Source organism: Streptomyces sp. NPDC057307 (assembly GCF_042667665.1).
Classification (GTDB): domain Bacteria; phylum Actinomycetota; class Actinomycetes; order Streptomycetales; family Streptomycetaceae; genus Streptomyces.
The window spans coordinates 1-42,852 of the sequence record NZ_JBHUZM010000061.1 but is presented as its reverse complement, the minus strand read 5'-3'; the positions used below and the strand labels follow the sequence as shown (position 1 = coordinate 42,852).

General features: G+C 70.4%; 38 protein-coding genes and 1 pseudogene. 23 read left to right on the top strand and 16 right to left on the bottom strand.

Translation table 11 applies throughout. From position 1 onward, the window contains the following. Positions 1-132: 132 nt before the first annotated feature. Both ACFUN8_RS21135 and ACFUN8_RS21130 read right to left on the bottom strand, forming a co-directional pair. Entirely contained in the window at positions 133-1,902 is a 1,770-nt protein-coding gene (locus tag ACFUN8_RS21135) for a discoidin domain-containing protein (RefSeq protein ID WP_383639705.1), read from the bottom strand. Positions 1,903-2,020: 118 nt separating this feature from the next. Further along, positions 2,021-3,118 carry a DUF1996 domain-containing protein gene (locus tag ACFUN8_RS21130; protein WP_383639702.1) on the bottom strand — a complete coding sequence of 366 codons (1,098 nt, stop codon included), beginning with the start codon at positions 3,116-3,118 and terminating at the stop codon, positions 2,021-2,023. A 366-nt stretch (positions 3,119-3,484) separates the two neighbouring features. Here ACFUN8_RS21130 and gndA point away from each other — a divergent pair, with 366 nt between their 5' ends. Beyond that, positions 3,485-4,924, top strand: a complete 1,440-nt coding sequence (gndA, locus tag ACFUN8_RS21125) for an NADP-dependent phosphogluconate dehydrogenase (protein ID WP_354605487.1) — start codon at positions 3,485-3,487, stop codon at positions 4,922-4,924. A 76-nt stretch (positions 4,925-5,000) separates the two neighbouring features. Here the strand turns inward: gndA and ACFUN8_RS21120 are convergent, their stop codons facing one another. From ACFUN8_RS21120 to ACFUN8_RS21110, 3 genes are all read right to left on the bottom strand, one after another. After that, the gene (locus ACFUN8_RS21120; protein ID WP_382568158.1) at positions 5,001-5,210 is read right to left on the bottom strand and encodes a hypothetical protein; all 210 of its coding nucleotides are present in this window, start codon (positions 5,208-5,210) and stop codon (positions 5,001-5,003) included. Positions 5,211-5,339: 129 nt separating this feature from the next. Then, positions 5,340-5,750, bottom strand: coding sequence for a GNAT family N-acetyltransferase (locus tag ACFUN8_RS21115; protein WP_383639698.1), 411 nt, complete (start codon positions 5,748-5,750; stop codon positions 5,340-5,342). A gap of 94 nt (positions 5,751-5,844) precedes the next feature. After that, positions 5,845-7,971, bottom strand: a complete 2,127-nt coding sequence (locus ACFUN8_RS21110) for a glycoside hydrolase family 3 N-terminal domain-containing protein (RefSeq protein ID WP_383639714.1) — start codon at positions 7,969-7,971, stop codon at positions 5,845-5,847. 489 nt (positions 7,972-8,460) lie between these two features. Between ACFUN8_RS21110 and ACFUN8_RS21105 the strand changes: the two genes are divergently transcribed. After that, positions 8,461-8,883, top strand: a complete 423-nt coding sequence (locus tag ACFUN8_RS21105; RefSeq protein WP_354606418.1) for a DUF350 domain-containing protein — start codon at positions 8,461-8,463, stop codon at positions 8,881-8,883. Between the two features lie 112 nt (positions 8,884-8,995). Here the strand turns inward: ACFUN8_RS21105 and ACFUN8_RS21100 are convergent, their stop codons facing one another. The 3 genes from ACFUN8_RS21100 to ACFUN8_RS21090 form a co-directional block, all read right to left on the bottom strand. Continuing rightward, entirely contained in the window at positions 8,996-9,706 is a 711-nt protein-coding gene (locus ACFUN8_RS21100) for a 4'-phosphopantetheinyl transferase (protein ID WP_383639695.1), read from the bottom strand. Beyond that, positions 9,703-10,617 carry a metallophosphoesterase family protein gene (locus tag ACFUN8_RS21095; RefSeq protein WP_383639692.1) on the bottom strand — a complete coding sequence of 305 codons (915 nt, stop codon included), beginning with the start codon at positions 10,615-10,617 and terminating at the stop codon, positions 9,703-9,705. Before ACFUN8_RS21095 ends, ACFUN8_RS21100 begins: the two co-directional genes overlap by 4 nt. Before the next feature lie 220 nt (positions 10,618-10,837). After that, positions 10,838-11,791, bottom strand: a complete 954-nt coding sequence (locus tag ACFUN8_RS21090) for an NADP-dependent oxidoreductase (RefSeq protein WP_383639711.1) — start codon at positions 11,789-11,791, stop codon at positions 10,838-10,840. A gap of 84 nt (positions 11,792-11,875) precedes the next feature. Here ACFUN8_RS21090 and ACFUN8_RS21085 point away from each other — a divergent pair, with 84 nt between their 5' ends. Continuing rightward, complete coding sequence (locus tag ACFUN8_RS21085; protein WP_383639689.1) at positions 11,876-12,448, top strand: TetR/AcrR family transcriptional regulator; 573 nt, start codon at positions 11,876-11,878, stop codon at positions 12,446-12,448. A gap of 465 nt (positions 12,449-12,913) precedes the next feature. Here the strand turns inward: ACFUN8_RS21085 and ACFUN8_RS21080 are convergent, their stop codons facing one another. Beyond that, positions 12,914-13,690 carry a hypothetical protein gene (locus ACFUN8_RS21080; RefSeq protein ID WP_383639686.1) on the bottom strand — a complete coding sequence of 259 codons (777 nt, stop codon included), beginning with the start codon at positions 13,688-13,690 and terminating at the stop codon, positions 12,914-12,916. Between the two features lie 161 nt (positions 13,691-13,851). Between ACFUN8_RS21080 and ACFUN8_RS21075 the strand changes: the two genes are divergently transcribed. Continuing rightward, on the top strand, positions 13,852-14,289 hold the full coding sequence (locus tag ACFUN8_RS21075) for a VOC family protein (RefSeq protein ID WP_383639708.1): 438 nt from the start codon (positions 13,852-13,854) through the stop codon (positions 14,287-14,289). Positions 14,290-14,347: 58 nt separating this feature from the next. Beyond that, positions 14,348-14,815 (top strand): hypothetical protein, encoded by a 468-nt coding sequence (locus ACFUN8_RS21070; protein WP_383639683.1) that lies wholly within the window; start codon positions 14,348-14,350, stop codon positions 14,813-14,815. On the opposite strand, the pseudogene ACFUN8_RS21065 reads toward ACFUN8_RS21070, so the two are convergent. From ACFUN8_RS21065 to ACFUN8_RS21055, 3 genes and pseudogenes are all read right to left on the bottom strand, one after another. Then, positions 14,799-15,041, bottom strand: a pseudogene (locus ACFUN8_RS21065) (SAM-dependent methyltransferase); the annotation flags it as partial. The gene ACFUN8_RS21070 and the pseudogene ACFUN8_RS21065 sit on opposite strands and share 17 nt — an antisense overlap. Positions 15,042-15,056: 15 nt before the next feature. Further along, positions 15,057-15,890: a helix-turn-helix transcriptional regulator gene (locus tag ACFUN8_RS21060; protein WP_383639680.1), complete on the bottom strand. Its 834-nt coding sequence runs from the start codon at positions 15,888-15,890 to the stop codon at positions 15,057-15,059. A gap of 92 nt (positions 15,891-15,982) precedes the next feature. Continuing rightward, complete coding sequence (locus ACFUN8_RS21055; protein ID WP_383639677.1) at positions 15,983-16,933, bottom strand: SDR family oxidoreductase; 951 nt, start codon at positions 16,931-16,933, stop codon at positions 15,983-15,985. A gap of 293 nt (positions 16,934-17,226) precedes the next feature. On the opposite strand from ACFUN8_RS21055, the gene ACFUN8_RS21050 reads away from it, so the two are divergent. After that, on the top strand, positions 17,227-18,075 hold the full coding sequence (locus ACFUN8_RS21050; RefSeq protein WP_383639674.1) for a DUF4157 domain-containing protein: 849 nt from the start codon (positions 17,227-17,229) through the stop codon (positions 18,073-18,075). A gap of 69 nt (positions 18,076-18,144) precedes the next feature. Here the strand turns inward: ACFUN8_RS21050 and ACFUN8_RS21045 are convergent, their stop codons facing one another. Next, complete coding sequence (locus ACFUN8_RS21045; protein WP_383639671.1) at positions 18,145-19,491, bottom strand: hypothetical protein; 1,347 nt, start codon at positions 19,489-19,491, stop codon at positions 18,145-18,147. Between the two features lie 212 nt (positions 19,492-19,703). Between ACFUN8_RS21045 and ACFUN8_RS21040 the strand changes: the two genes are divergently transcribed. The 4 genes from ACFUN8_RS21040 (at position 19,704) to ACFUN8_RS21025 (ending at position 25,564) form a co-directional block, all read left to right on the top strand. Further along, a complete protein-coding gene (locus tag ACFUN8_RS21040; RefSeq protein WP_383639668.1) occupies positions 19,704-20,330 on the top strand; it encodes a response regulator transcription factor in 627 nt (208 codons plus the stop codon). Between the two features lie 212 nt (positions 20,331-20,542). After that, entirely contained in the window at positions 20,543-22,693 is a 2,151-nt protein-coding gene (locus ACFUN8_RS21035) for an HYR domain-containing protein (RefSeq protein WP_383639665.1), read from the top strand. Positions 22,694-22,724: 31 nt separating this feature from the next. Then, entirely contained in the window at positions 22,725-23,510 is a 786-nt protein-coding gene (locus ACFUN8_RS21030) for a DUF4255 domain-containing protein (RefSeq protein WP_383639662.1), read from the top strand. After that, entirely contained in the window at positions 23,507-25,564 is a 2,058-nt protein-coding gene (locus ACFUN8_RS21025) for an ATP-binding protein (protein WP_383639659.1), read from the top strand. The genes ACFUN8_RS21030 and ACFUN8_RS21025 overlap by 4 nt, the downstream gene beginning before the upstream one ends. A gap of 459 nt (positions 25,565-26,023) precedes the next feature. On the opposite strand, the gene ACFUN8_RS21020 is transcribed toward ACFUN8_RS21025, so the two are convergent. Together ACFUN8_RS21020 and ACFUN8_RS21015 are read right to left on the bottom strand one after the other, a co-directional pair. Next, entirely contained in the window at positions 26,024-26,698 is a 675-nt protein-coding gene (locus ACFUN8_RS21020; protein ID WP_383639656.1) for a hypothetical protein, read from the bottom strand. A 5-nt stretch (positions 26,699-26,703) separates the two neighbouring features. Next, on the bottom strand, positions 26,704-30,381 hold the full coding sequence (locus ACFUN8_RS21015; protein ID WP_383639653.1) for a hypothetical protein: 3,678 nt from the start codon (positions 30,379-30,381) through the stop codon (positions 26,704-26,706). A 308-nt stretch (positions 30,382-30,689) separates the two neighbouring features. Here ACFUN8_RS21015 and ACFUN8_RS21010 point away from each other — a divergent pair, with 308 nt between their 5' ends. The 12 genes from ACFUN8_RS21010 (at position 30,690) to ACFUN8_RS20955 (ending at position 41,773) form a co-directional block, all read left to right on the top strand. After that, positions 30,690-32,237, top strand: a complete 1,548-nt coding sequence (locus tag ACFUN8_RS21010) for a phage tail sheath family protein (RefSeq protein ID WP_383639651.1) — start codon at positions 30,690-30,692, stop codon at positions 32,235-32,237. Between the two features lie 69 nt (positions 32,238-32,306). Next, the gene (locus tag ACFUN8_RS21005) at positions 32,307-32,750 is read left to right on the top strand and encodes a phage tail protein (RefSeq protein WP_189108417.1); all 444 of its coding nucleotides are present in this window, start codon (positions 32,307-32,309) and stop codon (positions 32,748-32,750) included. Further along, a complete protein-coding gene (locus ACFUN8_RS21000) occupies positions 32,750-33,232 on the top strand; it encodes a hypothetical protein (protein ID WP_383639648.1) in 483 nt (160 codons plus the stop codon). Before ACFUN8_RS21005 ends, ACFUN8_RS21000 begins: the two co-directional genes overlap by 1 nt. After that, positions 33,229-33,372 (top strand): DUF6760 family protein, encoded by a 144-nt coding sequence (locus tag ACFUN8_RS20995; protein WP_007457431.1) that lies wholly within the window; start codon positions 33,229-33,231, stop codon positions 33,370-33,372. Before ACFUN8_RS21000 ends, ACFUN8_RS20995 begins: the two co-directional genes overlap by 4 nt. A 1,284-nt stretch (positions 33,373-34,656) precedes the next feature. Continuing rightward, entirely contained in the window at positions 34,657-35,106 is a 450-nt protein-coding gene (locus tag ACFUN8_RS20990) for a hypothetical protein (protein ID WP_383639645.1), read from the top strand. 12 nt (positions 35,107-35,118) lie between these two features. Next, a complete protein-coding gene (locus ACFUN8_RS20985) occupies positions 35,119-35,556 on the top strand; it encodes a phage tail protein (RefSeq protein ID WP_383639642.1) in 438 nt (145 codons plus the stop codon). Between the two features lie 5 nt (positions 35,557-35,561). After that, entirely contained in the window at positions 35,562-36,410 is an 849-nt protein-coding gene (locus ACFUN8_RS20980) for a peptidase M23 (protein WP_383639640.1), read from the top strand. Next, positions 36,410-38,389: a VgrG-related protein gene (locus tag ACFUN8_RS20975; protein ID WP_383639637.1), complete on the top strand. Its 1,980-nt coding sequence runs from the start codon at positions 36,410-36,412 to the stop codon at positions 38,387-38,389. Before ACFUN8_RS20980 ends, ACFUN8_RS20975 begins: the two co-directional genes overlap by 1 nt. A gap of 37 nt (positions 38,390-38,426) precedes the next feature. Further along, entirely contained in the window at positions 38,427-38,714 is a 288-nt protein-coding gene (locus tag ACFUN8_RS20970; RefSeq protein ID WP_383639634.1) for a PAAR domain-containing protein, read from the top strand. An 8-nt stretch (positions 38,715-38,722) separates the two neighbouring features. Then, a complete protein-coding gene (locus tag ACFUN8_RS20965) occupies positions 38,723-39,154 on the top strand; it encodes a GPW/gp25 family protein (RefSeq protein ID WP_383639631.1) in 432 nt (143 codons plus the stop codon). After that, a complete protein-coding gene (locus ACFUN8_RS20960; protein WP_383639628.1) occupies positions 39,151-41,205 on the top strand; it encodes a putative baseplate assembly protein in 2,055 nt (684 codons plus the stop codon). The genes ACFUN8_RS20965 and ACFUN8_RS20960 overlap by 4 nt, the downstream gene beginning before the upstream one ends. Before the next feature lie 4 nt (positions 41,206-41,209). Then, the gene (locus ACFUN8_RS20955) at positions 41,210-41,773 is read left to right on the top strand and encodes a phage tail protein (RefSeq protein ID WP_383639625.1); all 564 of its coding nucleotides are present in this window, start codon (positions 41,210-41,212) and stop codon (positions 41,771-41,773) included. Positions 41,774-41,789: 16 nt separating this feature from the next. Here ACFUN8_RS20955 and ACFUN8_RS20950 read toward each other — a convergent pair whose 3' ends face one another. Then, positions 41,790-42,152: a hypothetical protein gene (locus ACFUN8_RS20950; RefSeq protein WP_383639622.1), complete on the bottom strand. Its 363-nt coding sequence runs from the start codon at positions 42,150-42,152 to the stop codon at positions 41,790-41,792. 157 nt (positions 42,153-42,309) lie between these two features. Here ACFUN8_RS20950 and ACFUN8_RS20945 point away from each other — a divergent pair, with 157 nt between their 5' ends. After that, positions 42,310-42,834, top strand: a complete 525-nt coding sequence (locus tag ACFUN8_RS20945) for a discoidin domain-containing protein (RefSeq protein WP_383639619.1) — start codon at positions 42,310-42,312, stop codon at positions 42,832-42,834. Positions 42,835-42,852: the final 18 nt, after the last annotated feature.

Genomic DNA, 42,852 nt, shown 5'->3' with positions numbered 1-42,852 from the left:
GTCACGGACCTGCCGTGACCCGCCGCGGGACCGCCGCGCCGTCGGCGGGGTGGGCACGGCGCGGCGGGAGCGATCAGCCGCCGGTCCCGACCGGATCGGCCCGGTCGGGCACGGTCGGCCGGGGACCCCGGATCAGCTGTAGACCCCGAACTCGTAGAGCGAGTAGCCCCACGCGGTGCCGCGTTCGGTCGCGTTGACCCGTACGTACCGGGCCGCGCCGGTGACCTCGATGTCGTCGATGCCTCCGTTGCCCCCCGTGACGGTCTTCAGGGTGTTCCAGTCCTGCCCGTTGTCGGAGGTCTGGACGGTGTAGCTCTTGGCGTACGCGCCCTCCCAGGCGAGCTGTACGTGCTTGAAGTCGGTACGCGCGCCCAGGTCGACCTGGATCCACTGCGGGTCGGCCCAGTCGCTGGCCCAGCGGCTGCCGAAGTCACCGTCGACGGCGTTGGACGCCGGGCAGGGGCAGCCGACGCTGTCGGGCTGGAAGGACGACGCCGAGGCCGGCTTCCCCTTGGCCACGTTGGTGCCGTTGACAGGCGGCGGCACGACCTTGAAGGACTTGGTCTCGATCCCCACGTTGCCCTTGCCGTCGGACGCCTTGATGTACACCTTCCACACGCCGAGCTTGTCCGGCGCCGTCACGGTGAAGTCGCCGTTGCCGTCGGCGGTGAACTGCGCCGGGGTCAACTGGCCGCCGTTGTCTATGTACTTGCTGTTGACCAGTACCTCGTAGCTCAGGGCGTCACCGTTCGGGTCCGTCACGTCCGACGTGACCTTGAACGGACGTCCGGCGGGTACGGCCGTGGCGCCGTCGACGGCCATGTTCGAGATCACCGGCGGCTTGTTGTCACCGGCGGTGCTCCTGCCGTACGCCTCCTTCACCGCGTAGTACGAGAGGCGCTTCTGGCCCGCGGGCAGCAGGTTGAACCAGACGCCGCCGAAGTCGTACTCGGTGCCGTAGTGGAAGAGCGTCGCGCCGAGCGCGACACCCTCGTGGCCCGTGACGCAGTTCCACGCGTCCTTGTAGCCCTGGGCCTTCGCCACGTCGGTGGGCTCGGACGCCACGCCGTTGACGTCGTCGTCGACCTCCCACTCACCGGCCGGGCCGCCCTCGGTGACGATGTAGGGCTTGGTGTAGCCGCCGGCGTTCCAGGTCTCCTCGATGTTGCACACGTCGGCGTAGGAGTTGACCGCGTACAGGTCGAGGTCGGGCGAGTTGCGCTGGTAGTACGGCCAGGCCCCGGTCCAGGCGTCGGTCGAGGTCACCGGGTGGTTCGGGTCGACGGCGTGGATCTTCTTGGCGATGTCGTTGACGAAGGTCGTGTACGCGTTGCGCTGCTGCTCCAGGGCGTCGCCGCTGTAGCAGTTCTGCAGGCCGAGTACGGACTCGTTGCCGACGTTCCACATCAGCACGCCCGCGTGGTCCTTGTAGGTCTCCACCCACCTGGGGAACTCGGCGAGCATGTCGTTCTTGTACTGCGTGTCGGTGAGGTAGTTGACGCAGCCGCCGCTGCCGGGGCCGCCGCCGGGCTGCAGCCAGAAGCCGGCGATGACCTTGACGCCGTTGGCGGCGGCCGAGTCGAGGAGGGGCTTGGTGGTGCCGTCGGTGCCCCAGGTCCGGATGGTGTTGACGCCCATGGAGGCCACGTCGGGCATGTACCTGTCCGCGTCGGCGACGGACGGCCCCCAGGTCAGGCCCTTGACCTGGTAGGGCGCCCCGTCGACGGTCAGCTGCCAGGCGCCTTGGGAGCCGGTGACCTTGACGACGCTGCCGGCCGCCTGCGCGGGGGCGGCGGCCGGGACGGTCACGGCGAAGGCCGCGAGGAGTGCGGTGGCGGCGACCGATGCCATCGTGCGCAGCCGGCCGGTGGCGAGTCTTGGGAGGAGTTTCGTATCGCTCATGAGTCACCTGTGGGGAGAGTGCGGGCGGGGATATGGAAAGCGAGCAGTACGGCGGGAGAAGCTGGGAGAGCGCTCTCCCGCCAGGGCGGAGTACACCCCGGCGGGAGAGCGGTCCCGGTCATGGCAGTTGGTAGTCCTCGTTCAGGGCCGCACCGGCCCCGGGGTTGTTCTGGTCGTAGCCGCGCGCGTCGCACTGGAGGCCACCGACGACGCAGTGGTTGACCATGGCGCCGAGCGTGGCGTTGTCCCAGGCGTTGAAGAAGTCGTAGTGGAAGGAGTGCCCCGTCCCACTCGCGAGTCTCACCTTGGACATGTCTCCGTTCACCGGCCATGCCATCTTGAACTCGACCATCGGCAGCGCCACCGGGTGCGACGTCGGGCAGACGTCCTGGTTGGCGCCCTGGACGAGCGGATAGGCCATGTGACTCTTGTGGTCCGGGGTGTCCAGATACTTTCCGTCCCAGCAACTGGGTGCCTGGAAACGCAGGTTGAGCTGGACATCAGGGGTGGACGGGCAACTGGCCGGGATCTCGGTGTTGTTGAACGAATTGCCGCACTCCCAGCCCTCCACCCAGCCCGGGTGGTTACGGAACTGCTCGGCCGTCTGGGTGGGGCTGCCGACCACGAACCGCAGGCCCTTCGGGAACGGCCGGACGGTCCGGTAGTCGGTGACTCCCGCCTTGTAGTAGATGACCTGCGGGCCGATGGGCCGTACCGGCTGGTCCCCGTTGAGCAGGGTCGGCATCCAGTACGCGGACCGGTCGCCCGGCGCCTTGCACGCCGTGGTGCCGGCGTCCAGCGACGCCGTGGTGCTGTTGGCGTCGGTGGTCCTGTTGCCCATGAAGGTGTGGTCGTGCGAGGCGCCCGACTGGCCGGGGTAGACGATCGGGTCGTCCGGCCTGGTGTGGGTGACCTCGCAGTTCGCCTGGAACTCGTGGAAGTAGCGGTGCGGCGGTATCTCGGCCGACGGTACGACGCCGGTGACCGGCGGGTTCGCCGGTATGTAGCCGTCGCCGTCGGGGTCGTCGCCCGAGGGTACGGGGACGGCCGGGGGCATCTTGTGTCCCACGTGGGACGCGGCCGTGGTGCCGCGGTCGTTCTTGGGGTCGGCGGTAGCGGTGTCCGTGATCGCGGTCAGACCCATGGCCACCAGGGCCAGGGAGGTGAACACGAGCAACGCGGACACCAGGGTGGTTCTGCGGAGTCTTTCGGCCATGCGGACCTCCATGCCGCTCTTCGTCCGCATACGGACCGTATGCGGTGGGGGGAGAGAGTGGTACTGGACGGTGCACCGCGGAGAGTGGCCTCTGGATCCGGGACCGTCAGGAGCACCGGGATCACTGTGGGAGAGCGCTCTCCAAAGCCAGGCCAGTGTTACGCCGACGCTGAGAGAGTGTCAAGAGTTGGTGAACGACGGTCCATCACGACGCGGCATCTGACCAAGAAATGAACGGACCCGACGCGACCGACCCGGAATGCGGAAGAATGCGGGCGGCTTGAAGATCGATGAACAGCCGTGTCCGGCGTTACGTACCCCTACCGCCGGACGAGGTACATCCGACGGAGACCCAGGAGCACACGCATGAGTGGTACTGCCCAGATCGGCGTCACCGGGCTCGCGGTGATGGGCCGCAATCTCGCCCGGAACTTCGCCCGCAACGGCTTCGCCGTCGCCCTGCACAACCGCACAGCGTCGAAGACCCACGCCCTGGTCGAGGAGTTCGGCGAGGAGGGCGTCTTCGTTCCCGCGGACTCCGCGGAGGAGTTCGTCGCCGCGCTGGAGCGCCCGCGCCGCCTCGTCATCATGGTGAAGGCCGGCGACGCGACCGACGCCGTGATCCAGGAGTTCGCCCCGCTGCTCGAAGAGGGCGACGTCATCATCGACGGCGGCAACGCGCACTTCGCCGACACCCGGCGCCGGGAGAAGGAGCTGCGCGAGCGCGGCATCCACTTCGTCGGCGTGGGCATCTCCGGCGGCGAGGAGGGCGCCCTGCACGGACCGAGCATCATGCCCGGTGGGTCGAAGGAGAGTTACGAGTCGCTCGGCCCGCTGCTGGAGCGCATCGCCGCCAAGGCGCCGGACGGCACCCCGACGGTGGCCCACATCGGCCCCGACGGCGCCGGGCACTTCGTGAAGATGGTGCACAACGGCATCGAGTACGCCGACATGCAGCTGATCGCCGAGGCGTACCACCTGCTGCGCTCGGTCGCCGGCTACTCCCCCGAGAAGATCGCCGAGACGTTCCGGACGTGGAACACCGGGCGGCTCGACTCGTACCTGATCGAGATCACGGCCGAGGTGCTGGCCCACCAGGACGCCGCGACGGGCAAGCCCTTCGTCGACGTCGTCGTCGACCAGGCCGAGCAGAAGGGCACCGGCCGCTGGACGGTGCAGATCGCCCTCGACCTCGGGGTGCCGGTCTCCGGCATCGCCGAGGCGGTCTTCGCGCGCTCGCTCTCCGGGCACGCCGCGCTGCGGGACGTCTCACAGACGCTGCCGGGCCCGACGGCGACGGCGCTGAGCGAGGACGAGGCCGCGCGCTTCGCGGACCAGGTCGAGCAGGCGCTGTATGCGTCGAAGATCGTGTCGTACACGCAGGGCTTCCACCAGATCCAGGCGGGCAGCGAGGAGTACGGCTGGAACATCGACCTCGGGTCCGTCGCCGCGATCTGGCGTGCGGGCTGCATCATCCGGGCGGCGTTCCTGGACCGGATCCGGGGCGCGTACGACGCGCAGCGCGATCTGCCGAGCCTGCTCGCCGACAAGCAGTTCGCCGAGGAGATCGGCGCGGCTCAGGACGACTGGCGCGAGGTGATCGCGACGGCGGTGCGGCAGGGTGTGCCGACGCCGGGCTTCGCGGCGGCGCTCTCCTACTACGACGCGCTGCGCGCGGAGCGGCTGCCGGCCGCGCTCACGCAGGGCCAGCGGGACTTCTTCGGTGCGCACACCTACCGGCGTACGGACCGTGAGGGGTCGTTCCACACCCTGTGGGGCGGCGACCGCTCCGAGGTCTCCGGCTGACCGGAGTTCGCCGAACGGCCGGATGCCGACGGGGCGACCCGTCGGCATCCGGTCGTTCACGCGTACGGCCTCGGCCTCAGCCGAGCGGTCCCGGCTGGGGCTCCGGGTCCGGGACCGGGTCGGGCCCCGGCGGGCTGGGGATCGGGTCCGGTGAGGGCGCGGGCGGGGGCGCGGGAACGGGCGCCGGGCCGGGCAGCGGTCCGGGCGCGGGGCCCGGCTCGGGTCCGGGCGGCCCCGGCGTCGGGGTGGGCGACGGCGGTACGGGGTCGGGATACGGATGGGTCATGCCAGTCCTCCAAAAGTACGGACTCGTGCGTTCCCAATGTCTCCCGATGCGCGTGCCCACGCGCGCCGGGTCCACTCTTGATCGGCCCGACGCGCTGATTCCGGGCGCGGCGCTCCGCCCCCGGCGGCCTCACCAGCGCCCGGAGTCCGCCTTCAGCTGCTCCTCCGCGGCGCGCACCGTGTCCTCGTCGGCCGCCGGGGCCACCGCCACCTCGTCCGGGTGCCGCTGCGCCCACCTGGCCGCGTACGGGCACAGCGGGACGACGGGCACGCCCTCGCGGGCCGCCGTCTCGTAGAACTCCTTCACCAGCGTGCCCGCGATGCCCTTGCCCTCGTGGCCCTGCTCCACCACCGTGTGGACGGCCACGAGCGCGGCGGGGGCGCCGGCCATCACGAAGTAGCCGACGACGCCGACGAGCTGGTCGCCCTCGTACGCCTCCAGCCTGCCCTGCGCGCGGTTGTCGCGGATGTCGATCTCTGCCATGGCGGGTTCGTCTCCCTGGTCGTCGGAGAAATCGCTCTCCGGGTGCTCTCCGTACAAGGAAGAGGCCCGCCGGAATCATCCGGCGGGCCTCTTCCCGAGGCAAGTGGGCCCGTCCTCAGGCCCGTCCTCAGGCGCGTCCTCAGGCGCGTCCTCAGGTGATCGTCAGGGTGTCCTTGGCCGTGGCCGTCGAACTGGTGCCGACGAAGATGTCGACCGTGCCCTCCTCCACCACGAACCGGCCGTCGGGATCATTGGTCCAGAAGCCGAAGTCCTCCGCGCCGAGGCCGAAGCGCACCGTGGTGGACTCCCCGGCCGCGAGACTCACCCGGCGGAACCCGCGCAGGCGCCGTACCGGCTGCACGATGCTCGCGACCGGGTCGTGGAGATACAGCTGGACGACCTCGTCGCCGTCGCGCGTGCCCGTGTTGCGTACGGTGACGGCCACCTCGACCGTGTCGCCCTCGCGCAGGGACGCGGCGGCGATCGTGTTCCGGCCGAGCGTGGGCGCGGTCAGGGTGCAGGTGGTGTAGCTCAGACCGTGGCCGAACGGGTAGCGCGGGCCGTCCGGCACGTCCAGGTACCGGGAGACGTAGCGCTGGTCCGGGACGGCGGGGTCGTAGGGGCGGCCGGTCCGCTCGTGGTTGTAGTTGACGGGGAGCTGACCGACCGTACGGGGGAAGGACGCCGGGAGGCGGCCACCGGGGTCGACGTCGCCGAACAGCACGTCGGCGACCGCGTTCCCGGCCTCCATGCCGGGGTGCCACGCCTCCAGTACGGCGGGGGCGTGGTCGGCCCAGTCGCCGAGGGCGAGCGGGCGGCCGTTGACGAGGACGACGACGTACGGCTTGCCCGTCGCCGCGACCGCTTCGATCAACTCGTCCTGGCGGCCCGGCAGTCCGATGTCGCTCCGGGAGTTCGCCTCGCCGCTGATGGCGGGGCTCTCCCCCACGACGACGACGGTGACGTCGGCGGCCCGTGCCGCGGCGACCGCGTCGGGGAGCGTGCCGGTGTCCTGGCCTGCGGCGTCGATGCCCGGGGCGTGGGTCACCTCGGTGTCCGGCAGGGCGGCCCGTACGGCGTCGAGCACCGTGACGGACGGGAACTTCTCCGCGCCGGGCCCCGCCCAGGTGCCCTGGAGATCGTCGGAGTCGGCGAACGGACCGACGACGGCGACGGACCGGACGCTCTTCGCGAGCGGCAGCGCGCCGCCCTCGTTCCTGAGCAGCACCATGGAGCGCGCGGCGGCCGTACGGGCCGCCGACCGGGCCTGCTCCGTCGGGCCGGTGATCTCGGCCTTCTCGGGGACGTACGGCTCGTCGAAGAGGCCGAGGCGGAACTTGACGCGCAGGACGCGGGTCACCGCGTCGTCCAGCCGCGCGGCGTCGATCCGGCCCTCGCGCAGCAACTTCCGCCCGTGGTCGGCGACATGGGTGCTGACCATCTCCATGTCGACGCCGGCGCCCAGCGCGAGGCGGGCCGCGTCCTCGCCGTCGGCGGCGAAGCCGTGCGGGATGAGTTCCTGGACTCCGGTCCAGTCGCTGACGACGAAACCGTCAAATCCCCAGTCGTGCTTGAGGATCCGGGTGAGGGTGTGCGCGTTGCCGTGGGCGGGGACGCCGCTGATGGTGTTGAACGAGGCCATGACGGTGGCCACTTGGGCGTCCACGGCCACCTTGAAGGGCGGCAGGTAGTGATTGCGCAGCCGCGCCTCGGACACGTCGACGGTGTTGTAGTCACGGCCGCCCTCGGCGCCGCCGTACGCGACGTAGTGCTTGGCACAGGCGGCGATGCGATCCTTCGCCTTCAGATCGCCGCCCTGGTAGCCGCGCACCTTGGCCGCCGCCAACACCGCGTTCAGATAAGGGTCTTCGCCGCCGGACTCCGCGATCCGGCCCCAGCGCGGCTCGCTGGTCACGTCCATCATCGGCGCGAACGTCCAGTGCACACCGTTGGACCGCGCCTCGGCCGCCGAGACCGACGCGTCCAGTTCGGAGACCGCCGGGTCGAAGCTCGCCGCCTGGGCGAGCGGGATCGGGAAGGTGGTCCAGAAGCCGTGGATGATGTCGAGGCCGAAGATCAGCGGGATGCCGAGCCGGGACTCCTCGACCGCGATCCGCTGGAGGGCGTTGCTCTCCTTGGCGCCGTGGATGTTCAGTACGGAGCCCAACAGGCCCGCGCGGGCCGCCTCTTCGGCCTCCCGGGTCTGGGTTCCTCCGGGGCCGGTGGCACCCGCCCAGGCGAGTTGCTGGAGCTGGCCGAGCTTCTCGTCGTCGGTCATCCTCGCGAGCAGTTCGGCGACGGGCCGGTCGTACGGATCGTTCCTGGCCGGCGCATCGGTCGGTGAGTCGACCGGCGAGTCGACCGGAGCGCTGTCACGGGCGCTGTCCGGAGCGCTGGCCGTTTGGCTGGCCGGGGTGGCGGCTTGCACGACGGGGGTCCTTTCGGTGGCGGGCGCGGGACCGCCGACGGTGGCGGACGCGCGTGCCGGCGCGCCTGCCGCGACGGCGGTCACACCGATCGTAGTGAGCAGGGCGCGCCGCCTCGTGAGGTGCGTGTCCGGGTCTGTTCCGTGCGCTCCACACGGTCGGACAAAGCAGGAGCTTAAGCACGTTGATCGATAATCCGGGCGGGGAACACGAGCTTCCGGCCACGGTCGGGACGCGGTTCGGCTGCGGTTTCCGGCTCGCCCTCGCAGCTCGTACACCGTGCGATACATTTTGCGACGCCTTTGCCACGATCATCTTCAGCAGCGGAGACGAGCTTCCCAATGAACGACATAGTCAACGGACTTGGCCGAGCGGGCGCCTACGGCGCGCTCGGTGTGGTCCTTCTGATCCTCGGTATCGTCCTCGTCGACGTGCTGACACCGGGGAAGCTCGGCAAGCAGATCTGGGAGGAGCGGAACCGCAACGCCGCGCTTCTGCTCAGCTCGGCGCTCCTGGGTATCGGCGGCATCGTCTTCACGTCCATCTGGACGACGTACGACGACTTCGGCAAGGGCCTGGCGTCGACGGCCGCGTTCGGGGTGCTCGGCCTCGTGATGATGGCGGTGGCGTTCCTGGTGGTGGATCTGGTGACGCCGGGCAAGCTGGGCGCGACGCTGGTCGAGGCGGAGCCGCATCCGGCGGTGTGGGTCACGGCGTCGTGCAACATCGCGGTGGCGGCGATCGTTTCGGCGTCGATCGCCTGAGCGGTGTGCGGCGTACGTGGCATGCGCGGCGTACGCGGTGGTGTGTGACCGGGTTGTCCGCCCTCGGACTCAGACTTGGACTCGGACTTGGACGGACAGCCCGGTCACACCACTACGCGGGGACGGTGACGGACGTCAGCACGATGCCGTTCTCCGAGAGCCAGCGTCCGTCGAACGTGTGCAAGGTACGGCTCCCGGCCTTCGCCGGCCCCGCAAGGAGGTGCGCCGTGAACGTCCCGCCCACCGGGCCGGTCCCACCCGCCGGGTCAGTCCCACCCGCGGGGGCGATCCCTCCCGCCTGGTCGAAGACGAGCCGGGCCCCCTCGAACTCCAGGAAGCGCCTCATCAGCGGGAACCACGCCTTGTAGACGGACTCCTTGGCGCTGAACAGCAGCCGGTCCCACGGCACGCCCGGCGCGGACTCGAGGAGTTCCTTGACCGCGATCCGCTCGTCGGCCAGGGCCACCGCGTCCAGGACCCCGGAGGGCAGCGGCAGCGCGGGCTCCGCGTCGATGCCGATCGAGGTGACCTGCGCGGGGCGGGCGACGACGGCGGCGCGGTAGCCGTCGCAGTGCGTGATGCTGCCGACCACGCCCTCGGGCCACAGCGGCGCGCCACGCTCGCCGGTCAGGATCGCCCCGGCCGGCGCGCCCAGCCTCGTCAGGGCCTGCCGCGCGCAGTGCCGTGCGGTGGTGAACTCGCCACGGCGCTTGGCCACGGCGGCTTTCACGAGCAGCTCCTCCTCGGGGAAGAGCATGGCCCCGGGCAGGTCACCGTACGCCTCGGCCGTCTCCGTGGCGGCGGGCACGATGCGTTCGATCACCGCGGCTGCCCCGCTTCCTCACGGACCGGCAACGGCAGGATCTGTACGGGGCGGCCCGGCTCCTGTGTGCGCCGTCCCCACTCCCTCGGATAACCCAGGGAGACCTCCTGATGGGGCACCCCGTCGCACCACATCAGCCGGGGAATGTGCAGATGCCCGTACACGACCGAGGCGGCCCGGAATCTCTGCGGCCAGTCGGCCGAGCCCTTCGTGCCGCACCACAGCGCGAACTCCGGGCGCCACAGCACGTTCGTGGGTTCGCGCACCAGCGGCCAGTGGTTGATCAGCACGGTGGGCAGCTCGGGCGGGATCTCGGCCAGCCGGCGCTCGGTGGCCGTGAGCCGGGCGCGGCACCACGCCTCCCTGCTGGGATACGGGTCGGGGTGGAGCAGGAACTCGTCGGTGCAGACAACGCCTGCGGCCTCGGCGACCGCGAGGGCAGATTCCTTGGAGTCCGTGCCCGGGGGCCGGAAGGAGTAGTCGTAGAGGAGGAAAAGCGGCGCGATGACGGCGGGGCCGCCCGCGCCCTCCCAGATGGGATAGGGGTCCTCCGGCGTGACGACACCGAGGCCCCGGCACATCTCCACGAGGTGGCGGTACTTGGCGTCGCCCCTGAGCTGGATCGGGTCGTCGGGGGCGGTCCACAGCTCGTGGTTGCCCGGCACCCAGATGACTTTCGCGAACCGTTCGCTCAGCGTGCGCAAGGTCCACTCGATGTCGGACACCAACTCGCCGATGTCACCGGCCACCAGGATCCAGTCGTGTTCCGACTCGGGCCACAGGGAGTCGGCGATCTTTCTGTTCTCCGCGTACCGGATGTGCAGATCGCTCGTCGCGACGAGCCGTCCGGGCTTCGCCGGGGGCGGGCCGGCGGGCGCGGGTGGCGCCGCGCCGCGTATCTCATAGGTCACCGGCAATCGCTCCGAACTCGACGGGCCCGCAAGTAGCGCATTGAACAAGGATATTTGGCTGTCCGCGTCGATCAACCCCTACTTTCCCCTGCCGCTCGCCCGCGGCGGCGCCCCCGGTCCACGAGACCGTCGGGAACGGGTACGGCCACCGCGAGATCCGCGGGAGTTGTACGGACTCCTGGAGCTCACGCGGTGGCCTGTGACCAGGTCGGTAACCCGATCACGGGACGAGTATGAGCTTGCCGCCGGGCCGACGGGACTGGCTGAGCCCGGCCGCCTCCTGGATCTGTTCGAGCGGGTAGGTGCGGGCGACCGATACGACGAGAACGCCTTCGCCGGCCAGCCGGGCGAACTCGCTCATCCGGTCGTAGCGCATCTCGATCTGGGTGATCCGGGTGCCCAGCTCGGCTGCGGCGGCGAAGTCCGAGACGGTGAGGACGCGGTCGGGGTCTCCGGTCAGCTCGATCAGGGACGGCAGCGAGCCGCCGGCCGGGCTGGCCTGGTCGGCGCGGTCGATCCGGCCGCCGGTCGGGGCCGTGTCCAGGGCGCGGTCGACGCGGCCTCCGGCCAGTGCGGCGACGCGTTCGGCCATGCCGTCGCCGTAACCGGTCACCCGGGCGCCGATCTCTTCCAGGGCCGCGGCCCGCGTCGGCCCGGCGGTGGCGATCACCCGGACACCCCGGTGCAGTGCCAGGCGCACCGCCACCTCACCCACGGTGGAGCCCGCGCCGTGGACGAGCAGCAGCTCACCCGGCCGGACGCCGAGGTCGTCGAGCGCGTGCCATGCCGTCTCGGCCGCCATCGGCAGCGCGGCGGCCCGCTCGGCGGTGACACCCACAGGTGTGTGAGCCCAGACCGCCATCAGCGCGTACTCGGCGGCCCCGGCCGTGGGGCCGTCGAAGGCCGCCGGGCCGAACACACGGTCGCCGATCTCGACACCGGTGACGCCCTCACCGAGCGCGTCGACGGTGCCCGCGACCTCGGTGCCGAGTCCGCGCGGCAGTGGCGGCAACTGGTCGGCGAGCAGGCCGTCGACCACCGCCCAGTCGCCCGGTGTCAGTCCGCACGCCCGCACGGCGATCCGGATCCGGCCGGGTCCCGGCTCCGGCTTCGGGACCTCGCGGAGCACGATCACGTCCGGGGATCCGAACCGGTCGAACTGAAGAGCCTTCATGACGATCTCCAAGGTGATGACAGCATCTGTTGTCATCGATCTTAGCGTCATGATGACAGCCTCTGCTGTCATATGCTGGCGGGTATGCCGAGATGGGAGTCAGACGCGCAGGGGCGGCTGGAGCGTGCGGCGCTCGATCTGTTCGAGACGCAGGGGTTCGAGCGCACCACGGTCGCGCAGATCGCACGCACCGCCGGTCTGACCGAGCGCTCCTTCTACCGCTATTTCCCGGACAAACGGGAAGTCCTCTTCGCCGGCAACGAACTCGAAGCCCACCTTGCCGCCCGGGTCGAGGCGGCAGACCCCGGCCTCACGCCGATCGAGGCGCTACTGACCGCGCTGGGGACCGCCGACGAGGTCTTTCAGTCGCGCGAGTTCCTGCTGCGCCGCGTCCGGGTGATCGCCGCCAGCCCGGCACTGGCCGAGCGCGATCTGATCAAGCTCGCCGACATCGCCGACGCGCTGGCGCGGGCGCTCGGACACCGCGGCGTCGAGCGCGGCACGGCACGTTTCATCATCGACGTGGCGATCGCGGTCTCCCGGCGCGCCACGTCCCGCTGGCTGGCCGACCCGGACGCGACGCTCTCCGAGCTCGTCACCCGGACCGCCGCCGAACTGCGTGAGGCGGTCGCGCCGCCGACCCCGACAGTCGGCTGAGTCTGCCGCAGAGGGGTGATCAAGGTTCCGGAGTGCTGGATCAGCCGCTCGTATCACCAGCAACGGCAGGCCGCGGGTGTCGACCACGAGATGCCGCTGTCCCGTCTCAATTGACCATTGCCGGCAGGCGGTCCCCCGACGTGGGCAGATGCAATCAGTGGTGAGACCCCGGCCCGGCGGCCGGTCTCACTTGATGGTGCCGCCGGGGACCAGATCGGCGCTCTCGTCTCAGGAGATGTTGTCGGCTGACCGTGTTTGACCGCTTTTGATCGCGTTTCCAGAACCTACCGTTCCCGTAGCAGCGTTGTCGGACCGTCGGACCGTCGACGCGATGGCGTCGACTACGTCGCCGACAGGATGAAGTCACTGACGGACAGCGATGCGCGCTGGGCGGAGTTGGGGCGCTCGGTGGACTTCGACTGACGGTGTCCGTCCGGGCAGTCGCACCGACGGTGTCCGTCCGGTTCAGGTCTGCGGACGTAGGAGGTCGATGTCGCTGCCCCAGGAATCGAGGACGGCGGCGTGGCCCGCCTGTCGGGCGGCGCGCTCGACGGTCGCGAAGAGGGCGCGCTGCGTGGCGAGGTCGCCGTCGGCGACGATGCGCCGGAGCTGCGGGAACAGCACGTCCGCGCCCCATTGGGGCGCGCCCAGCGGATGGTGTTCCAGCTCCCACAGCAGGTACTTGTTGTACGGCCTGACCCGCTGGTGCAGGGCGAACACGACCGTCAGCAGATACGGGACACTCTCCGCCGCGTCGAGGTGCGCGACGGCGGGCCGGGCGTCGCGGTGGCTCTTGACCGACCGGTACAGGGAGTTGATGTACGCGTCGAGTTCGGAGCGGACCAGACGGTGCGCCTCAAGACCTTCGAGAACGGCCTTCTCCTCGACCAGTTGCGTGATCGTGCCGTCGAGCCGGTCGAGGAGCACCTGACTGTGGACGAAGGCGTAACGGTCCCAGGCGTACGTGTCCCCGGGCAGGCCGTGGGTGCGGAACGCCGACAGGGGGAGCGCCATGACATCCAGCGCGGCCGACCGCCGGCCCTCGGTGAGGGCCGGCGGGAGGGCCGGGCGGTCGTCGGCGGTGATCACGTAGACGTCGTGGTCGGAGCGGGTGGTCGCTATGCCCTGGCGGGCCTGGGATCCGCTCAGGACGAGGCCGACCACGTCCGGGGACGCGGAGGCCAGGGCGACGAAGTCGGTGAAGGCCGTGAAGTCCGAGCGCTCGGTGGTGCGTTGGGGCATGGTGATCTCTCCTCGCGAGGATGTGTGCGGTCGCGGTCGTGGGGCGGAGAGATCACTTCATGGGGCGTGACGCTATCGGGCCGGGCGAGCGGGGCGGTACTGGTTTTCCGGCGTTGTCAGTGGTGCCCGATACGGTTCGTGGACACGACCTAGGAGGCATGGTGTCCACCAAGTGGAGTCTGACGATCGACTGCGCGCACCCCGGGAAACTGGCGGAGTTCTGGGCGCTCGCCCTGGGGTATGTCGAGCCGCCCCCGCCCGCCGGTTTCACCTCCTGGGAGGCCCAGTTCATCGATTGGGGACTTCCTGAGGAGGAGTGGGACGACGGGGCGTATCTCTCGGATCCGGACGGCGTCGGGCCCAGCCTGTCCTTCCTCAAGGTCCCGGAGTCGAAGGTGGTGAAGAACCGCCTGCATCTGGATCTCCGGGTCGGCGGCGGCCGGGAGATCCCCTGGGAGACGCGGTGGCCACGGGTGACGGCCGAGGTCGAGCGACTGACGGCGGCGGGTGCGACGGTGGTGCGTGAGCACGAGCTGAACGGTCGGCCGGACCATGTGGAGATGGCGGACCCGGAGGGCCACGAGTTCTGCGTCGTCTGACTCCGTCGGCTCGCTCACTCCACTCAATCCGCTGACGATCGACGAATCGAGCCTGTACGTGAGCGACAACATCCTGTCGGTCATACCGACCGATCCGCACTGGCAGCCGGGCCCGGAGGCGGCCGACCGAGCGGCCGCGATCGCGGCCGAGCTGGCCCCGGGGCAGCCGGACGGCATCGACCCCGAGGTCGAAGTCAGCTGGCACGACGCGATCACGATCGTGGACTGCGGGGCGAACCTGATGGCGATCGGGTGTCCGCGCTGCGGCGAATCGGTCGACCTCGGCTGGTGGACGGACCTCCTGGAAACGCGGGCGGACGACGGCCTGTCCACGCTGCTGACCCAAGTCCCCTGCTGCGGAGGGGAGTTGCCGCTCGACACACTGACGTACGACTGGCCGTGCGGCTTCGCCCGGTTCGAGATCGCGGTCTGGAATCCGGGGCGCGGCTGGTTCACCGATGAGGAACTGACCGCGCTGGCCGACGCGCTCGGCCGACCGGTGCGTCAGATCATGGCGCACATCTGAGGGCCGGGCGGCGGTCCTGGAACAGCGCCGTCCACAGGAAGGGTTCGCCGAAGTGAGGGGACTCCGGCGGTTCGTCGCGCATACGGCGCAGTTCGATCTCGGTCAGGTCCGAGAAGATCCAGCGCAGCGACGCCGGGGTGTAGGCGAGACCGCCGCGCAGGCCGCCGTTCCCGCCGTCACCCGGCGCACTTTCCGAATACCCGCGCCCCTCGCCCCCCTCGCCCGCTCACTACTCACTCACTCACCCGAGTTGGTCCCCGATGACGGAGAGGAGCTGCAGCTTGTCGTGGCTCTCACTGCCCGGCGCCGCGGTGAAGACCAGGAGTGTCTGCGACTGGTCGGGGTCCACCAAGGTCTGGCAGTGCAGCTCCAGCAGGCCAAGTCGTGGGTGTCCGAAGCGCTTCGGGGCGCAGTACGGCCCCAGCACCGGGCGTTCACGCCAGAGCGACGCGAACTCGGGGCTCGCCACCAGCAGCGCCTCCACCAGTTCGGCCACGGGCGAGTCCTTCCCGTCGCGCGTGCAGGCCCCGTGGAGGTCCGCCGCGAGGAGGCGGCTGTGCGCGGCGTGGTCGCTCTCGGGACGGAGCAGCCGGGAGGCAGGGTCGGTGAACCACCGGTAGTGCAGACTCCGGGCCGGGCCGGTGAACGCCGTCTCGTCGCCCAGCAGCGCGACAGCCATCCTGGTCTGCCTCAAGGTCTCCCCACGGTTGTTGACGACCTGGGCGGGGGTGTCTTCGAGCCGGTCGAGGACGCGCATGATGCCGGGGTTGATGTGGTCGCCGCCCGGCACGCGCCGGGGAAGGGCATACCCGCCGAGCCGGAACAGATGATCGCGCTCCTCCATGGACAGCCGCAGCCCCCGCGCGAGCGCGGCGAGCATCTGCTCGGACGGATTCGGCCCGCGCGGCTGCTCGATCCGGCCGTAGTAGTCGGCCGACATGTCGCACAGCGCGGCGACCTCTTCCCGGCGCAACCCGCCGGTACGCCGCCGGCGCCCGCGCGGCAGCCCGACATCCTCCGGCTGGAGGACCTCGCGCCGTGCCCGAAGAAAGGCGGCCAGTCCGGCTCTGTCCATGATCCGCGATCCTTTTCCTTCAGTTGCTCGCCCGCCTGGTCACCTGTCCGGTCACTTGCCCGGTCACCTGCCCGCTCGTCCGATCGCGGACGTCAGGATCCCCCGTACGAGACCCCTGTCAACTTCTCCGAGATCTCCCAGAGCCGCGCGGCGTCCGCCTCGCCGCGCGCCGACTTGTAGACGGTCAGCTCCTTCGGGCCACCGGTGAACTGACCAGGGCCGTCGGGGCCGTACAGCCGGCCGCCCTTCGCCGCCGGGCTCGTGGCCGCGAACAGCGGCGGGAGCAGCCCCGCGTCGACGGGCTGCACGAACACGCCCCAGCGGGCGAGCCGCTTCACGAGTGCCTCGTAGCGGGCGGGGCGCGTGCGGCCCATGTTGGGACCGGCGGTGTAGAGATTCGTCAACGTGCTGCCCGGATGAGCGGCCATGCTGGCGATGTGCCACCCGGCCGCGGTGCTGCGGCGGTCCAGTTCGAGCGCGAACAGCAGGTTGGCCAGCTTGGAGAAACTGTACGCCCGTACCGGGGCATACTTCCTTTCGGCCTGGAGGTCGTTCCAGTCGATGCCGCCGCCACGCGCGGCGCTGCTCGTCAGGGTGACGACACGGGCCCGGCCCGCGCGCAGCAGCGGCAGGAGCCGCCCGGTGAGGGCCAGGTGACCGAGATGGTTCGTGCCGAATTGCAGCTCGAAGCCGTCGGCCGTGGTGTGGCGGGTGGCCGGTGCCATCACTCCCGCGTTGTTGATGAGGATGTCGAGCGGTCTGCCTTCCCCGTTCAGCGTGTCCGCGAACCGTTCGACCGAGTCCAGCGAAGCCAGGTCGAGGACGCGCGCGGAGACCTCGGCCCCCGGCACGCCCGCGCGGATCCGCTCAAGTGCGGCAGCGCCCTTGGCCGGGTCCCGAACCGCCAGCACCACCTCGGCGCCCGCACGAGCGAGCCGTTCGGCCAGCCCCAGCCCGACGCCGCCGCTCGCCCCGGTCACGACGGCGAGCTTTCCTCCCAGATCCGGTACGGCCACTTCCTTCACCGCTTTCACTGTCTTCACTGCTTTCACCAGAGAACTCCCTGCTCAGCGGCGTGTTTCCGCCCCGCCACCAGGGTCCTCGCACAGACCGGCCCGATCCAGGTTCCGCTCAACCATGGACCGCCAGAACATGGATACGAACTCACGGCCGCCCACCCCTTCGGGCTGCCCGAAGGGGCACCGCCGGGTGCCCCGGTCGGGCCGGTGCCCGGCCTGGACGGCGAACGGGCGCACGGTCAGGGTGAGGTGCCGGTACCGCCGCGGCGCGGGCCCGGCCGGGTAGGCGGGCGACCGGTGCGGTCAGGGAGACGGTGATGAATTCACACGATCACGATCATCAGAACGAGCGCGAGAGCGGGCGTGAGAGCGGGCACGACCGTGAGCGCGACCACGATCGGGACCACGACCGTCCGCCGGCGGGTGGTGCCCCGGACGAGCGGGCCCACCATCTCTACCGCGCGGCGGCCACAGGGCGTACCGACGTCATCGGCACCGCCGGCATGGGCGTGCTCCAGCGGGCCGTCGGCAACGGCGCGCTCGGCCCGGTGATCCAGCGCGCCCGCAGCGGTGCGGCGGACCAGGCCGAGGAGGAGCGTCGTTCGCCGGTGCACGACGTCGTGTCGTCCGGCGGCTCACCCCTCGACACGGAGACCCGTACGGATCTGGAGAGCCGGATGGGCGCGGACTTCTCCGACGTACGTATCCACAACGACTCGGCCGCCCACGAGTCGGCGAAGGGTGTCGGCGCGCACGCGTACACCGTGGGCAACAACGTGGTCTTCCAGCGCGACGCGTACGACCCCTCCTCGCCCCAGGGCCGCACCACGCTCGCGCATGAGCTGACCCATGTGATCCAGCAGCGCGAGGGGCCGGTGGAGGGTACGGATGCGCCCGGCGGCATCCGGGTCAGCGACCCCTCGGACCGGTTCGAACGGGAGGCCGTCACGAACGCGGACCGGGTACTGACCGACCCGACACCGACACCGACACCGACACCGGCGCCGGCCCAACCGCCCGTCGCCGCGCCGATCCCGGCGGCTCCCGCCGTACAGCGGGCGGCCACCGAGGACGAGGAGGAGCAACCGGCAGACGTCCAGGGCTCGTTCGTGCAGAGGGCCGAGACGAAAGGCCCGGAGGAGGAGGAAGAGGCGCCGACTGCGTGATGCCGTGAGGTAGTCGTTGGCGCGACGGCAACGACTACCTCGCCCGGGACCGCCCGTCCGCCCGCCCCCTCAGCCTCCCGCGGCCGGCTTCATCGTCCCGCCCAGGAACAGCGACTCCGTGCACCGCGAGGGAGCCGGCGCGCCCACCGGCCTGCCGATCCTGCGGCAGTCGATGGTCATCGTGACCGTGCCACCGGCGGGCACCACGATGGGGGTCACGAAGTGGTAGTCGGAGTCACGGAAGTTCTCCAGCCCCAGGCTGAGCACGCGGGTCTCGGGCCCGGCCGAGACGACGACCGTCCCCGCGTCACCCTGCGGGTTCTGCACGACGATGTCCGTCAGTTGGAACGTCTCGCCCGCCGGTACGCGCAGGGCCGTCCCGGTGTTCGCACCGCCGCCCACCGAGTCGCTGACCCGTACCTGCGCGCTGGTCGGGGCGTTCGCGGCGGCGTCGTCCGCCGAGGGGCCGGGGCTGGGTGACGTACTGGACCCGGGTCCGCCGTCCGCACCCGCGCCGGCGGAGTCACCGCCCGCCGAGTCGCCACCCGCCGAGTCCGCACCGCCCGGGTCTCCCCCGTCCGCCGACCGGCTCGGGTCCGCCTCGACCGCCGACCGTACCGCCTCGGGTGTGACCGCCTCCCGGGCCGCCGACTTCACCGCCGGGCGCAGCAGCGCGTACCAGAGGCCGACCAGCGCGATCAGTACGACGGCGGCCAGGACGAGTGCCCGCGGCAGCCAGCTCGGCAGGAGCGGTTCCTGCTGGTAGGAGCCGTCCACCAGGACGGGTTCCGGGGGCTCCTGGCCCTCGGCCGCCGGTTGTGGGGCGGCGGAGACCTGGAAGGGGTGCGTGACCGGCGCGCCGCGCCACATGCGCTTGGCCGGCCTGACGCGCAGCTTCCCGAACTCGGCGCGGCCCGGCTCGATCCGGAGTTCGGGTACGGCGAAGTCCACCCGCGCCAGCTCGGTACCGGGCCGGGCCCCGAGCCGTACGGTGACGGGTGTGTTGCCCCTGTTGTCGACGGCGAACCGGTGCCGTCCGCTCCGTGACCCGTGCGAGCTGCGCGGCACGAGTTCGGCCGTCGTCTCCGTGAACGGCAGGACGGTCACCCGGCCTTCGGGCACGACGGTCCCTGCCTGGTCCCCGGTCGGCACCACCCGGACACCGAACGGTGTCCCGCCCGCCGGCACCGTCGAGTCGCGGGGCGGGCGCAGCATGAGCGACACGGTCCCGGAGTCACCCGGATAGAGGGACAGGACGGCGGGCTCCACCGCCGACCAGGCGGCGCACGCGCCGACCACCTCGAAGCGGTACTCCTCAACCGTCCGGCCCGAGTTCAGGACCTGCAGAGGAAGGGCCGTCTCCTCGCCCGGCTCGGCGGCGACGGACGTTTCGTCGAGGCTTGCGGTGAGACTCATAAGGCGGACCGTAGAGTCGGTGCGCGGGTGTGACATCGGCCGCGAAGGAACACTTTCGGGCAGATTCGCTGCCCGCGGCAACCTTTCAGTTTCCTTGTCCGGCAACACGGGAATCTTCAGTCAGCCTCACAACGGATGGGGCAGTCAATTACAGCTGTGAGGCTTGTGCCTTCCTGTGACGCTTCCGGCTGTTGCCCAGGGGGAGCATTCGCATGGAGCGCACCACTGTCGCGTTACGGGCCCAGGATCCGATATCGCAGGCGGGCGTGGCCAGCCAGTTGAGGGCCCGTCCCGAGGTCAGTGTCATGGAATGGGACGACGAGAACGTCGCACCGCAGGTCGTGGTCATCGTCGTGGACGCGGTCGACGAGGACGCGCTGAGAACGTTGCGGCACATCCAACGCACCGCCGACTGCCGGACCGTGCTGGTCACGACGGACATCGACGAGCAGAAGCTGGTGAGCGCGGCGGAGTGCGGCGTCGCCGGCGTCGTCAGACGGTCGGAGTCGACGCCGGACCATCTCGTGCATGTCATCGGGACGGTGGCGCGGGGTGAGGGGCATCTCCCCTCCGATCTGCTCGGACGCCTCCTCGAAGAGGTCGGCAGGCTGCAGGGTCAGGTGCTCGGGCCGCGCGGCCTGCACTTCACGGGTCTGGCGGCGCGTGAGGTGGATGTGCTGCGGCTGGTCGCCGAGGGTTATGACACCGCGGATATCGCGACGAAGCTGGCCTATTCGGAGCGCACGATCAAGAACGTGCTGCATTCCGTGATGACCCGGCTGCAATTGCGCAATCGCTCGCACGCGGTGGCGTACGCGATGCGCCAGGGTCTTATTTGATCTCCGGGATCTTTGTCGATCTACGCGGATTGCCCCAAAGGGCAGCCGCGCCTTCCCGTTGAAGTGGCTCGACTTCCGCTGTGCGTACGGGGGTTGTACGGGACCGTACAAGCGGCGGCGGCATGTCCGGGGCCGGCCGTAGAGACGGTTAGCAGGAATCGGCTCGCGGAACGGTTCGCAGAAGACGGCTCGCGGGGACGGGGAGGAAGACTGTGCGGTGGATTCAGCCGGGGCTCGGGGAGCGGTCACGCGGGCGGATCCGGCACGGCGGCGCCGGGCGCGCGGCGGGTCTCGTCCTGCTCCTGCTGGCCACCGGTCTCGCGCCCGCGTCGGCGGTTTCGGCGACGGCGACAAGTGCGGGTGCGAGCACGGGCACGGGCACGGGCACGGGTGCGGGAACGGGGATCGGGGCTGCGGCGGCCGTGCCCGTACCTCCCGATCCGTGGGTGACGCCGGCGACGCTCGACGAGGCGCTCGACCCCGGCGGTTCGACGGGTGTGACCAAGCAGGTGCGGACTCCGGCGATCCCGCCGAAGCCGGATGTGGTGCTGCTGGTGGACGGTACGGCGAGCATGGACGACGCGATCGACAGCATCCAGGAGAACTTGCCCGACATCACCAAGAAGATCCTGGCCGAACAGCCCGATTCATTCTTCGCGGTCGCCACGTTCGGCGACCAGGAGGGCGATGTGAACGCGGGGTTCGAGGTCCTTCAGGGGCTGACGGACGATCTTGAGCTGGTGAAGACCAACGGCGTCGACCAGCTCAAGACCGTTCTCGGCGGCCAGAGCCGGGGCCCTTCGGAGGACTGGATCAACGGCCTGTGGCAGATCGCCGACGGCGCGGGCGGCAAGACCGCGTTCCGGGAGGGGTCCAGTCCGGTCGTCGTCCTCGTCAGCGACGCGTCCAGTCACGCGCCGAGCTTCGGCCACACCATCGACGACACCATCGCCGACCTCCAGGACAAGGGGGCACGGGTGATCGGGGTCGACGTGGCGACCCCCATCGGCGACGGCCTGAACGGCAACGGCGACGCCGGCAACCCGAACTACGTCGAGAACCCGCCGACCACCCCCGGCCAGGCCACGCGGATCATCAACGCCACGGGGGGCCGCCTGCTGTCGGACATCGAGTCGGCGGGAGTGGCTCAGGCGATCATCGACGGCTTCGACAATCTCCCCACCACCGTCGGCCACCAACTCACCGACTGCGACCCGCATTTGGGCGTCACCCTGGAACCACCAACCCGCTCGCTCGACAGCGGCCAGATCGCGCGTTTCGCGGAGAACATCGACGTATCGGCCGACGCCCCGCAGGGCACGACCCTCACCTGCACCGTGCAGTTCCTGCTCGACACCCAGGTGCCGGGCCGCACGGACGCGCTCGGCCCCGCCGCCGTCCCGGATCCCGACTTCCAGCAGAAGATCAGCATCACCGTGAACGACGTCAACGACCCGGTCGTCACGGTGGACGACCGCACGGTGAGGGCGACGGGCGACGACGGAGCGCGTATCACCTTCACGGCCACGGCCACGGACGCCCAGGACGGCCTGCTGCCGGTGACCTGCGACCCCGGATCGGGTGCGCTCTTCCCGGTCGGGACGACGTCGGTCACCTGCTCGGCCACGGACATGGCGGGCAACACCGGTACGGACACAGCCCAGTTCGAGGTGCTCGAACTCCCCGTGCCGCCCGCGCCCCCCGTGCCACCGACGTCGGACCTCGCGGTGCGGGCCGACGTCAGCCCGGACCGTACGTACGTCGGCCGCCCGGCCCGAGCCCGGTTCACGGTCACGAACGCGGGGCCGGACGCGGCGACGGGTGTCGTGCTCGCGGCGACCTGGCCGGCGCCGTCCCGGGGCGCCGACCGTACCCTGCCGGCCCTGAACCGCTGTACGGCGGCCCGGCCGTGCACGATTCCCGCCGGAGGCCGTATCGAGGTGACGCAGACGGCGACGTACCGCGCGGCGATCACGGGTGACGTACGGGCCACGGTGCGCGGCACGCCGCCCGACCGCCGTACGGCCGACAACAGGGACACCGACCGGCTGCGCGTCCTGAAGCCCTCGCTCGAAGTGACCCCGCTGGTCGCCAAGCCGGGCCAGCCCGTACTGGCGCGGGGCAAGGACTATCCGCCCGGTGAGACCGTACGTCTCACCTGGTCGCTCGGCATCACGGCGGACAGGTCCGGCGTACGGGTGGGCCGCGACGGCACCTTCGAGGTGCAGATGCTGGTGCTGCGCAAGGACACGCTCGGCCCGCGCGTGCTGCGGGCCGACGCCACCGACCTGCCACGGCTCCAGAAACCGGTCCTGGTGGTCCAACGCAACCTCCAGCCACCGGACTTCGCGGGCCGGTCATGAGCGGAGCGCCGACGACGGGAGTGGCCTCCCGATGATCCATGAGGTGGACGATGTCCTGCGGACCCTCATCCGGGCGGAGGTCCTCGAAGGCGGCCAGATCGCTGTGGTGTTCGACGCGCCGACGAGGGAGTGGGCCGCCAAGGTCAACGCGCCGATGGTCAACCTGTATCTCTACGACATCCGCGAGGACATGCGCCGGCGGGAGCGCGGTCTGCACAACGAGTACGACGAGCGCGGCGCGATCGTCGCACGCCGCCGCCCGCCGCGTTTCTTCAAGCTGTCGTACCTGATCACGGCGTGGACGAAGCGGCCGGAGGACGAACACCGGCTGCTGTCCTCGCTGTTGGCGTGCCTGCTGCGGTACGAGGCGCTGCCGCCGGAGCGGTTGACGGGGTCACTGGCGGAGATCGGGGCGGCGGTACCGCTGTCGATCGCGCTGCCGCCGCCGGAGGACCGCTCGTTCGCGGATGTGTGGAGCGCGCTGGGCGGGGAGTTGAAGCCTTCGCTGGACCTGGTGATCAGCGTCCCGGTGACGGCGTCGCCGGTCTACGAGGCGGGGCCGCCGGTGGGCGACGACGGGCTCCGGGCGCGGTTCGGGGACGTACCCGCGCGGGACGAGGGTGAGACACAGGGGCAGCCGGGCCGCAAGGGGCTGCCGGTGTACGGGTCGCGGCCCGGCCGTCCGCGCCGGGACCCGGCGCCGCCGCGGTCGTCCGGCGCCGTCCGCGTCACGGAGACACGCGGCACGGAAACGCACGCCACCGAGACGCACGGCACGGAGACGCACGGCACGACACCTGAGGAAACCGACGTATGACGAGCTTGCGGCATCTGCTCGCCCGGGCGGTCGCGGTGGAGCAGCGCGTGCGCCGCGCGGTGGAGGCGAGGCAACGCGTCGACCCGGACCCGGACGACGCGTTCAGGGGCCTGTATCTGACGGAGGAGAACGTCGCGAGGCTGCTGGACGAGGAGGGGGCCCGTTCCTTCCCACTCCACGACGAACAACTGATCGACGAAGTTCCGGACTCCCGACTGACCTCTCTGGCAGCGGAGTTCGGGCTGACCGCGCTCGATGTCGAGATCCTGCTCATCGCGCTCGTACCGGACCTGGACGACCGGTTCGAGGCGTTCTACGGCTACTTGAACGACGACGTGACCCGCCGCCGCCCGTCCATCGGCCTGGCTCTGGGCCTGTGCGGCTCGACCCCGGCGGACCACGCGGCCCGTGCCCGCCTGGCCGCCCGTTCCCCGCTTCGGGCCGGTGGACTGCTGCTGGTCGAGGACCTGGAACAGCCTTTCCTGAGCCGGGCGTTACGGGTCCCGGACCGGGTGACGGCCCACCTCCTGGGCGACGACACCCCCGATCCGAGGCTGACGGATCTGCTGGCCCCGTGGCACGCGGTACGTGGTGTCGGCGACCCGGCCCCGCTGGCCGGGGTGCTGGCCGACGGTGTCCAACTGGCGTACCTCGGCGAGGACCAGGGCGGCGCGGGTACGGCACTGGCCGCGTCGGCGCTGTCGCTGGCGGGCCTGGGCGTGCTGGGCCTGGACCTGGCACGGCTGGCCGAGGATCCGGCGCCGGCGGATGCGGTACGTGCCCTGGTCCGCGAGGCCCGCCTGACGAACGCGGGGCTGGTGTGCGCCCCGCTGGACGCGGTCTTCCGCGAACACCCGTACCTGCTGCGACTTCTGACGGGAACTCATGTGCCCACGATCCTGGTGGGCCGGGCACCGTGGGACGCGTCGTGGTCCGTCTCTCCCCCGCTGCTCCTGCACGCTCCGCGGGTGGAGCCGTCGGCGCGCGGGGCGCTGTGGACGGACGCGTACAAGCAGTGTTCCCCGACGCCGCTCCCGGCCGGGATCGACGCGGACCGTCTGCTGGCCCCGTTCCTGCTCACCCCGGAACAGGTCACGGGCGCGGCCCGCTCCGCCGCGCAGACGGCGCGTCTGGCGGGTGGTGTCCTCACCTCCGACCATGTACGCCAAGGAGCCCGCGCCCAGAACGCGGCGGGCCTGGACCGCCTGGCCCGCCGCATCGAACCCGCGGTGACCTGGAACGACCTGGTCCTCCCCGCCGACACCCACGCCCAACTCCGCGAACTCACCGCCCGCGCCCGCCACCGCGACCAGGTGCTCGGCGAGTGGGGCATGCGCCCGGGAGGTGGCCGGGGCCGGGGCGTATCGGCCCTGTTCGCCGGCGACTCGGGCACGGGCAAAACGATGTCGGCGGAGGTGATCGCGGCGGATCTGGGTCTGGACCTCTACACGGTCGATCTGGCGACGGTGATCGACAAGTACGTGGGCGAGACGGAGAAGAACCTGGAGCGCATCTTCACGGAGGCGGCGGGCGTCAACGGCGTGCTGCTCTTCGACGAGGCGGACGCGATCTTCGGCAAACGCTCGGACGTGAAGGACGCGCACGACCGCTACGCGAACGTGGAGAGCGCGTACCTGCTCCAACGCATGGAGTCCTTCGACGGCCTGGCCATCCTGGCCACAAACCTCCGCGCCAACCTGGACGACGCTTTCACCCGCCGCCTGGACCTGGTAATCGACTTCCCGATCCCGGCTCCGGACCAACGCCTACTGCTGTGGGAACGCTGCCTGGGCCCGCTGCTGCCGCGGGGCACGGACCTGGACCTGGACTTCTGCGCGTCCAACTTCGAACTGGCGGGCGGCAACATCCGCTCGATAGCGGTGACTTCGGCGTACTTGGCGGCGGACACGGGGGGCGCGGTGACGATGACGACGCTGATCCACGCGGTTCAGAGGGAGTACCAGAAACTGGGCCGGCTGACACTGGCGTCGGAGTTCGGGCCGTATTTGGGGTTGGTGGGTCGGTCTATCCACGCAGCCCCACTCGATCGGTGAGTTCCCACCGTACGGCGACCATGTCCACACGTACCTCGAGAGTAAGCGTAGTCGGGCCCGCGCGGCTGCCCGGCCATCCGGAGTCACCCCCGTGTGCGGCGATTCACCACCCTCTCTGGAGAGGGTCATTGTCGCCGATCTCGACCAACCACTCAGTCCGGCAGCTGTGTTAGAGAGACCGTAATGACTAGGGCTGGGACCAAGGTCTGGGTCGGCGCGTGCTTCCGCTACGACGGAGAGACTGTCGAGGTAGTGGCGATGGCCGCAACTGAGGCTGGCAACCAGGTAGTTCAGAAGGATACTCGGGCGTGATCTGTCTGGCCCTGAAGGAGCCCTGCTGTTCTCGGACCGCGCGGCCAATCACTCTTGGCAGTCCTGAACCAGCGCCCGAGGACTCCGAGGAAATCGTTCGAGACTTCCCGGTCCGCCTCGACAAGCTCCTGCCGCTGCACTGACCGGTCAAGCGGCGGCGAGACGAGCCGCTCGGTAAGTGATCGGTTCGGTATCCAGTTCTTTCAGCGCGTCCCGGAACTGTTCGGTCGGCTCGGCACCGGGATTTTCGACGGCCCTCACCAGCCAGCCATCCCCAAGCGTCTGGGACGCGTACGCAGGCAGGGCCGCGAGTCGAACGCGAACCTGCTCGGTGAGCCCCTTACCGGAGACGTAGGTCCACGGTCCGAACTCTTCCGGCAGGTTGGAGCCGGGCCGAAGGCGGGTGGACGGGTAGATCCGCCCGCACCCGTCGAGGTGCCACGCCGTCAGGTGCGCCACGCTCGGGCTGAGGCCCGCCACGAGCTGTGATGTCAGGGCGACAGCCATCTCCCATTCCTGCTTGAGAACATCCCCCGGCTCATCCAGGTGGACCGTCAGGAAGATGGTGCCGTCGCCATCCGGCTCGAAATCGCCGAGACTCACATGAACCCAGGAGTTGAGCGCCGGCTGAGCCGGATGCGTGAGGGCGACCGTCATAGCCTCCCCCTCCCCGTTGAGGAAGCGCGTACTGCGGGCACCTTTCGGCTGAAATCCTTCGTCGGCGAACTGGCCCAGCGCGGCAACGGCCCTGCGCAGCACGGTGCTCTCGGAGGCTCCTGTCTTAAGGACCAGCTCGCTGCCTGCCGCGTACGGATGATCCATAGCCATCACCCGCTCCATCTCACGTCGATGCCCATCGTCGCCCCCACCTCTCTGGCATCCTCGATGACCTCACGGAACGCTGCCTGTGAACGTGGGTCGAGGCCGCTGAACTCAGGCCAGTCGATGATGTGTGTGGTGTATTTTCCACGACCGCCTTCTATTTGACCGGTAAGCTGAGCCGCCAATTTGGCGGTCAACTCGGCCCGGCGTTCGGTGCTGAGCTTGCCGGTCACGTGCTTGTACTCGATCATGACGTGTTGCGACTGGCCGTCGATGCGCATCCGAGCCGTGTAGTCGATGCGCTTCTGCCCGACCTTCACCTCGACGCCGGTGAGGCCTTCACCCTTCTGAAGGAAGTTCACGATGGCTTCCATCTGCTTGCGGATGCCCATGTTGAATGGCCGTTTCTTGTTGGCGCCTTTTTCGAGCTGGTTCGCGAGACCTTCGGGATTTCCCTCGAGATCCGGCGCTTCGTCGAGATTCAGCTTATTTCGGTGGGTAGCGATCGCGGCGCGGTACGCCTTGATTACCTCCATGTCGGCCCGCAGAATACCCGCACCCTTCTGCACGAGTTCGTTCAGGTTGACGTGCACCTTGGGAAAGGTACGCTTGTCGGCCGATCCGAACCCGCCTGCGCGCTGAATCTGCAGGAATGAGTAGCTCCCGCCGTACAGGAACGTTCCGCTGTCCGGCCGCACATCGTAGCCGAGCAGTCCCTTTGGTACATCGGCGACGGGTTTGCCGAGCCAAGGCTCGATGGAGTTCTTCTGTTCAAAGATTTCTTTGAGCAAGTCGGCAAGCTGATTTTGTTCGGCGGAGAGCTCCGCCTGCTCCTTGGACATCTTCTGTTTGGACGCCGCTTCCCTCTTCTCAGGGACGTGAACCGCAAGCTTCGCGATCTCGTTCGCCTGACCACCGGCGTTTGTCGCCAGCTGGAGCGCGGCCTGAGCCTTCTGCTTGATCTCGGGATTAGTCTTCTCGTCGGTGATGACGCGGTTGAGATAGCTCACGACCGGCTGTTCCGTGCTGGCGACCATCAGCGTCGCCTTGCCGCCGGCCGCCGCGACGAAGAGCCGATGTCCGTGCCCGCCCGCAGAGAAATTGACGATTTCCCAGTCCGGTTTCAGGGTGTGGCCTTCGCCCGGCTGCTTTTGATCCGGCCCGGCCTTGCCCTTGTCGCCCTTGAGCTTGGACTTGAGTTTCGCCCAGAGCTTCTTGCCCTTCTTGGCGATGAAGTCGACGATCTTGTCGATGGCCCGGGTCACCGGGCGTGATACGGATTGGAAGACCGACTTGACCTTGTTCGCCAGGCCGCCGATGCCCAGGAGCGCCGCGAGGAAGCCGATCAGGAGTGGGACGCTTGCCGCGAGGGCCGCTTCTACCAGTTTGGGGACGCCCGCCTGGCCGCCGTTGGCTATTTGGATCACCGCGTCGAGGACCGCGTTGACGAACTCGATGATCTGGGCGCCCTGCGTCACGATGAACGTGACGATGTCGATGATTCCCTTGACCGCCCTGACGAACGCGGACGCCGGGTTGAGCAGGGAGAGGATCCAGGTGATCCCCGCGACGATCACCGTTGGGATCAGGTAGGTCGTCAGCTTGGAGAGGATCGTCGCCTTCAGGTCGCCCGTCTCCGCCTGGATCTCCTTCGCCGCGCCGGCCGGGCCCTCGCGGGCGAGGCTCTGGGCCACCGGGACCGACGTTTCGACCGCCGACATCGCCTCGTCCGGGACGCCCTTGCGGGTCACGCGGGCGCGGATGTTGTCCCAGGTCAGGCCCAGCAGTGAGCCGATGATCTGGATGATGCCCTTGAGGTCGAACCGCGCCGGGAGTTCCAGGCCCGCCTTGACCGCCGTGCCCAGCAGCCAGGACACGACACCCGTCTTGAGGTGGTCGGCGATGTTGGAGACGAAGAGGTTCAGGCCCGCGCCGACCGCTCTGACCAGGTTGCCGAGGAAACCGATCGGGTCCTTGATGATCTTCATGATCGCGGAGGCGGCCTTCGCCAGGATCCCCAGGAGCAGGTTCTTCAGCTCGTTGATCGTCTTGATCGCGCCGACGATCGCGTCCTTCGCCTTGTCGATCAGCCCCCGGTTGGCCTCCTGGAGCTTCTTGATCTCCTCGTCGATCTTGTTCAGCGCGGCGGTGTACTTCGACGCCAGGTCCTGGACCAGTTGCTCCGACTTCTCGTCGACCGTGGCTTCCAGGTCGTCGAACTTGCCCGCGAAGTCCTTCGCCGCCTCCTCGCCGAACTCCTTCAGATCCGCGGGGAGTCTGTCGACCTCCGCCTTCAACTCCGCCCGGCCCTTGGCGATACGCGCCTTCGCCCGCCCCAGCTCCGCGCCGATGATGTCCGCCACCGACGAGATGACCGTCCGCATCTGGGAGACGTAGAGCTTGCGGGCCTCCTGGTAGAGGTCGTTCGCCTCCTTCGGGAGCCCGGTGAACTTGTCCTTCACCCAGCGGGCCTTGCCGGTCCAGCCCGAGTAGCGCTTGTCCTTGTACTTCTTCATCCGGCGCTTGTGGTCCGCCGTGAACGCGTCCCGCGCCGCCTTCTCCCCCGACGTGAACGCCGTGTCGACCTTCTTGTCCAGGCCGGACAGCGTCTCCTCGACGTCCTTCTTCGTGCCGTCGTAGACCTTCTGGAGCTTCGCCGTGACCTCGGCGCGCTTCTTCTCGTCCTTCGACTTGGTGTCGCCCTTGCCGCCGTCCACCTGCTTCCCGGCCGCACTCCGCGTCGCGGTCAGAGCCGTCATCGCCTGGGCGCCGGACGCCGCCGCGCCCTCCTTCGCGGTGGACAGCTGCTGGTCCTCGGCCGCCTTCCCCTTCGCCGGGGCCTTCGCGGCGTCGGCCTCGGAGGTCTTCTTCGCGGACAGCGCCTCGTTGAACTCCGGCTCGTTGCCCTTCGCCAACTGCTCCTCGGTGACCTCCGCGTCCGCCATCGCCTGATCGTTCTGCGCGGGGCCTTCCGAGAAGTCGGTGACGGCGGCGGGCTGTTTCTCCGGGATCGCGTCCGCCGCCGACGGGGCGCCCGGATTGCCCGGGGCCTGGTCCGGGGTGAGGGGGGTGACCTCTTTGTCCTTGGCCGCCGATGTGTCCGGCGGGGCCTTGGTCGCGGTGGCGATGTCCTTGGCCGAGGACTCCTTGCCGTCCGTGACCTTTCCGTCGACCTCCGCCTTGACCTGGTCCGCCTTGCCCGACTTGGAGAACTTGTCCGCCTCGTCGAGGTTCTTCGGCGCCTGCGCGTCGATCGCCTTGTTCACCGCGTCGACGAAGGCTTCCTTGTCGAACTCGCCGGGCTTCGCCGCGTTCATCTTCTCGGCGTTCGCGGCCTTGCCCTGGGCTTCCTTGTCGTCCGGCGGCGCCACCGCCGCGTCCTGCGACGCCTTCGCCTCACCCACCGCCGGCGGATGGACGGCGATCTTCGTCTTCTTCGCCGCCACGTCCGCCTTGACCTTGCGGAAACCGGCCGCCTGGGCCGGCGACGGCTTCACCGGAGCCGTATAGCGCTGGGCCACGAGGCGGGACACCGCCGCGTTCCCCACCGCGCCCTGCAGACGTTGGAGGCTGCGGCGGTCCGGACGCGCGGGGGCCGTCCGCGTACGGGACACGTCCACCCGGGAGGCGGTGGGTGAACCGGGCCGGGTGGGGCTCTCGCCCTTCTCCGGGACCGCCTTCATCCGTTCGCCCCTCCCCTTCGGCCTCGGCCGCGCTCTCGGACGTGACTTGTCAGGGTGCGGGGCCCACGCCCGTGGTGCGCAGGATGCGCGGACCGGGGTGGGGGCAGACCTCGCCGGCACGGCGGGAGGGGTCGCGTTGCCTCTTCGGGCAGTCGTCCGTGCACGGCGGGGCGGCCGAGTATCCGTTCCGGGTGATCGGCTCAGTGGCGAGAATGGCCGGCGTTCCCCGGTCGAGGAGCGAGCCAGATAGCGAGCCCAAGCAGCCGGCCCAAGTTGCGAGTCCAGGAGCGCGTCGAAGAGAGGCACCTATGCCGTCGTACCTGTCCCCCGGCGTCTACGTCGAAGAGGTCGAGTCCGGGTCCCGGCCGATCGAAGGGGTGGGCACCTCGATAGCCGCCTTCGTCGGCTTCGCCCAGAAGGGCCCGTTCGACGAGCCGACGCTGATCACGAACTGGAGCCAGTACGTGAGTACCTTCGGCGACTTCGTCGACGGTACGTACCTCGCCTCGTCCGTCTACGGCTTCTTCTCCAACGGCGGCGGCATCTGTTACGTCGTACGGATCGGCGACGGCACCTCGGTGGGCGGCGACGGCGAGACCGGGGAGCTGGCCGCCGGAGCCGAAGTGCAGATCGGTCCCTACGCCGTGAAGCCCCGGCCGGGTGTGGCCGGTGAGATCAGCGTGGAGGTGACCGAGGCCGAGGGTGACGATCCTCCGTCCGACACCTTCCAGCTCATCGTGCGCCGCGACGGACAGGTCGCGGAGACGTACCCCTCCGTGACGACGAAACGCAGCAAGGAGAACGTCGCCACCCGGGTCAACGCCAAGTCGGAGCTGGTCGAGATACGCGACCCCGGGCGCGGCGCCGCCCCCGCCCGGCCCGAGCCGCAGACGGTGGCCCTCGCCCCCGCCGCTCCCGCCGCCCCGGACGCCGGCAGTGCCGGTGCGCTCGCCCCCGAGGTGTACGTGGGTGACGCCGACCGCCGGACCGGGCTGGGCGGTCTTGAGGCGGTCGACGAGATCACGATGATCGCCGTGCCTGACCTGATGAGCGCGTACCAACGCGGCCTGCTGGATCTGGAGTCGGTGATCGCTGTTCAGCAAGGGGTCATATCTCACTGCGAGTTGATGGGTGACCGAGTGGCGATCCTGGATCCACCGCCGGGTCTCTCACCGCAGCAGGCCCGGAGTTGGCGTACGGACCGGGCGAACTTCGACTCGAAGTACGCCACGCTCTACTACCCGTGGATCAGCGTCGCCGACCCGGCGTCCGGCCGCGCCACCCTCGTCCCGCCGAGCGGGCACATCGCCGGCGTCTGGGCGCGCAACGACGACACACGCGGGGTGCACAAGGCGCCGGCGAACGAGGTCGTACGGGGCGCGGTCGCACTCCAGACCCAACTCACCAAGGGCGAGCACGATTTGCTCAACCCGATCGGGCTGAACTGCATCCGCTCCTTCCCCGGCCGGGGCATCCGGGTGTGGGGCGCGCGGACGCTCGCGTCGGATCCGGCCTGGCGGTACCTGAATGTACGGCGGCTCTTCAACTACCTGGAGGAGTCGATCCTCGCAGGCACACAGTGGGTCGTCTTCGAGCCGAACGACGACGCGCTGTGGGCGCGGGTCCGCCGTACCGTCTCGGCGTTCCTGGTGAACGAATGGCGGAAGGGGTCGCTGTTCGGACTGACTCCGGACGAGGCGTTCTACGTGAAGTGCGACCGCGAGACGAACCCGCCCGAGAGCATCGACGCCGGTCAGGTCGTCTGCGAGATCGGGGTCGCGCCGGTCAAGCCGGCCGAGTTCGTGGTGTTCCGGCTCGCCCAACTGACCGGCGGCAGCGGCGGGATCGACGAATGACCCGCGCGGACCGCCTCGGGCCACCTGGGCCGCCACGTCCGTTTCTGAGTACGGCGTAAGGAGTCTGTTGTGCCACTTCCCGATCTCGACAGTTCCGTCGGGCATTCCTTCGGCCTTGAATTCGACAGCGTCATCATCAAGCAGATCACCGAGGTCAGCGGTCTGAAGATGGAGCAGGACGTCATCGAGCTGAAGCAGAACACCGCCGACGGCAAGTACGCCATCAAGAAGCTGCCTGGCCGCCCGAAGGCCGGGGAGGTCACCGTGACCCGGGGGCTCACGGAGGACAACAGCTTCGAACGCTGGATCAGGGACTCCCGGTTCGGACGCATGACGGACGCCCGTCGCAACGGCGCGGTCATCGTCTACGACTACGAGGGCATTCCGATCAAGCGCTACACGCTCATCAACGCCTGGCCGAAGTCGCTGGAGATCGGGACGCTCAAGGCCGGTGACACCTCGGTTCTGACGGAGAAGCTGGCGATCACGTACGAGAGCATGGAACTCGGCTGATGCGCCGCACCGTTCACTTCCAGGCACCCGACCGGGCCGCGCCCGAGACGGGCGGGCCACAGCAGGGCCAGGGGCAGGGTCGGGGGCAGGGCCAGACGCGCCAACCCGAGCCGCTGCGGACCGAGTTCGGCTTCGAGCTGCCGCGCGGGTACGTGGACGAGTCGGGCACCGTGCACCGTAACGGCGTGATGCGGCTCGCCACCGCGCGGGACGAACTGGTGCCCTTGCGGGACGACCGGGTGCGCGAGAACTCCGCGTACCTGTCGGTCGTCCTCATCTCCCGCGTCGTAACCAGGATAGGCACCGTCGAGGACATCCACCCAGGCGTCATCGAGGACCTGTTCGCCTCCGACCTGGCGTTCCTCCAGGACTTCTACCGCCGGATCAACGCGGAGGGCCACACCCGCGCCGCCGTCAACTGCCCTTCCTGCCAGGAGGAGTTCACGGTGGATCTCGCCGGTGGCCGCCTGGGGGAATCGTGACGTACGCGGCCGACCTGCTGTACGAGGAAGTCGCGTACCTCGCCTATCACTTCCACTGGCCGCTGGACGACCTGCTGGATCTGGAACATCCGGAGCGGCTGAAGTTCGTCGCACAGGTCGCTCGCCTCAACGGGCACTGACGACGACACGGGGAGGGCGGGAGAGCCATGGGGCTGATGTCCTGGCTGCGCGGCGGTCGTTCGGGGGGTGACGGTGACGCTGTGCCCGCTGCTCCGGCCGGGCGGGCGGAGGAGGTGGGTGGGCAGGGCGACCGGGGCGACCGGGTTGATGTACGGCGGCTGGCGCCCATGCAGCGGACCGTGCCCGAGCAGGACCTCGTCATCAACCCCGTTGCGTTCCAAGGGGCGTTGTCCACCCGGCAAGCGACCGCGCTCGGGACGCCGCTCGGGCATCTGGTCACCCCTGACGCGCCCACCGGAGTACTGCACGGGATCGCCAGTCCCGCGCCGGGGAGCCCTGTGCCGTCGGCTCAGCGGTCGGTCGAGATGCCTTCACGGAGGACGTCGGGCGGAGAGGGTACGCCCCAAGGGCGGGGTGGAGCTTCTGCCGCGGTGCCTGGTTCGGTGTCCGTTGCGGTGCCTGCCGTTGTACCGGCGCTCGCCTCCGTGCCCGAGGTCGTTCCCGTGCCCGAGGTCGTTCCCGTGCCTGAGGCCGTTCCCGTGCCTGAGGCCGTTCCCGTACAGCGCGCGTCCTCGCCCATGACCACCGCCGGTACGTCGGCCGTCGCCGACCTGCCTGTACGTCAACTGGTCGGCGAGCAGCCACTCGTAGCCACAGCTACTCCCCCTCCCCCGCAGGAGTCGGCGCAGCCTTCGTCCGAGCCGGTGTCGGCGCCGCAGCCCCGGCGCACGCCCGGACTCGGGGCGCCGCTGGCCGGGCTGCCGCCGACGGCTCAGCGGCAGGCCGCCGCGGCCGTGCCGGGGAGCGGTGCGCCGGAGAACGTGCCGCCGTCGGTCGCTCCGTTGCTTGGTGACGATCCGTTGGTGGATTCGGTGCCCGAAGGCGGAGGCGAAAGCGCGGGCGAGGTCGCGGACGAGGTTGGGGCGCCAGTTCAGCGGTTCGTCGGCTCCGCGACGCGGCCCACTTCTCCTCTCCTACCTCCGCCCAGCGCCGTGTCCACACCCACTGTCCCGTTGCTCGGCGACCGGCCGTTGACCCCCCGCACCACCACCGTCCAGCGTGCCGCGCGGGGCGGCGGGGAACCTCCGCAGACGGAGCCCCCGCCCCCGCCCGCACCCCCGCCTGTTCCCGTGCGGTGGACCACGTCCGGTCCGCCCTCATCGGCGACGCCGTCCCCATCAGCCTCCGTACCCGTAGCCGTACCCGTAGCCGTACCCCTACAACGGTCGGCCGCCGTCACCGTACAGCGGCAAGGGGTCGGCGGGCCGCCGGTGTCGGGGTCCGTGGCTCGTACCGACAGCGGCGCCCGGCTTCCCACGGCCGGTGCCTTCGCCGTGGCTGCCGGGGTGGCCCAGCGGATGCCCGACGGGAGCGTCGTCTTCGGCTCCTCGTCAGCCCCGTCAGCCCCCTCAGCCCAATCAGTTCCGTCAGCCCCGTCCTCATCCGGCAGCTCGCAACCCGTCATCCAGCGCGACGCCGAACTCGCCGAGGAGCCCCCGCCACCCGACTCCGCACCGGCCGGCGAGCCTGAACTCGCCTCCGAGACCGTCTCCGCCGACGACGGCGGCAGTCCAGCGCCGCCCCGCTCCGGTGCAGCGCCGGGCCGGCCCGGCGCGCCCGCCGTCACCGACGAACTCGTCCGGGCCCTGTACGCACCGCTCAGCCGGCTCCTCAAGGCCGACCTCCGGCTGGAACGCGAACGCGCCGGATTCCTCATCAACACCCGCCACTGAGAGGTACGTGTCATGGCCACCTCCCCGGACAGCGATCCCGCCGTCAGCGTCTGCTTCGTCGTGACGATCGACGACATCGAACTCGGATCGTTCAACACCTGCGACGGCCTGGGCTGCGAAGTGGTGCTCGAAACCCGGGAGGAGGGCGGCAACAACGGGCATGTGTGGCAGCTGCCGACCCGCCTGAAGTACTCCAACGTGAAGCTGTCCCGGCCGCTCACCCGGGAGACCGAGAAGGTGGCGCGCTGGTTCGCCACGATGACGACCGGGTTCAGCCGCAAGACGGCGCACATCGAGGCGCGTACCGGTGACGGGCGGAAGGTGGCCCAGTGGGGGCTGCTGGAGGTCGTACCCGTGCGCTGGACGGGGCCCTCGTTCACGCCCGAGTCGCCGAAGGTCGCGATGGAGACGATCGAGATCGCCCATCACGGCTATGTGATGGAGGGCTGAGCGGTATGTGCGCGGCGGGACCGATCGCCTTCAGCGCCGCCGGTACGTCAGGGGTGGCCTCGGCCGCGCGAGGCGGATCGGGCGGGTCGGCCCGGCCCAAGCTGGAACACGCCTATCTGGAGCTGCGGACACCGCCCACCGGTGGTGGTCTGACACCCGGCGGCCCGTGCGGCCGGATCGATTTCCAGTTCAACCCGAAGGAGTTGATCCTCACCAAGGCGGCGTCGTGGAAGCGGACTCCGGCCAAGGGGGCGAAGAGTTCGGGCCCTCCGGAGTACCAGGGCTCCCAGCCCAGCAAGTTGACCGTCGAGATGTTCTTCGATGCCAGCGACACCCAGGACACCCGCGTGGTGACGTCGGTGGAGCAGTTGTTCGCGTGCTGCGTGCCGACGAACGAGACGCGGCAGCAGCAGCGGGCCTCGCCGCCGTGGGTGGTCTTCCACTGGGGCGGGCTCACGGGATTTCCCGGCTACGTGAGTCAAGTGGCCGCGAAATACACGCTGTTCACCACCTCCGGGGTGCCGATCCGGGCGGTCTGCCAGGTCACGATGGAGGAGATCAGCGGGGAGACACCGGGGCAGAACCCGACCTCCGGCGCGCTCGCCGCGCGCCGTGTGCACCGCGTCGACGCCGGGGACTCGCTGCCGTCGCTGGCGCACCGGGAGTACGGGGACGCCGGTGCCTGGCGCGTGATCGCCGAGGCGAACGGAATCGACGACCCGATGCGTCTCGCCCCCGGCACCCAACTCCTGCTGCCCGCGCTGGACGAGCTGAACCGGCTGCGGGACGGCGCGGACCGGGGCCCCGGCGGTTACGACGTCGCCGTTCCCGGCGGCATCGGGAGGCGGGGCTGATGTCCCAACAGGGCGTCGCCAGCGCGCTGGTGGTCGAGTTCGGCGGCACACCGCTGCCGCCGAAGTTCGCGAACACTCTGGTCGAGGGGTACGTGGATGACAGCCGTACGCTGCCAGACCTGTTCCTGCTGCGGTTCCGGGACCCCGACCGGGTGCTGCTGGAGCAGACCGGGCTGAGGATCGGCGGCGAGGCCCGGCTGCTGGCCCGCGCCGGCGGTGACTCGGCCCCGAAACCGCTGCTCGACGGCGTGGTCACCGCGCTGGAGGTGGAGCTGGACGAGACGGGCACGTTCACCGTCGTACGGGGGCTCGACGAGTCGCACCGGCTGTTCCGGGGGCGGCGGGTGGCCAGCTACCAGAACATGACGCTCGCCGACATCTGCGGCCAGGTCGCCCAGCGCGCCGGGCTGAAGCCGGGGACGGTGGACGTCGCCGGGCCCGTGATCGAGCACATCGCCCAACCCAACGTGACCGACTGGGAGTTCGTGCGCGGGCTGGCCGAGGAGGCCGGAGCCCAGGCGTACGTACGCGACGGGCAACTGCACATCACCCGCCCCGCCGAGGCGAGTTCGGCACCGGACGGCTCGGCGCGCGCCGACCGTAACCCTCTCGTCCTGGAGCTGGGCGGCAATCTGCTGCGCTGTCGGGCCGGGGTGTCCGCCGCCGAGCAGGTCTCCGAGGTGGAGGTGCGCGGCTGGGACGTCCAGGCCAAGGAACCGCTGGTGGGCAAGGCGCCGGCGGGGACCTCGTCGACGCTGGAGTTGGGGGTGTCGGCGGCGGAGGTGTCCGCCCCGTTCGGCGAGGCGCGGTTCGTGGTGACGGACGCGGCGTACGGGACGCAGGCCCAGGTGGACCAGGCGGCCAAGGCCCTGGCGGAACGGATCGCCGGGTCGTTCGCGGAGCTGGAGGCGGTGATCCGGGGGAATCCGGCGGTCCGGGCGGGCAGCGCGGTGGCGTTGAACGCGGTGGGCGCGCCGTTCGAGGGCCGGTACACCGTGACGTCGTCGCGCCATGTCTTCGACGCCGTACGCGGTTACGAGACGTGGATCACGGTCTCCGGGCAGCAGGAGCGCTCGCTGTTCGGGCTGACCGGCGGCGCTCCGGGACCGGGCGGCTCGGGAGGCTCGGGTGGGGGCGGGCGGTGCGCGGGGCTGGTCAGCGGGACGGTGACGGACACTCAGGACCCGGAGGGATCCGGGCGGGTGAAGGTCCGCTTCCCGTGGCTGTCGGACGAGTACGCGAGCGACTGGGCGCGCACGGCGCAGTCGGGCGGGACGAGTGGCGGCGAGGCGTTCATCCCTGAGGTCGGGGACGAGGTGCTGGTCGGCTTCGAGCACGGCCATCTGGACCGACCGTTCGTTTTGGCGGGGTTGTACAACGGGGTGGACAGACCGGGCGGAGGCGGTGGCGGCAGTGGCGGGGGCGGTGGCTCCGGTGGAGGCGGGGCGGCTGGAGGAGCCGGCGCTCCCGCTGCTCCCGGCGCTCCCGGCGCCCCAGGTGCTCCCGGCGGCGGTGACGAACTCGTCGACCCGACCAGCGGCGCCGTGAACCGCCGCGCCTTCGCCTCCAAGAGCGGGAACCAACTGGAGCTGCTGGACGCGGCGAACGGCCCCCAAGGAGTGCGGCTCCGCACGGGCGACGGCAAGCTCACGATCGCCCTCGACCGCACCGAAACAGCCATCGTCATCAACAGCGACGGCAGCGTGACGATCGAGGCCAAGGAGCGAGTCTCCATCAAGGCGCCCGGCGGCGTCGCGCTGGACGCCGGGCGCGGAGCGCTCGAACTCGCCGGGGACAGCGTCACGTTGACGTCCCGCAGTGGTGTCTCGGTCGACGGCGGGAACGGCAAGGTCGCGCTCTCCAGCGGCGGTTCGGTGGAGGTGCGCGGCGGCCAGGTCACGGTCGACGGCACACGGCGTACGGACATCAAGAGCGGCAGTTCGGTGTCGGTCAACGCCCCCATGATCAAGCTCAACTGACGAGGCGTCACAGGCGAGGAACAGGAGAGTGCACCGTATGTCGGCAGCAGCAGCCGCGGCCGCCCGGGTCGGCGACCCGACCGGGCACCCCGGCACGGTCGGACCGCCCGGTGTGCCGTCCGTGCTGATCGGGGGAAAGCCCGCCGCGACGGTCGGCACCGTACACAACTGCGCGTCGCCCGCGGCCCATCCGCCGTCGGTGATCGCGCCGCCCGGCAGTTCGAGCGTGCTGATCGGCGGGAAACCGGCCGCCCGGGCCGGCGATCTGGCGGGCTGCGGCTCGCCGGTGGTGTCGGGCTGCGCGACCGTACTGATCGGGGGGTGAGCGGCCGCATGGGACAGCAATTCATCGGCGCGGGCTGGGCGTTCCCACCGCGTACGGACGCCACCGGGTCCATCGCCCTGGTGCGCGGCCGGCATGCCCTGGAGGAGTCGATCCGGCTGATCCTCGCGACGTCGCCGGGCGAGCGGCCGATGCGGCCCGAGTTCGGCTGCGCCATCAACGACTACGTGTTCGCCCCCGCCGACGCGGGCACGGCCGGCCAACTCGCCTACGAGGTAAGGCTGGCACTGGAGCGCTGGGAGCCCCGGATCGATGTCACCGAGGTCGTCGTCCGGTTCGACGCGGCCGACAACGGGGTGCTCTACATCGACATCGGCTACACCGTGCGAGGCGCGAACGACCCGCGCAATCTCGTCTTCCCGTTCTACGTGATCCCGCAGCACGCCGAGGAATCGGCCGACGACGAGGAGGCGGGCGCGTGACGCTGCCCGGTCCGCACCTGGACGACCGCACCTTCCAGGGCTTGGTGGACGAGGCCAAACGGCGGGTGCAGCAGCGCTGCCCGGAGTGGACCGACCACAATGTCTCGGACCCCGGGGTGACCCTGATCGAGGCGTTCGCGACCATGGTCGACCAGCTCGTCTACCGGGTGAACAGGGTCCCGGAGAAGAACTATCTCGCCTTCCTCGATCTGATCGGCGTACGGCTCCATCCGCCCACGGCCGCGCACACCGACGTGACGTTCCGGCTGTCCGCGCCCCGCCCGGACCCGGTGGTGGTGCGCGCCGGGACGGAAGTCGCCACGGTCCGTACGGAGACGGAGGAGGCGGTCGTCTTCACGACCTCCGAGCCCCTGTCGATCGTGCCGTGCGCCTTCGCCCACCTCGCCACCCGGCCGGCGTCCGGGGAGGCCGCCGACCGGACCGAGGAGCTGGCGCTCGGCCGGGAGGTGCCGTGCTTCGGGGCCACTCCCGCCGTCGGCGACTGTCTGTACGTGGGCCTGTCCTCCGCCGTGCCGGCGGGCGTTCTCGTACTGCGGCTGGACTGCACGGTGGACGGCGTCGGTGTCGATCCGCGGCGGCCGCCGGTGCTGTGGGAGGCGTGGGACGGCACTGCCTGGACGGTCTGCGAGATCGAGAGGGACGACACCGGCGGCTTCAACAGGTCCGGCGAACTGATCCTGCATCTGCCGAAGACCCACTCCCCGGCGGCAGTTGTACGGCGGACCGGCGGCTGGCTGCGCTGCCGCCTGATCGAGGCGGAGCCGGACCAGCCGACGTACATGGCGCCGCCCGTGGTCCGCCGGATCACCGCGTTCACGATCGGCGCGACGGTCCGGGCCGAGCACGCGGAGACCGTCACCGACGAGGTGCTGGGGCAGGCGGAGGGGGTGCCCGGCCAGGCGTTCACGCTGGCCCGACCGCCCGTCGTACCTGGTGAGTTCGTGGTGGAGGTGACCGGTCCGGGGTCAGGGGCGGACGCCGAACGGTGGTCCCGCGTGGACGACTTCGCGCACTCCGGTCCCGAGGACCGGCACGTCACGCTGGACGCGAACTCCGGGCGGGTCGAGTTCGGGCCCGCCGTACGCGAGCGGGACGGCGGAGTCCGCTACTACGGCGGAGTCCCGGCCAAGGGCGCCACCGTCCGGGTGCGCTCCTACCGCACCGGCGGCGGGCTGCGCGGCAACGTAGCCCGCTCGACGTTGCGGGTCCTGCGCGGCGCGATCCCCTACGTGGCCAGGGTCGAGAACCGACGGCCCGCGCTCGGCGGGGTCGACGGCGAGAGCGTCGACAGTGCGCGCGTGCGCGGGCCGATGACGCTGCGGACCCTGCACCGGGCGGTCGTTCCGCACGACTACGAACTCCTCGCGCGCGAGATCGCTCCGGACGCGGCGCGCGTGCACTGCATCAGGGCCGGTTCGGACGACGGGTCGGGCGGCGGTGGCGCGGACGCTGAGGCTTCAGCCGAGGCCGGAGGCGACACGGGGTCCAGTACGGGCGGCGACACGCGCGGCGATACGGGTGGGGTGGAGGCGGGCGGGGTGCGGCTGCTCATCGTGCCCGCCGGCCGCGGCGACGCGCGGGGCCGGATCGAGTTCGACGAGCTTGTCCCGCCCGAGCACACGCTCGCTCTGATCGCCGAGCACCTGGACGCCCGGCGGCCGATCGGGACCAGGCTGGCCGTCGAGCCGCCGTTCTACCAGGGCGTCACCGTCGTCGCGTCGGTCCAGACCGAGCGCGGGGCGGTCGCCGAGAAGGTACGGGAGATGGCGCTGGCCGCCCTGTACGGATACTTCAACCCGCTCACCGGCGGGCCGGGCGGACAGGGCTGGCCGTTCGGCCGGCCGGTGCAGTCGGGTGAGGCGTTCGCCGTGCTCCAACGGGTGCCGGGGGTGGACCTGGTGGAGGACGTACGGCTCTACCGCGCGGACCCGGTCACCGGGGAACGCACCGACGCGACCACGAAGATCCCGCTGGACCGGCACGCGCTCGTCTTCAGCTACGAACACCAGCTCCGGGTGAGAGGAGCCTGAGCCGATGCGCGCCGACGTCCCCGGACTGCCGACCCCGCACCCCCTGATCGAGCAACTGCCCGCCGTCTACCTGGAACAGGACTTCCTGCGGCGCTTCCTCGCGGCGCTCGACGACGTCCTGGCCCCGGTGCTGCTGACGATCGACAACGTGCCCGCGTATCTGGACCACCGCAGCGCGCCCGACGACTTCCTCGACTGGGTGGCCGGGTGGGTGGCGGTGGAGCCCCACGAGGACAGCCCGATCGACCGACGACGGGCCGAGATACGCGGAGCCGTGGCCAGACACGCGCGGCGCGGGACCCTCGGCGGACTGGCCGAAGCGGTCCGGCTGGAGACCGGCGGCGCGGAGCCGGAGATCGCCGAGAGTGGCGGCGCCATCTGGTCGACGACCCCGAACACACCGCTGCCGGGCCGGGCCGTCCCTTGGGTGACGATCCGGGTCAGGGCGGGTGAGGGGCAGCGGCTCGACCGGGTGCGGCTGGAGGAGCTGATCGCCACGGAGGTCCCCGCGCATGTGGGGTTCACGCTGGAACTGCTGCCGCCGGGCACGGGAGGTGTCGAGGAGTGATCTGCGAGGCGTGCGGTCATCGGAACGCGCCGGGGCGGGAGTTCTGTGCCTCGTGCGAGGCGTTCCTGGCCTGGGAGCCGGAGGAGAGGACGACGAACCCGCCGGAGCCGACGACGGACAGGTCGGCGGCGGACAGGTCGGCGGCGGCACCTGTCGTACCGGAACCTCCGGCGCCCGAACCGTCACCACCGCCCCTCACCACCACCGCCGCCGCCGCCCCGAGACGTCCGGGCGACAGCGAGGACCCCGCCCCGGGACCGGACGCGTGGCCGGACTCGGACGCGCGGGCGCGCGCCGCCGAGCCGCCCCCGGCGCCCGCCACCACCGGGCCGCCGATCGTCTGCCCCCACTGCCGTACGGAGAACACCCCGGACCGCACCCTCTGCGTCCGCTGCGCCCTTCTCCTGGACCCGGGCCCTCCCCCCGCGATCCGCCCGCCCTGGTGGCGCCGGATCCTCAGCCGCGAGCCCCGGCAGTCACCCGTCGCGGGCACCCGGCCGCGACGCGGATGGAGGCCACGGGTCGGGCTGCCGATCGTGCTGATCCTGCTGGCGGTGGGCATCTGGTTCGCGCTCCCCCACATGTCCGGTCTGTTCGGCCTCGCGAAGGAGGAGACGGGTAAGCCCGAGTCGGTGCCGCCCACGGAGTGCCGGGCGTCGAGTGCGCAGTCGGGCCATCCGGGCGGTGCGGCCGTCGACGGCTTCAACAACCGTTACTGGGCGCCCGAGGAGACCGGGGACGGTGTCGGGGAGTTCCTGGAGTGCGACTTCGCCGAGCCGGTGCGGGTGATGAAGCTGCTGGTGTTCTCGGGTACGTCGGCCCGCAAGGACGAATTCCTCACCCAGGCCCGCCCGGCGCGCGTCACCGTGCAACTGACCTCACAGGACGGCAAGTTGACCAGCCGGGCGATCCGGCTGCGCGACCAGGCGGGCGAGCAGACCTTCGACCTGCGCGGCTCGGACACGGTGCGGGCCAGGCTCATCGTCAACTCGTCGTACGGCGCGGCGAAGAACCGCCGGATCGCCCTGGCGGAACTGGAGTTCTTCGGCCGCAGGCCGTAACGGGCCCCGCATGGAGGC

What these genes read in the sequence shown, in the direction of transcription:
- ACFUN8_RS21090 (WP_383639711.1), bottom strand. Translation starts at nt 11,791, where the DNA reads ATGAAGGCTCTTCAGTTCGACCGGTTCGGATCCCCGGACGTGATCGTG.
- ACFUN8_RS21010 (WP_383639651.1), top strand. Translation starts at nt 30,690, where the DNA reads ATGCCGTCGTACCTGTCCCCCGGCGTCTACGTCGAAGAGGTCGAGTCC.
- ACFUN8_RS20970 (WP_383639634.1), top strand. Translation starts at nt 38,427, where the DNA reads ATGTCGGCAGCAGCAGCCGCGGCCGCCCGGGTCGGCGACCCGACCGGG.
- ACFUN8_RS21045 (WP_383639671.1), bottom strand. Translation starts at nt 19,491, where the DNA reads ATGAGTCTCACCGCAAGCCTCGACGAAACGTCCGTCGCCGCCGAGCCG.
- ACFUN8_RS20965 (WP_383639631.1), top strand. Translation starts at nt 38,723, where the DNA reads ATGGGACAGCAATTCATCGGCGCGGGCTGGGCGTTCCCACCGCGTACG.
- ACFUN8_RS20985 (WP_383639642.1), top strand. Translation starts at nt 35,119, where the DNA reads ATGGCCACCTCCCCGGACAGCGATCCCGCCGTCAGCGTCTGCTTCGTC.
- ACFUN8_RS21135 (WP_383639705.1), bottom strand. Translation starts at nt 1,902, where the DNA reads ATGAGCGATACGAAACTCCTCCCAAGACTCGCCACCGGCCGGCTGCGC.
- ACFUN8_RS20955 (WP_383639625.1), top strand. Translation starts at nt 41,210, where the DNA reads ATGCGCGCCGACGTCCCCGGACTGCCGACCCCGCACCCCCTGATCGAG.
- ACFUN8_RS21105 (WP_354606418.1), top strand. Translation starts at nt 8,461, where the DNA reads ATGAACGACATAGTCAACGGACTTGGCCGAGCGGGCGCCTACGGCGCG.
- ACFUN8_RS21085 (WP_383639689.1), top strand. Translation starts at nt 11,876, where the DNA reads ATGCCGAGATGGGAGTCAGACGCGCAGGGGCGGCTGGAGCGTGCGGCG.
- ACFUN8_RS21060 (WP_383639680.1), bottom strand. Translation starts at nt 15,890, where the DNA reads ATGGACAGAGCCGGACTGGCCGCCTTTCTTCGGGCACGGCGCGAGGTC.
- ACFUN8_RS21120 (WP_382568158.1), bottom strand. Translation starts at nt 5,210, where the DNA reads ATGACCCATCCGTATCCCGACCCCGTACCGCCGTCGCCCACCCCGACG.
- ACFUN8_RS21025 (WP_383639659.1), top strand. Translation starts at nt 23,507, where the DNA reads ATGACGAGCTTGCGGCATCTGCTCGCCCGGGCGGTCGCGGTGGAGCAG.
- gndA (WP_354605487.1), top strand. Translation starts at nt 3,485, where the DNA reads ATGAGTGGTACTGCCCAGATCGGCGTCACCGGGCTCGCGGTGATGGGC.
- ACFUN8_RS21000 (WP_383639648.1), top strand. Translation starts at nt 32,750, where the DNA reads ATGCGCCGCACCGTTCACTTCCAGGCACCCGACCGGGCCGCGCCCGAG.
- ACFUN8_RS21030 (WP_383639662.1), top strand. Translation starts at nt 22,725, where the DNA reads ATGATCCATGAGGTGGACGATGTCCTGCGGACCCTCATCCGGGCGGAG.
- ACFUN8_RS21110 (WP_383639714.1), bottom strand. Translation starts at nt 7,971, where the DNA reads ATGACCGACGACGAGAAGCTCGGCCAGCTCCAGCAACTCGCCTGGGCG.
- ACFUN8_RS20975 (WP_383639637.1), top strand. Translation starts at nt 36,410, where the DNA reads ATGTCCCAACAGGGCGTCGCCAGCGCGCTGGTGGTCGAGTTCGGCGGC.
- ACFUN8_RS21015 (WP_383639653.1), bottom strand. Translation starts at nt 30,381, where the DNA reads ATGAAGGCGGTCCCGGAGAAGGGCGAGAGCCCCACCCGGCCCGGTTCA.
- ACFUN8_RS21020 (WP_383639656.1), bottom strand. Translation starts at nt 26,698, where the DNA reads ATGGATCATCCGTACGCGGCAGGCAGCGAGCTGGTCCTTAAGACAGGA.
- ACFUN8_RS21050 (WP_383639674.1), top strand. Translation starts at nt 17,227, where the DNA reads ATGAATTCACACGATCACGATCATCAGAACGAGCGCGAGAGCGGGCGT.
- ACFUN8_RS21080 (WP_383639686.1), bottom strand. Translation starts at nt 13,690, where the DNA reads ATGCCCCAACGCACCACCGAGCGCTCGGACTTCACGGCCTTCACCGAC.
- ACFUN8_RS21130 (WP_383639702.1), bottom strand. Translation starts at nt 3,118, where the DNA reads ATGGCCGAAAGACTCCGCAGAACCACCCTGGTGTCCGCGTTGCTCGTG.
- ACFUN8_RS20980 (WP_383639640.1), top strand. Translation starts at nt 35,562, where the DNA reads ATGTGCGCGGCGGGACCGATCGCCTTCAGCGCCGCCGGTACGTCAGGG.
- ACFUN8_RS21040 (WP_383639668.1), top strand. Translation starts at nt 19,704, where the DNA reads ATGGAGCGCACCACTGTCGCGTTACGGGCCCAGGATCCGATATCGCAG.